This window comes from Streptomyces omiyaensis (assembly GCF_014650895.1).
GTDB lineage: Bacteria > Actinomycetota > Actinomycetes > Streptomycetales > Streptomycetaceae > Streptomyces > Streptomyces omiyaensis.
Genome location: NZ_BMVV01000025.1, coordinates 1 through 57671, shown reverse-complemented (window position 1 = coordinate 57671; position 57671 = coordinate 1). Strand labels below are relative to the sequence as shown.

Genomic DNA, 57671 nt, shown 5'->3' with positions numbered 1-57671 from the left:
GGCCCGGCGGGACAGGGGCGTGGACATGTCGAGTCTCCAGAAGGACGTACGGGCATGCCTCCGGGACCCGGCGGGCGGGGGACGGCGCCGCGGGCGGGGGTGCGGAGGGGAGGGGCAGCGGGCAGGACGGGCGGGGCCGGCCGGTCAGGCGCGGCGACAGCCGGCGCTCGCGACACGGACGAGGTCCACGTGCCGGCGCCGGACGAGGGTGACCGCTCGGTCACTGCGGGGCTGCATGGATCAGGAGCCTCGCCGAAGGGCGGGTCCGGGTCAACGCCCGACCCCCGGGTCGACGCGCGTAGTTCGCGTGATCGAAACGCCCGTGAAACCCCCGGTCCGTGCGTTCTGCGTCACATCGCGGAGGGTCCGGCGGGCCGGTACGAGCGGGTGGTCCGAGGGGGTGTGCGGGGGGAGAACCCTTCCGCCACCTGCCTTGTAGGCCCCTCCAAGTGCGCGGCGATCTTTTGGTGCGATCGCACGGGGGCCGTCCACGGACCGTTCTTCCATTCGGACCTGCGGTCGAGGTCCCCTAGACTCGAAGACGTGCCACGTGGTGACGGTCGACTCAATCACGACCTGCTCCCCGGCGAGAAAGGCCCCCAGGACGCGTGTGGCGTCTTCGGTGTCTGGGCTCCGGGTGAAGAGGTCGCAAAGCTCACGTACTTCGGGCTCTACGCCCTCCAGCATCGGGGTCAGGAATCCGCGGGAATCGCGGTCAGCAACGGCTCCCAGATCCTCGTCTTCAAGGACATGGGCCTCGTGTCCCAGGTCTTCGACGAGACCTCTCTCGGTTCCCTCCAGGGTCATATCGCGGTCGGTCACGCCCGCTACTCGACCACCGGGGCCTCCGTGTGGGAGAACGCCCAGCCGACCTTCCGGGCCACCGCCCACGGTTCGCTGGCGCTCGGCCACAACGGCAACCTGGTGAACACGGCGCAGCTGGCCGAGATGGTCGCCGACCTTCCCAAGAAGGACGGCCGCGCCACCCAGGTCGCCGCCACCAACGACACCGACCTGGTCACGGCGCTCCTCGCCGGCCAGGTGGACGGGGACGGCAAGCCGCTCACCATCGAGCAGGCCGCCGCGAAGGTCCTCCCCGAGGTCCGGGGCGCCTTCTCCCTCGTCTTCATGGACGAGCACACGCTCTACGCCGCCCGTGACCCGCAGGGCATCCGCCCGCTGGTCCTCGGCCGGCTGGAGCGCGGCTGGGTGGTCGCGTCCGAGTCCGCGGCCCTCGACATCTGCGGCGCCAGCTTCGTCCGCGAGGTCGAGCCCGGCGAGCTGATCGCGATCGACGAGAACGGCATCCGCACCTCTCGATTCGCGGAAGCGAAGCCGAAGGGCTGTGTCTTCGAGTACGTCTACCTGGCCCGCCCGGACACCGACATCGCCGGCCGGAACGTCTACCTCTCCCGCGTGGAGATGGGCCGCCGCCTCGCCAAGGAGGCGCCGGTCGAGGCCGACCTGGTCATAGCGACGCCGGAGTCCGGCACCCCCGCCGCCATCGGCTACGCGGAGGCCTCCGGCATCCCCTTCGGCGCCGGCCTGGTGAAGAACGCCTACGTCGGGCGCACCTTCATCCAGCCCTCGCAGACCATCCGCCAGCTCGGCATCCGGCTGAAGCTGAACCCCCTCAAGGAAGTCATCAAGGGGAAGCGCCTGGTCGTCGTCGACGACTCCATCGTCCGCGGCAACACCCAGCGCGCCCTGGTCCGGATGCTCCGCGAGGCCGGCGCGGCCGAGATCCACATCCGGATCTCCTCCCCGCCGGTGAAGTGGCCGTGCTTCTTCGGCATCGACTTCGCCACCCGCGCGGAGCTGATCGCCAACGGCATGTCGATCGAGGAGATCGGCAAGTCGCTGGGCGCGGACTCGCTCTCGTACATCTCCATCGACGGGATGATCGAGGCGACCACCATCGACAAGCCGAACCTCTGCCGCGCCTGCTTCGACGGCGAGTACCCGATGGAGCTGCCGGACCCCGAGCTGCTCGGCAAGCAGCTCCTGGAGACGGAGCTGGCCGCCGGGCCGGCCGCCACCGCGGCCGCCGACGCCCTGCGCCGTCCGTGAGATCCCGCTGCACCCGCAGTGACGCAGTAACGACACGAAAGCTCTGAACCCCATGTCTCAGACCACTGGTGCCAGCTACGCCTCTGCGGGCGTCGACATCGAGGCGGGCGACCGCGCCGTCGAGCTCATGAAGGAGTGGGTGAAGAAGACCCAGCGCCCCGAGGTCGCCGGCCTCGGCGGCCTGGGCGGCTTCGCCGGCCTCTTCGACGCCTCCGCCCTCAAGCGCTACGAGCGTCCGCTGCTCGCCTCGGCGACCGACGGCGTCGGCACGAAGGTCGACATCGCCCGCCAGATGGGCGTGTACGACACCATCGGCCACGACCTGGTCGCCATGGTCATGGACGACATCGTCGTCTGCGGCGCCGAGCCGCTCTTCATGACCGACTACATCTGCGTGGGCAAGGTCCACCCGGAGCGGGTCGCCTCCATCGTCAAGGGCATCGCCGAGGGCTGCGTCCTCGCCGGCTGCGCCCTGGTCGGCGGCGAGACGGCGGAGCACCCGGGCCTCCTCGGCCCGGACGACTTCGACGTGGCCGGCGCCGGCACCGGTGTCGTGGAGCACGACCGCCTGCTCGGCGCCGATCGCATCCGTACGGGGGACGCGGTCATCGCCATGGCCTCCTCCGGGCTTCACTCCAACGGGTACTCGCTCGTCCGCCACGTGGTCTTCGACCGCGCCGGCATGCGTCTCGACCAGCAGGTCGAGGAGCTGGGCCGCACCCTGGGCGAGGAGCTCCTGGAGCCCACCCGGATCTACTCGCTGGACTGCCTGGCGCTCACCCGGACCACCGAGGTGCACGCCTTCAGCCACATCACCGGCGGCGGTCTCGCGGCCAACCTGGCCCGGGTGATCCCGGACGGGCTGCACGCCACCGTGGACCGCTCCACCTGGGCCCCGGGCGCGATCTTCGACCTCGTCGGCACCGCCGGCCGGGTGGAGCGCCTGGAGCTGGAGAAGACCCTCAACATGGGCGTCGGCATGATGGCCGTCGTCCCCGCCGAGTCGGCCGACGCCGCCCTCGCCACGCTGGCCGACCGCGGGCTCGACGCCTGGGTCGCCGGCGAGATCACCGAGCGGGGCGAGAAGGCCTCCGGAGCGGAGCTGGTCGGCGACTACGCGAAGTAGTCGCGCCACGGGCGTACGAGGAAGGGGCACCCCGCCTGCGGGGTGCCCCTTCCTCGTGTCTCCGCTCCGCGCGGCCGTGGATCCGGCCCGTGCGGCTCCGGCGGCTTCCTCATCGCCCGGTACCGCCCTGAGCAGCACGAAAACCCGGTCCGGGAGGCCCGGACCGAGTTTCGGCGTTCAGAAGGTCAAGCGCGACGCCGGGACGACTGCGGACCGGACTCGTCGTCCTCGTCCTCGTCGTCCGTGTTGTAGAGGTCCGCGTACTGAGCGTACGGGTCGTCTTCCTCGTCGTCGTCCTCGAACGGCTCGCCATTCGGCGGCTGGCTCGAAGTCGAAGCGCCCAGCTCATTGGCCAGACGCGACAGGTCAGTCCCGCCGCTGCTGTACTTCAGCTGGCGGGCGACCTTGGTCTGCTTGGCCTTTGCCCGGCCGCGCCCCATGGCTCGACCCCCTCGGTGACGGGGCTCTTTGGCCCCAGAGTCTTGACACGCGTTCATGATGCGAAACGGACTCTCGACAGAGAGACCGGTCCGTAGGGCTTCAACGGTACCTGTTTCCTCGGGTCTACGGTACGCCGCGCGCATCACATACCCCGGTACAGAACCATCGAGGCGCCCTTTCCTCGCTGGTCAGTCGCGATTTTAACCTCTTCTGGGGGGCCGACCCGCCGACGGGCGTGAGCGAAGTCTCCCGGACGGCGGGGCGGCCACTCCCCGTGGCGGGGCGGGACTCAGCCCCGGCGCGCCTCGGACATCCGCTGCTCGGCGATGCGGTCGGAGGCCGCGGCCGGCGGGATCCCATCGGCCTTCGCACGTGCGAAGATCTCCAGGGTGGTGTCGAAGATCTTCGCGGCCTTCGCCTTGCACCGGTCGAAGTCGAAGCCGTGCAGCTCGTCGGCGACCTGGATGACGCCGCCGGCGTTCACCACGTAGTCGGGGGCGTAGAGGATCCCGCGCTCCACGAGGTCCTTCTCGATGCCCGGGTGGGCGAGCTGGTTGTTGGCCGCACCGCAGACGACGCCCGCGGTGAGGAACGGCACCGTCTCCTCGCTCAGCGCGCCGCCCAGCGCGCACGGCGCGTAGACGTCCAGCCCCTCGACGCGGATCAGGGCGTCGGTGTCGGCGACCACCTGGACCTGCGGGTGCTTGTCGGTGATCCGGCGCACCGACTCCTCGCGCACGTCGGTGATCACGACCTCGGCGCCGTCCTCCAGGAGGTGCTCGACGAGGTAGTGGCCGACCTTGCCGACGCCGGCGACGCCGACCTTCCGGCCGCGCAGGGTCGGGTCGCCCCACAGGTGCTGGGCGGAGGCGCGCATGCCCTGGAAGACGCCGAAGGCGGTCAGGACGGAGGAGTCGCCGGCGCCGCCGTTCTCGGGGGAGCGGCCGGTGGTCCACCGGTTGGTCCGGGCCACGACGTCCATGTCGGCGACGTAGGTGCCGACGTCGCAGGCCGTCACGTAGCGGCCGCCGAGGGAGGCGACGAAGCGCCCGTAGGCGAGGAGGAGTTCCTCGGTCTTGATCTGCTCGGGGTCACCGATGATCACGGCCTTGCCGCCGCCGTGGTCGAGTCCGGCCATGGCGTTCTTGTACGACATCCCGCGGGCCAGGTTGAGGGCGTCGGCGACGGCGTCGGCCTCGGTGGCGTACGGGTAGAAGCGGGTGCCGCCGAGGGCGGGCCCGAGGGCGGTGTTGTGGAGGGCGATGACGGCCTTGAGGCCGGTGGCGCGGTCCTGGCAGAGCACGATCTGCTCGTGGCCGCCCTGCTCCGAGTGGAACAGGGTGTGCAGGACGCCTTCAGTTGCGGTCACTGTGGTGACTCCCAAGGAAGAAGCGGCGGGAGGTCCCCCCTGCGGGTGGGGGAGGACCATTGCGCCACGAGATTAAGTCCTACCTGGGCGTAGGAAGGGCGGAGTGGGCCGGATCACCCCCTCGCGGAGTACCCGCGTGGAAGGATTCGCGACATGTCGGTCGACTCCAGGTTGCTCGTCCCGTACGCCTCCTACCTGCGGGTGTACGAGCCGCTGGCCGCCTTTCCCGAGCCGGAGCGGACCCACTGGGCGCGCTACGCCCGCCGGGCGGGCACCCCCGGGGCCCAGGAGGAGCTGCGGCGGTCGCTGGCGGACCTGGTGCCGGTGCCGCCGGTGCCGGTCCCGGTGCACGAGAGCGGCGAGGCCTTCGTGGCGCACCTGGACGGGGGCGTGGTGATCTGCCCGTGGCGGACCCGGCTGCGGGGGTGGCTGGCGCTGCGGGACCTGGTGGCGCAGGGCGGTCTGCCGGAGCCGGTCCTGGACGCGATGCTGCCGCCGGTCGTGCGGGCCCAGGTGGAGACGGACCACGAGCGGTGGCTGGAGCGGAACCCGGACGCGCGGCCGTGGATCCGGACGGCGGTCTGGCAGGTGCCGCTGCGCTGGTTCGCCCTCTTCGGGGACGAGGAGCGGCGGTACGAGGCGGGGGACCGGGCGGCGGGCCGGGCGCCGGTGCTGCTCTACCGGACGACGATGGCGCAGGCGCGGCGCCGGCTGGCGCGGGCGCTGCGCGCGCTGCGGGACTCGGCGGACGAGGGGCCGCTGGCGCAGGGGCTGGTCGACGTGGGCCGGTGGCTGGAGGAGTTCCACCCGCGGGCGCTGGTGGAGCTGGACTACGGCGGTCTGGTGCACGCGGTGGCGGAGGAACGGCTGGCGGAGGACCGGTCGGCGGCCGACGTGGCGGCCGGGCTCGCGGCGCTGCGGGCGGGGGACGACGAGGCGGCGGGCGAGGTGTACACGCGGCTCGCGGAGCGCTGGCGGGCCGTCAGGGGCCTGCGCCAGGCGAATTGACATAGGTCGGGCATCTTCGTCAGGTGTCCATGGACAAGACGCCCCGCTCCGGGGTAAATGATCTTCAGGGTGACTGGCCGGATCGATCTGGCCGGATCCGGCAGGACGTTGGTCCTGAACCGGGCCTTTGACTCAAGGGTGACGGACAGCACTAAACGCACCCTTGCGTCGATCGCCTACCCTCGTGCCAAAATAGGACAAGGAGTCCGGGGAGGGTTCCTTCCGCCCAACTTTGGGCGGAACGCTCAGCATTGCACTCTATGGGGGGTCTGAGGACTCCTGATCGCTCTGTGACTGATCGTCACAGTGGCGTGACTGTCCGTTATGGCATGGTCAGTCGACTTCCGCCGCTGATGAACACCTGCGAGGGCAATTCCATCGGTTTGGCCGACGCGGCTGGACGGATGGTGTAGTTGTAGTGCCGAGGACAAGCCGTTCGTCCTATAACCGACTCGGCCCGCTTCTGCCATTTCGGGCAAGGCGGGTCAAGGTGCAGAATTTAGAGGAAAGAACCGAGAAGGTTCGGTTCTCCCGAGGAGGCCGCTCATGACCGCTCGCACCCCTGATGCCGAGCCGCTGCTGACCCCTGCCGAGGTCGCCACGATGTTCCGCGTCGACCCGAAGACGGTGACTCGCTGGGCCAAGGCCGGCAAGCTCACGTCCATCCGCACCCTGGGTGGACACCGTCGTTACCGCGAGGCCGAGGTTCGCGCCCTGCTGGCGGGCATTCCGCAGCAGCGCAGCGAGGCCTGAGGCTTCGGACGCACACGCAGCACCCCGTAACACCGGGCACGTCCGGATCCCCCAATCCGGTCGCCCACCCACAGCTCTGCCGGCGGTTCCTGCCCCAACAGGCCACCGTCATCGATCGCGCTGGACTCCGCCGGGTCCGGCGCGATCGTGTTTTTGTGCCCGGCCCCACACGTCGAACATGGGTGCAATTGCACATATTAAATTGAGCTGTTGTAGGGGTGGTGTAAACGAGGGGGTTTCTGAACGGGTTTCAGTGACTCCCGTCACACTGCCCACCTCTTGTCACTGAACAGCCTGCCACCCCGGGATCGGCCCCCGGACCGCCGTTGGTCATCGGCCCGTGGGACTAAGGTCCCCCGTTCGGGTGGAGCTGGAACATGCGCCCGCGCACGACGAAGAAGGCCCGCATCGAAACGATGCGGGCCTTCTCGCGAAGCGACTCTGACGGGACTTGAACCCGCGACCTCCACCTTGACAGGGTGGCGAGCTAACCAACTGCTCCACAGAGCCCTCGCAGCCGGTCTTCCTTGGCTGCGAGAAGAACTGTACAGCAGGTCAGCGGTCTGGTCGAACTCACCGGCGGCGAGGGCTCCGCTACCGCGCCGGGCCCGGGACCGCGGCGTCGATCGCCTTCACGATCCGCTTGTCCGACACCGGATGGGCGGTGCCCAGCGCGTGCGCGAAGTAGCTCACCCGCAACTCCTCGATCATCCAGCGGATGTCCGTGACCTCGGCGGGGACCGGCCGGCCCTTCGGCAGCTGCTCCAGGAGCCACGCGTACTCGTCGAGCATCTCGTGGACCTTCTCCATCCGGGTGGTGTCCCGCTGGACCCCGGTCGGCATCTGCTGGAGCCGCCGGTCCACCGCCACCAGATAGCGCATCAGGTCCGGCAGCCGCTTCAGGCCCGTGCGGGTCACGAAACCGGCCGGCACCAGCCAGGAGAGCTGCGTGCGCACGTCCTGGAGGTTCGGCAGCAGCGCGGGGCTCGTGGTGGCCTTCAGGCGCCGCTCGCAGGCCTGCCAGGCGGCCAGGACCTGCTGGACCTGGCCCACCGTGCGGACGGTCAGCTCCACCAGGTCGGCGCGGACCTTGTCGTACAGCTTCCGGAAGGACTCCTCGTCCCACGCCGGCCCGCCGTGCTCCGCGATCAGCCGGTCGGCGGCGGCGGTGGCGCAGTCGTCGAAGAGGGCCTGGATGGAGCCGTGCGGGTTCGCCGACAGGGCCAGCTTCTGCTGGTTGGTCAGCTTCTCCGAGGCGAACTTCGCCGGGTTCACCGGGATGTTCAGCATGATCAGCTTCCGGGTGCCCCGCCACATCGCCTGCGCCTGCTCGGCCTCCGAGTCGAAGAGCCGCACCGCCACGCTGTCGCCCTCGTCGACCAGCGCCGGGTACGCCTTCACCGGCTGTCCGCCCCGCTTGGTCTCGAAGACCCGCGTGAGCGTCCCGATGCTCCACTCCCTCAGCCCCGCGCGCTCCAGGGAGGGACCGGAGCCGTCCGGGCCCGCCGTCGCCGCCTGGGCGGCCTTGGAGAGCGCCTGGCGGGCCTTGGGGCGCAGTTTCAGGCGCAGCGTCTCCAGGTCCTTGTCCTCGGCCAGCTTCCGGCGCCGCTCGTCGACGATCCGGAAAGTGATCTTGAGGTGCTCGGGGACCTTCGCCCAGTCGAAGTCCTCCGGCGTCAGCGGGACGCCGACCATCCGCTGGAGCTCGCGCGCCAGCGCCGTCGTCAGCGGCTCCTGGACCGGCACGACGGCGTCCAGGAAGCGGCCGGCGTAGTTCGGCGCGGGCACGTAGTGGCGGCGGATCGGCTTCGGCAGCGAGCGGATCAGCTCGGTGACGACCTCCTCGCGCAGGCCGGGGATCTGCCAGTCGAAGCCCTCGTCCGTCACCTGGTTCAGGACCTGCAGCGGCACGTGGACGGTCACGCCGTCCGCGTCCGCGCCCGGCTCGAACTGGTACGTCACGCGGAACTTCAGCGCGCCCTGCCGCCACGAGTCCGGATAGTCGTCCTTGGTGACGGCCCCGGCCTTCTCGTTGATGAGCATCTCGCGCTCGAAGTCGAGGAACTCCGGCGCCTCGTGGCGCTTGTGCTTCCACCAGGAGTCGAAGTGGGCGCCGGACACGACGTGCTCGGGGACCCGCTTGTCGTAGAAGTCGAAGAGCGTCTCGTCGTCGACGAGGATGTCCCGGCGGCGGGCCCGGTGCTCCAGCTCCTCGACCTCGGTGAGCAGCTTGCGGTTGTCGGAGAAGAACTTGTGGTGGGTGCGCCAGTCGCCCTCCACCAGGGCGTTGCGGATGAACAGCTCGCGGGAGACCTCGGGGTCGATCCGCCCGTAGTTCACCTTGCGGTCGGCGACGATCGGGACGCCGTACAGCGTCACCTTCTCGTACGCCATGACCGCCGCCTGGTCCTTCTCCCAGTGCGGCTCGCTGTACGTCTTCTTCACCAGGTGCTGGGCGAGCGGCTCGATCCACTCGGGCTCGATCCGGGCGTTCACCCGGGCCCAGAGCCGGGAGGTCTCCACCAGTTCGGCGGACATCACCATCCGCGGGGGCTTCTTGAAGAGCGCGGAGCCGGGGAAGATCGCGAACTTGGCGTTGCGGGCGCCGAGGTACTCGTTCCGGGTGCCCTCCCGCCGGCCGTCCTTGGCGGCGCCCTCCTTGGACTCCTTCACGTCCTTCAGACCGATGTGGCTGAGGAGGCCGGAGAGGAGGGAGACGTGGACGGAGTGCTCCGGCGCGTCCTCTTCGTTGAGGTGTATCCCCATCTGCTTGGCGACGGTCCGCAGCTGGCTGTAGATGTCCTGCCACTCGCGGATGCGCAGGAAGTTCAGGTACTCCTGCTTGCACATCCGGCGGAAGGACGAGGAGCCGCGCTCCTTCTGCTGCTCGCGGACGTACCGCCACAGGTTGAGGAGGGCGAGGAAGTCGCTGGTCTCGTCCTTGAAGCGGGCGTGCTGCTGGTCGGCCTGGGCCTGCTTCTCGGAGGGCCGCTCGCGCGGGTCCTGGATGGAGAGCGCGGCCGCGATGACCATGACCTCGCGGACGCAGCCGTTCCTGTCGGCCTCCAGGACCATCCGGGCGAGCCGCGGGTCGACGGGCAGCTGCGAGAGCTTCCGGCCCTGCTCGGTGAGCCGCTTCTTCGGGTCCTTCTCGGCGGGGTCGAGCGCGCCGAGCTCCTGGAGGAGCTGGACGCCGTCCCGGATGTTGCGGTGGTCCGGCGGGTCGATGAAGGGGAACTTCTCGATGTCGCCGAGGCCGGCCGCGGTCATCTGGAGGATGACGGAGGCGAGGTTGGTGCGGAGGATCTCGGCGTCGGTGAACTCCGGCCGGGTGAGGAAGTCGTCCTCGGAGTAGAGCCGGATGCAGATGCCGTCCGAGGTGCGGCCGCAGCGGCCCTTGCGCTGGTTGGCGCTGGCCTGCGAGATCGCCTCGATGGGGAGCCGCTGGACCTTGGTGCGGTGGGAGTAGCGCGAGATGCGGGCGGTGCCCGGGTCGATCACGTACTTGATGCCGGGGACGGTCAGCGAGGTCTCGGCGACGTTGGTCGCGAGGACGATCCGGCGGCCGGAGTGGGCCTGGAAGACGCGGTGCTGCTCGGCGTGCGAGAGCCGGGCGTACAGCGGCAGGATCTCGGTGTCGAAGAGCTTCTTCCTGGTGAGGGCGTCCGCGGTGTCGCGGATCTCCCGCTCGCCGGAGAGGAAGACCAGGACGTCGCCGGGCCCCTCCTTCCGGAGCTCGTCCACGGCGTCGCAGATCGCGGTGATCTGGTCCCGGTCGGACTCCTCGGAATCCTCCTCCAGGAGCGGCCGGTAGCGGACCTCGACCGGGTACGTGCGCCCGCTGACCTCGACGATCGGCGCGTCGCCGAAGTGGCGGGAGAAGCGCTCCGGGTCGATGGTCGCGGAGGTGATGACGACCTTGAGGTCGGGGCGCCGGGGGAGCAGCTGGGCCAGGTAGCCGAGCAGGAAGTCGATGTTGAGGGACCGCTCGTGGGCCTCGTCGATGATGATCGTGTCGTAGGCGCGCAGCTCGCGGTCGGTCTGGATCTCGGCGAGCAGGATGCCGTCGGTCATCAGCTTCACGAAGGTCGCGTCGGGGTTCACCTGGTCGGTGAAGCGGACCTTCCAGCCGACGGCCTCGCCGAGCGGGGTCCTCAGCTCCTCGGCGACGCGCTCGGCGACCGTGCGGGCGGCGATCCGGCGCGGCTGGGTGTGCCCGATCATGCCCCGGACGCCCCGGCCCAGCTCCAGACAGATCTTCGGGATCTGCGTGGTCTTCCCGGAGCCGGTCTCACCGGCGACGATCACGACCTGGTGGTCGCGTATCGCCTCCAGGATCTCGTCCTTCTTCTGGGAGACCGGGAGCTGCTCGGGGTAGGTGACGGCGGGCACGCGGGCGGCGCGCCCGTCGACGCGTTCCTTGGCCTTGGCCGCCTCTGCGGCGATCTCGTCCAGGACGGCCTCGCGGGCCTCGGGCTTGCGGATGCGGCGGGCGCCTTCGAGACGACGGCCGAGCCGGTGGGAGTCCCGCAGCGAGACCCCGGCCAGGACGGACTGGAGGGCGGCGAAGGAAGTAGACATACGGAATCCAGGATCGCACCTGCGGCCGAGAAGCGGCGAACCGATTTACGAGCGCCGTGACGGCCGGATTGTGGCGGCTTGGACCCCTTGCTCACGGAGTGTTCCGGCTCCGTGTCTAGAGTGCACCCCATGTCCAGCCCTCACTCCTCCCCCAAGACCCGCCCCGCGCTGATCGTCGCCGGCGTGGCCGTCGCCGCCGCGCTGCTCGGCCTCGTCTCGTACACCGCGACCAAGCCGGCCGATCCGTCCGCCGCCGGTTCCCCCTCCGTCGCCGAGGTCTCCGCCGACCCGGCGTCCGGGGTCTACCCGGAGCTGGAGAAGTACGCCCGCCGGGACGCGTCCGACGGGCTGGCGCTGGGCCGGGCCGACGCTCCGGTGGTGCTGATCGAGTACGCCGACTTCAAGTGCGGCTACTGCGGGAAGTTCGCCCGGGACACCGAGCCCGCCCTGATCGAGAAGTACGTCGAGGACGGCACCCTGCGCATCGAGTGGCGGAACTTCCCGATCTTCGGCGAGGAGTCGGAGGCCGTGGCGCGCGCCGCCTGGGCGGCCGGCGAGCAGGGCCGCTTCTGGCAGTTCCACAAGGCGGCGTACGCGGAGGGGGCCAAGGAGAAGGGCTTCGGAGAGGAGCGGCTGCGCGCCCTCGCGGCGGAGGCGGGCGTGCCGGACCTGGCCCGCTTCACGAAGGACAGCGGCGGCGCGGCGGCCCGCGCGGCGGTGCGGAAGGACCAGGAGCAGGGGTACGCCCTCGGCGCCTCCTCCACCCCGTCGTTCCTGGTCAACGGCCGGCCGATCGCGGGCGCCCAGCCCCTGGAGACCTTCACGGAGGCGATCGAGGCGGCGGCGGAGAAGGCGGGGGCCGGACGGGCGGGGACCCCGCGGTGACGGCCGGGATCGGCTACTTCGCGGCCTTCCTCGGCGGTCTCCTCGCGCTGCTCAGCCCGTGCAGCGCCCTGCTGCTGCCGGCCTTCTTCGCGTACTCGATCGAGAACCGGGCGAAGCTGGTGGCGCGGACCGCGATCCTCTACGCGGGCCTGGCGACGACCCTGGTGCCGCTGGGCGCGGCGGGCTCGCTGGCGGGCCGCTTCTTCTACGGCCACCGGGACCTGCTGGTGGCGGCGGGCGGCTGGCTGATCATCGGGCTCGGCGTCCTCCAGATCCTGGGCCTGGGCTTCGCCTCCCGCCGGATGGCGGAGGCGAGCGGCCGGATCCGTCCGACCTCGGCGCTCTCGGTCTACGCCCTCGGCCTGGTCTACGGCCTGGCCGGCTTCTGCGCGGGCCCGATCCTCGGCAGCGTGCTGACGGTGGCGGCGCTGAGCGGCAGCGCGGCCTACGGGGGGCTGCTGCTCGCGGTGTACGCGCTCGGGATGGCGGTGCCGCTGTTCGTGCTCGCGCTGCTGTGGGAGCGGTACGAGCTGGGGCGGCGGCGCTGGCTGCGCGGCCGGGAGCTGCGGGCCGGGCGGTTCGCGATCCACTCGACCTCGCTGGTGTCGGGCCTCTTCTTCGTGGCCCTGGGCACGCTCTTCCTGGTCTTCGACGGGACGACCGCGCTGCCGGGGCTGCTCTCGGTGGACGATTCCTTCGCGGTGGAGCAGTGGGTGGCCGGGTGGGGCCGCGCGGTGCCGGACTGGGCGCTGCTGGTGGCGGTCGTCGCGGTGGCGGGCCTGGTGGCGGCGGGACGGGGCCGGGGCCGGGTGCGGGCGGGCCGGACGGAGTGAGGGGCGGGGCCCTTCCGCCGGGAGGGCCCCGGGATCCTTCTTCCCGGAGGTTTCCCTCCCCGGAGGTTCCCCTCCCGGGTCCGCTCATGACGAAGGGCCCCGTTCTCGCGAACGGGGCCCTTCGATCTTGTGGCTGGGGCCGGGGTCGAACCGGCGACCTATCGCTTTTCAGGCGATCGCTCGTACCAACTGAGCTACCCAGCCACGAGGCCATTGCTGACCTCAGCGATCCTGACGGGACTTGAACCCGCGACCTCCACCTTGACAGGGTGGCGAGCTAACCAACTGCTCCACAGGACCATCTGGTGTTGCTTGGTGTTGCTGTCGTGCGAGAAAGATTCTCGCACAGGATTGTGCGTGCCCCCAACGGGATTCGAACCCGTGCTACCGCCTTGAAAGGGCGGCGTCCTGGGCCACTAGACGATGAGGGCTAACGGCCCCACCTGGGCGCTTCTCAGCGCGTCGGGGACGTGAGAAGCATATGGGATGGCGGGCGGTATCGCCAAAACGGTTTCCGGGGAGGGGAGAATGGGCTCGTGCTGGAGATGACGCGCGAGGAGTTCGAGGAGCTTGTCGCCGAGGCCCTGGACCGGATCCCGCCGGAGCTGACGCGGCTGATGGACAACGTCGCGGTGTTCGTGGAGGACGAGCCCTCTCCGGACGATCCCGACCTGCTCGGGCTCTACGAGGGGACGCCGCTGACCGAGCGCGGCGAGTGGTACGCGGGCGTGCTGCCCGACCGGATCACGATCTACCGGGGGCCGACGCTGCGGATGTGCGAGTCCCGCGAGGACGTGGTGGCCGAGACCGAGATCACCGTGGTCCACGAGATCGCACACCACTTCGGCATCGACGACGAGCGGCTGCACGCGCTCGGTTACGGCTGAGCCGCCCGGGACGCGGCGGGGCGGACGGGACGCCGGGGGCGCGACGGGCGGGCGCGACGGGGCGGGGGATCCCGCTCGAACAAGGGGCCGCCGCGCCGTGTCCCTTGTGGCGCCTGGGGAGTTGGGCAGGGGGAAGCGTTCCTTCCCCGCCTTTCCGTAGCCCTGGAGGTGCCTCCGTGCGCCGTTATCCCACCCGCGTTCGATGGGCCGCCGCCGCCCTCGCGGTCGCCGCGTGCGCCGGCCTGAGCGGCTGTATGAGTGTGAGCGACGAGGGCGCCAGGCCCGCGCCGGGGGCGAGCGGGGGGAAGCCGGGAGCGTCGGCCGAGCCGGACGGCGGCCCCGGCGCCCCGGACGGCGGCGGGGGCGCGCACGGCGGCGGCCACGGCGGCCGGCCCGGCGGCCCCGACGCGGCCGGCGGGGACGGCGAGACGCCGGTCCCGAGCGGCTCGCCCTCCGCCTCCGCCTCGCCCTCCCCGGGCGAGCGGACCCCGGAGCCGGGCGAGCCCGGCGGGACGGTGCCGCCCCGGCAGGACTCCGCGGGCGGCACGGCCGGCGGCCACGCCGGGACGGCCGGCGGGGCCGGCGGCGCGGCGGGCGGCGGGGACGCGGGCGGGGCCGGCGGGGGCGCGGGCGGCGCCGGGGACGGCGGTGGCACGGGCGGGGCCGGCGGGGAGGCCGGCGGCGCGCCGGGCGGTGGCGGCACCCCCTCGCCGGAGCCCACCGCGGAGCCGACCCCTTCGCCGGAGCCGACCCAGGAGCCGACGCCCGAACCCACGCCCGAGCCGACCTCCCACCCGAGCGATCCGCCGAGCGAGGGACCCTCCACCCAGATGGGTGGTCTGCGGGCCGCCGGGGCCGTCGGTCCCGCCACCGAGCCGGTGGCATCGCCGCAGGTGAGCCCGGTGTGACCCGGGCCGGTTTGCCTTGAGTGGGGGAGGGTGCGTATGGTGGTAGATCGTTTGATCCCATTTGCCCGGCGCCACGACCGAAGAGCGCCGTGACTGGCGCGTACTCTCCCTTGCCGTGGCTGACCGCATAGAGGCGGTCTTGTGCGAAACACGGAGTTGACGGGCGCGTGCCGAGACTCCGGAAGGTTTCGCATTTCGCATGTCCATTTCCAGTTCTGACCACGCCGTCATGCCCGAGAACGACGAGATCACCGAGATCGTCGAGCTGGCTGACGACGCAGAGATCACCGACGAGGCCGTCGAGGCCGCCGACCCGGCCGACGAGGCCGACGACGCCGACGCGACCCCCGAGATCACCTTCGGTGACCTGGGTCTGCCCGAGGGCGTCGTCCGCAAGCTCGCGCAGAACGGCGTGACCACCCCCTTCCCGATCCAGGCCGCGACCATCCCGGACGCCCTGGCCGGCAAGGACATCCTGGGCCGCGGCCGCACCGGCTCCGGCAAGACCCTCTCCTTCGGCCTCCCGCTGCTCGCCACCCTGGCCGGCGGCGACACCGAGAAGAAGAAGCCCCGCGGCGTCATCCTCACCCCGACCCGTGAGCTCGCGATGCAGGTCGCGGACGCCCTCCAGCCCTACGGCGACGTGCTCGGCCTCCGGATGAAGGTCGTCTGCGGCGGTACGTCGATGGGCAACCAGATCTACGCCCTGGAGCGCGGCGTCGACATCCTCGTCGCCACCCCGGGCCGTCTGCGCGACATCATCAACCGCGGCGCCTGCTCCCTGGAGCAGGTCCAGGTCGCCGTCCTCGACGAGGCCGACCAGATGGCCGACCTGGGCTTCCTGCCCGAGGTCACCGAGCTCCTCGACCAGGTCCCGGCCGGCGGCCAGCGCCTCCTCTTCTCCGCCACGCTGGAGAACGAGATCGACAGCCTGGTCAAGCGCTACCTGGTGAACCCGGTCACCCACGAGGTCGACCCGTCCGCCGGCGCCGTCACCACCATGACCCACCACGTCCTCGTCGTGAAGCCGAAGGACAAGGCCCCGGTCACCGCCGCGATCGCCGCCCGCAAGGGCCGCACGATCATCTTCGTCCGCACCCAGCTCGGTGCCGACCGCGTGGCCGAGCAGCTGCGCGAGTCCGGCGTGAAGGCCGACGCGCTGCACGGCGGCATGACCCAGGGCGCCCGTACCCGCACGCTCGCCGACTTCAAGGACGGTTACGTCAACGTCCTCGTCGCCACCGACGTCGCCGCCCGCGGCATCCACGTCGACGGCATCGACCTGGTCCTCAACGTGGACCCGGCCGGCGACCACAAGGACTACCTGCACCGCTCGGGCCGCACCGCCCGTGCCGGCCGCTCCGGCGTCGTGGTCTCCCTGGCCCTGCCGCACCAGCGCCGCCAGATCTTCCGCCTCATGGAGGACGCGGGCGTCGACGCCTCGCGCCACATCGTCGGCGGCGCCGGCGCCTTCGACCCCGAGGTCGCCGAGATCACCGGCGCCCGTTCGCTGACCGAGGTCCAGGCCGACTCGGCGAACAACTCGGCCAAGCAGGCCGAGCGCGAGGTCGTCGACCTGACCCGTCAGCTGGAGCGCCTCCAGCGCCGTGCCGTCGAGCTCCGCGAGGAGGCCGACCGCCTCGTCGCCCAGGCCGCCCGCGAGCGCGGCGAGGACCCGGAGTCGGCCGTCGCCGAGGTCACCGAGGCCGCCGAGGCCGAGGTCGCCGCGGCCGCCGCCGAGGCCGAGCGCGCCGCCCGCGAGGAGCAGCGCCGCGAGGAGCGCCCGGCCCGCGACGAGCGGGGCAACTACGAGCGCCGCGACCGCGGTGGCTTCAACCGCGACCGCGACGACCGCGGCGGCTTCCGCGGCGGCGACCGCGGTGGCGACCGTGGCGGCTTCCGCCGCGACAACGACCGTCCGTCCGGCGGCTTCCGCCGCGACGACCGTCCGTCCGGTGGTTTCCGCCGGGACAACGACCGTCCGTCCGGTGGTTTCCGCGACCGTGACGACCGTCCGTCGGGCGGTTTCCGTCGGGACAACGACCGTCCGTCCGGTGGTTTCCGCGACCGTGACGACCGTCCGTCCGGTGGTTTCCGCCGGGACAACGACCGCCCCTCCGGTGGTTTCCGCGACCGTGACGACCGCGGCGGCGACCGTGGCGGCTTCCGCCGTGACGACCGTCCGTCCGGTGGTTTCCGCCGGGACAACGACCGTCCGTCCGGTGGCTTCCGCGACCGTGACGACCGTCCCTCCGGCGGTGGCTTCCGCCGCGACAACGACCGTCCGTCCGGCGGCTTCCGCCGCGACGACCGTCCGTCGGGCGGCTTCCGCCGGGACAACGACCGTCCGTTCAACCGCGACCGTCGTGACGACCGTCCCTCCGGCGGCGGCTTCCGCCGCGACGACCGCCCCTCGGGCGGCGGCTTCCGCCGCGACGACCACCGTCCGTCCGGCTCCTCCTTCGGTGGCGCCCGCCGCGACGACAAGCCCCGCTGGAAGCGCAACGGCTGAGCCGGTGTGACCTGACGCACCACGAACCCCCGTGACATCCGCTGTCACGGGGGTTCGTCGTGTCCGGCGTACAACCCCCGGGCCCCCTCATCGGTCTCGTACGCGGACGCGCGCGACGCGCGCCCCGCACCGCCGTACCGACGGACCACCCCGGGAGGGGCCCCACTTGTCACGTACCGCACCCGCGCGCAGCACCCGCGCCCGCGCCGCCCTCGTCCTGGCGCTCGCGACGATCACGGCGGCCACGTCCGCCGGGATCGCGGCGCCGCCCGCGGCCGCCGAGACGGCGCCGCAGACCACGGTGCTGCCCGCCGCGCCGCGCTTCTCGCCGCGCGCCACCTCGATACTCAACGCCGGCGAGACCGGCTACCTGCTGGCGCAGGAGGGCGACACCCGCGTCCAGTGGATCGACTACGCCACCGGCAAGGCGACCCCGCTCGCCGTCCCGCTGCCCGAGGCGCCGCGCTACGACTACGAGAACGGCTACTGGGACTGGTACCAGAACCTGCCCATCGGGGGCGGCGGGTACTGGGGCCAGGGCTCCGACACGGTCGCCGTGTACTCCGCCTCCCCCGCACCGCACGTGACCCTCCAGAAGGGCGCGGGGGCGGTCTTCGCGGACCTCGCGATCCCCGAGGGCCAGGCGTACGTGGGCACCTTCGGCGACACGGTGCTGACCCGCACCGGCGAGGCGAGCGCCCCCACCGGCTACCACCTGCTGCGCTCCGAGGCCGGGAAGACCACGGACACGCCGGTCACCGGCCTCCCCGAGGGCGCCGGGTTCGGCGGCGTGGAGGCCGGCGACGCCCGCTCGCTCGTCCTCAGGTACGAGGACGCCGGCGAAGGGTGGGGGAGCTGGGCGCTGGTGGATCTCGCGGACGGGGTGGCCGCGCCGCTCCCGGAGCCCGAGGGCGACCCGTACGAGGTGAACGGCTTCCGGCTCGGCGCCGGAACGATCCTGCGGCTGCGTACCGGCCGGGGCAAGATCGACGTCCTCGACCGCGCCGCGCCGGGGACCGTGCTGCGCACGGTGGAGGCCGGCTCCGTCTCGTACGACGCGACCTTCGCCGCCGTGGGCACGACCGTCCTCGCCGTCGAGCGGCAGAACCCCGGCAACAACGAGTACCGGGGCTCGGGCCTCTGGATCCTCCCGGCGGAGGACGAGACGGGCCCGAGGTCCCCCGTGCTGCAACTGGCCGACGAGCAGGTCGTCCCTGCCCCCGGCGGGACCGTCCTGATCGCCGGGGCGAAGACCGCCGAGCCGCGCGGCGACATCGACTGGGCCGTGCACCGGATCGCCCCCGCCTCCGGCGGCGTCACGACCGGTCGCCTCGCCGCGATCGAGCCCATGCCCGCCCAGATCTGGGGCCTCTCCCTCGGCAGCGGCATCCTCACCCGGGCCGAGAACAGCACCTACTACCAGCCGGGCGACTACTACGGCGTCTACCGCAGCACCTGGCTGACCGCCTCCGGACAGCCGCAGCCGGTCCGCTCGACCGTGGACGGGCTGATGGGCGGCCGCGCCTCCTGCGCCCCGGACACCGTGACGCGATGCGCCCCGCTCCTGGCGAGCGGGGACGGCCACCACGCGCGTACCCAGGCCGTCTACAACGACGAGATGATGCTCCTGGAGAACGGCACGACGGGGTGGGGGCCGCGGGTCGACACCGGCCTGAGCAGCCCCGAACTGACCGACCTCTCCGGCCGTTTCGGCCTGGTCGTCAGCGGGGTCGGCCGCGAGGAGCCCTCTGTGGTCGAGTTCCGGCGCCCGAGCGACGGCGTCGTGCTCGAACGCCGCACCGACCGGCTCGCCGCGCTGTGGGGCTCCACCCTGTGGAGCGTCGCCGAGGACAGCCCGAAGATCACCTCGAAGTCACTGGCGACCGGGGCCGCCGGAGCCTCCTTCACCACGCCGAACCGCTGCCTGCCGACCGAGCTCCAGGCCGCCGGACGCTGGGTGTACTGGTCCTGCGAGGACAGCGAGTGGGGTCCCGCGAAGGGCTCGGGCGTCCACGACCGGCAGACCGGCCGGACCATGGCCCTGTCCGGCCGCAACCTCCGCACCATGCGGCTGGGCGACGGCTACCTCGTGGAGCGGGACCCGACGGCCGGGCTCAGGCTCCACGACCTGTCCGCCGGACTCCCCGCCACCGGGTCCACCGTCCCGACCCGCATCCTCGCCCCCGCCGCCGACATCGGCGCGGACTGGACCGTCGACCGCTTCGGCGGGCACGTCGCCTACGCCGGCACCGACCAGCGGGTCCGCATCGTCACCACCGGTGTCGCCGCGCCGCCCGTCACCGTCATCGACTCCGCCGTCACCGGCGCCGCGCTGAACCCGTCCGTCACCGGGGCCGGCTGGACCGGCCGCTGGTGGACCTCCAAGCCCACCGGCGCCTGGAAGCTCACGGTGAAGGAGAACGCCACCGGGACGGTCGCGCACACCGTGTCGGGCACCGAGGCGCGCGGCCGGATCGACGCCGCCTGGACCGGGAAGAACGCTTCCGGCCAGGCCGCCCGGAACGGCGCGTACACCTGGACGCTCACCGCCCGGCCCGCCGACGGCGTCGGCGCGGACCTCGCGCTGACCGGCTCCCTCACCGTGACCGGCGGCGCCCCCGCGCCGCAGCCCGCCTGGCGGGACCTCAGCGGCGACGGCAAGGGCGACCTGCTCGGCCTCACCCCCGGCGGGGTGCTGGCCGTGCGGACCGGCACGGGCACCGGCGGGATCGGCACCGGCGCCTCCGCGTCCGGCTGGCCCGCCTCCTCGGTCGTCGTGCCCTTCGGCGACCTCTCCGGCGACGGCTGCGCCGACCTGCTCGTGCGCGACTCCGCCGGCACGCTGACCCGGCACGACGGCACGTGCGGCAGGACGGCGTTCGCGCCCGGCGGCCCGCGCCGGGCGATCGGCGGCGGCTGGCAGATCTACAACGCGCTGACGGCCCCCGGCGACCTGACCGGTGACGGGCGCGCGGACCTGCTCGCCCGCACCCCCGCCGGCGAACTGTGGCTCTACGCCGACAACGGCACCGGCGCCTTCAAGACCCGCACGCGGATCGGGGCCGGCTGGCAGATCTTCGACCGGATCGCCGGCGCCGGCGACCTCACCGGCGACAAGCACGCCGACCTGCTCGCCCGCGACACCGCCGGCGTGCTGTGGCGGTACGACGGCACCGGCCGGGGCACCTTCGGCGGCCGGGTGCGGATCGGCGGCGGCTGGCAGGCGTACAACGCCCTCGTCGGCGTCGGCGACCTCACCGGCGACCGCAAGGCCGACCTCGTCGCCCGCGACACCGCCGGCGTGCTGTGGCGGTACGACGGCACCGGCACCGGAGCCTTCAAGGCCCGCGCCCGGATCGGCGGCGGCTGGCAGATGTACAGGACCCTGTCCTGAGGCGCCCGCCCGCGGTGTGAGAGGAACCGGCCCGTCCCCGTACAACCATCACGGGGGCGGGCCGGTCTCGTACAGGGACGCGTGGGAAGCTCACGTGTCCGGCCATCCGCCACGCGTGGACCGTCCCAGGGGAGGCGCCCTCTTGTCCCGTACCGCTCCCGTGCGCCGCTCGCGCGCCCGTGCCGTGCTGCTCGCCGTCGTCCTGGCGGCGACCGGCGCGGGCCCCGTCCCCGGGGCGGCCGCCTCGCCGGGGGCACCGGTCGTGGGCATCGACCAGGTCGACGTCGCGCCCCATCCGCGCACCGCGCCCCGCGGGGAGACGGTCGTCGCCGTGGGGTCGGGCGGGTACGCCCACCGGGCCGAGGACTCCGACCCGCACAGCGGGGACCCGCTGGAGTGGACGGACTTCGCGACCGGGGAGAGCCGGGCCCTGGGGCACGGCAGCGGGAACGACGCCTTCGGGGAGACCGGCACCGGCGGCCGGTACGTCTCCGGGGAGAGCGGCCCCGGCGCCCCCTTCGTCCTCGACCTCGAGAGCGGCGCGCACACCCCCCTGACCGTGCCGCCGGACACCGGCTACCGGGGCCTGACCGGCGACCGGCTGCTCTTCCAGCAGTACGCGGCGGGCAGCTCGTACGGCTCCACCGAGGGCTACTTCCTGCGGAGCGCCGCGGACCCGGACGGGGCGTCGACCCCGGTCACCGGCTGGCCCGCCGACGCCGAGCAGCACACGGCGCGCCTGGTGGGCGGCACCGAGGGACTCGCGGTGCTCCGCTTCGGGCGGAAGGGCCCGTCCTCGTACCCGTCCGGCGACTCCTCGCTCGGGCTCGTCGACCTCGCGACCGGGCGGATGCAGGTGCTGGAGGCGGCGACCGCCGCCGACGGGATGCTCGTCGCGGGCGTCGCCGTCACCGCCGAGCGGATCGCGTGGGTCGACCCCGGCCGGACCGTCCACGTCCGCAGCCGGACCGGCCTCACCGCCGACGCGACGAGCTACCCGCTGCCCGAGGGGCTGAGCGCCACCCGGATCGGGCTGGTCGGCGACTGGCTCCTGACCACGGCCGAGCCGCGGACGGCCGGCGAGGCGCTCACCCGCCGCCTGGTCGCGGTGAGTCCGGCCGGCGAGGCGCGGACGCTGCTCGCCGGTGCCGAGGCGCGGATCAACCAGCTCGGCGACGGCTCCGGCGCGGCCGCCGTCACCGGCGGCACCTCCGCCACCGACTGGGCCCTCCTCAAGGTCGTCCCCGGCAAGGGCGGGGTCCCCGCCCTGGAGAAGCTGCGCGCGGTGGAGCCGCTGCCCGCCGAGGTCGATTCCCTGGCCCTCGGCATGGGCCGGCTCACCACCCTGGAGCACGACGGCCCCCGGGGCCCCGGCTTCTACCGCCGCTCGCTCCCCGTCGGCCCGCTCCACACGGGCCAGTCCGCGTCCGTCTGGTCCGGCGCCGAGGCGGGCGCGGAGTGGAACGGGACGCCGCTCCTCGACGCCGCCGACGGCCGGACGGTCTCCTTCCCGAAGCTCCCCTACACCCCCCGCGCCGTCGTCTCCCGCAGGGCCGACGGGCAGACCAGCCGGGTGACGGTCGACCAGAGCGGGCGGATCGCCGACGCCTTCGGCCGGTGGACGGTCTTCCAGACCGGCGAGGCCGGGGCCGGTGAACTCGCCGCGGGCGGCGAGACCCTCGTCCTCGACCTGGACGCGCGGCAGACCGTCTCCCGCCGGACGCGGACCGCCGCGGCCCTGTGGGGCGACACCCTCTTCACCGGCACGGGCACCGCGGGAGCCGTCGTCCGCGAGGACCTCGCCACCGGGAAGGTCCTCGGCACGGTCGCCACCGGCGCCGGCTGCCCCCTCACCGAACTCCAGGCCGCCGGCCGCTGGCTCTACTGGGCCTGCGCGCGGTACGAGAAGCAGGGCGTCCTCGACCTGAGCAACCCCGCCGCGCCCGTCCGGGTCGCCCTGCCCCGCGGCGACCGCCGGGGCGGACTCCTCGGCGACGGCTACTTCGTGGACCGCGACAGCGGCTCGTACCTGCGGGTCACCCCCTTCTCCACCGGCACCGCCGGCACGCCCTTCGCGCTGACCCGGGCCGAGCCGGTCCCCGGCGAGCGCCGCACCACCTGGACCGTCGACCGCTTCGGCGGCGCCGTCGCCTACCGGGGCGCCGACCAGCGGGTGCACGTCGTGTGGACCGACGTGCCCGCCTCCGACCTGACCGCGGCCTCCCGGTCCTTCCCGGGCGGCCTGCGCATCCCCGGCACCTGGAAGGCGTCCTGGACGCTCTCCAAGCCCGCCGCGGCCCACGAGCTGACCATTCGGGACGCCCGCAGCGGGAAGGCCGTGCGCACCTTCCGGGCCGGCGAGACGCGCGGCCGGACCGACGTGACCTGGAACGGGAGGGACGACGCCGGACGGCCCGTGACCAACGGGCCGTACGTCTGGGAGCTGTTCGCCCCCACCGCCGACGGCCGGGGCCGCGACCTGAGCACCTTCGGCCACCTCCAGGTCTCCGGCGGCAGGCCCGCCTTCCGCGACCTCGCCGGCGACGACGGCGAGGGCGAACTCCTCGCCCTGGACACGGCCGGCGCCGTCTCGATGTACCGGGGCAACGGCGAGGGACGGCTCTCGGGACGGATGACGGCCACCGGCCGCGCCTTCCCCGCCGGCACCCTCCTGGTGCCCTTCGGCGACGTGGACGCGGACGGCTGCGCCGATGTCCTCGGCCGCGTCGGGAACGAGCTGCGGGCCTACCGGCAGGGCTGCGGAAAGGTCGTCACGGCCTCGTCCCCGTACGCCTCGATCGGCTCCGGCTGGGGCCAGTACGACGTGCTGACCTCACCCGGCGACGTCAACGGCGACGGGTACGCCGACCTCGTCGCGCGCCAGACCACCACCGGCGACATGTACTTCTACGCAGGCACCGCCGACCGCGGACTGAAGGCCCGGCTCCGGATCGGCGTCAACTGGAAGCTGTACCAGCGGATCACCGGCGCCGGTGACCTCGACGGCGACGGCCGCGGCGACCTCCTCGCCGTCGACGGCTCCGGCACGCTCTGGTCCTACTTCGGCACCGCCACCGGCGGCGTCACCCCGCGCGCGAAGGTCGGCGGCGGCTGGCAGGTCTACACCGCCGTGCAGACCGTCGGCGACCTCGACGCCGACGGCGACGCCGACCTCGTCGCCCGCGACGCCGCCGGTCGCCTGTACGCCTACTACAGCCACGGCCTCGGTCGCACCGGGAACCGCTTCGGTCCGCGCGAGCTCGTCGGCACCGGCGGCTGGAACACCTTCCGCACCCTCCACTGACGCCCCGTCGCCGCGCCCCGCCCCGGGGCGCGGCGCGGCGGTATCCGATACCCGATCGGTTCCCCGGGCCCGTCGGGCTATGCTGCACGGAGTGCTCGCACACGGGCCGTTAGCTCAATTGGCAGAGCAGTGGACTTTTAATCCATTGGTTGTGGGTTCGAGTCCCACACGGCCTACCGACACGTGAAGCGCCCCGCCCGGAACCTCCCGGCCGGGGCGCTTCGCCGTTCCGTCGAACGGCTGCTTCCGTGGGGTGCACCCCGGATGCTTGGGGGAACCTGGAAGGTGGAGGTGGGGTCTTGAACGGGGCTGCGCGGTGGTGGGACGACGAGCGTGCCGTCGGGCGTGCGGGCGCGGCGCGCTCGGCGGGTACGGCACGGGACCTGGCGCGCTGGGCGCTGGGCGCGGCGGGCGGGGCGGTCCTCGTGCTGCTCCTGGCCCTGAGCGGCGGCGGGTTGCTGGTGCTGGTCAGCGGGCTCGTGGGGCTCGCGGCGGGGGCCGTGGGGCTGTGGTGGGCGGTCGCGCACCGGGGGCCGCTGCGGGTGCTCGGCGCGGTGCTCGTGGTGGGCGCGCCGATCGGCGTCCTCGTGCTGTACGTGGTCGGGGGGCTGTGGCTGTTCGCGCTCGCGGCGCTCGCGCTGTGGTCGGTCGCGCTGGGCTGCGCGCGGGAGGCGCTGCGCCGGCCGGGCGAGGCGGTGGCGGGCCCCGCGCCGGCCGTTCCCGCCGCCCGGCCGGCGCAGCCGGTGTTGATCATGAACCCGAAGTCCGGTGGCGGGAAGGTCGGGAGGTTCGGCCTGGTGGACAAGGCGGAGCGGCTGGGGGCGCGGGTCGTGCTGCTCGACCCGGCCGCGCCGGCCGACGTCGACGCGCTCGCCCGGAAGGCCGTGGCGGAGGGCGCCGACCTCCTCGGGGTGGCGGGCGGCGACGGCACCCAGGCGCTGGTCGCCGCGGTGGCCGCCGAGCACGACCTGCCGTTCCTGGTGATCTCGGCCGGGACCCGCAACCACTTCGCGATGGACCTCGGTCTCGACCGGGACGACCCGGCGGCCTGCCTGGAGGCGCTCACCGACGGCGAGGAGCTCCGCGTCGACCTCGGCACGGTCGCGGGCCGGCCGTTCGTCAACACGGTCTCGTTCGGGGTGTACGCGGACGTGGTCCAGCGCCCGGAGTACCGCGACGCCAAGGCGGAGACCGCGTTCGACGCGCTGCCCGACCTGCTCCAGGGCGGTCAGGGCGACCGGCTCGACGCCACCGCCGACGACACCCGGCTGCCGGGGCAGCAGGCGATCCTGGTCAGCAACAACCCGTACGCCGCGCCCGATCCGCTCACCGCGGGCGCCGGGCACCGGTCCCGTCTCGACGGCGGCCGGCTCGGGGTCATCGGCATCCGGGTGGACGGCGCGGCGCACGCCGCCGACCTGGTCGTGCGGGGCACCCAGTCGGCCGCGCTCAACGTCCTGACCGCGCTCCGCGTCGAAGTCCACGGAGGGGTCACCAACACCGGTGTGCCCAAGGAGGAGGGGACGGTGGCGGTGGCCGTGGACGGGGAGGCGCTCGTGCTGCCGACCCCGGTCGTCTGCGTGCTGCGGCCGCGCGCGCTGCGGGTGCTGGTGCCGCGGGCCCGGCCGGGAGTGGTTCCGCCGCCCCCGCCGTTGGACTGGCGGCGGATCGTCCGGCTCGCCTTCCCGGACCATCACGCGTCCCTTCCCACCCCCCGTCCGGAACCGTCCGAAGACCCCTACAGGAGCGGCGCATGAGCGACGACAGCACGTACGAGCCCGGGCACGGGTACGGGACCGATCCGGGCGCGGTCCCCGGGGACGGGGCGGCCGGGCCGGTGCGGCTGCGCGACCGGCCGCGGGCCGCGGTCTTCACCGCCCGGGCGGTCCTGCACGACCTGCGGGTGGTGGACGGGGCGCTGTACGCGGCGGTGGCCGCGACGCCGACGCCGGCCCTGGACGTCGGCCTGCGCCGGCTGTCGAACGCGGCCGACCACTCCAAGATCTCCTTCGCCGTCGCCGCCGGGCTCGCCCTCCTCCCGGGGCGGCCGCGCCGCGCGGCGGCCGCGGGGGTGGGGGCGATCGCGATCGCCTCGGCCACCGCCAACCTCCTCGGCAAGCGGCTGGTCCGCCGGCCGCGCCCGGACCGGGAGGCGGCCCGGGTGGTGGCCGGCCGGCACGTCCCGATGCCGGAGTCGGCGTCCTTCCCGTCCGGGCACACCGCCTCGGCGGTGGCCTTCGCCACCGCGGCCGGGGTGGCGCTGCCGCCCGCGGCCGTGCCGCTGGGGCTGCTCGCCTGCGCGGTGGGGTACTCCCGGGTCCACACCGGCGTCCACTACCCGGGCGACGTGGCCGCGGGCGCCGTCCTCGGCCTCGCCAGCGGCGCCGCCTCGCTCGCCGTCGGCGCGTCCCTGATGAAGGCGCTCCGGCCGGCCTCCTGACGGGGCGCCGTCCCGCCGCCCGGGGCGGCGGTCACTCCGGAGGGACGGCGAGGGCCAGGGCCTCCTCCGGGATGCCGAGGGCGGCGACGCGCTCCGGGTCGGCGAGGACGTGGAGCTGGGTGATGCGGTCGCCGACGACGGTGAAGGCCAGCAGGGAGGCCGGCCTGCCGTCGACGACGGACAGGACGGCCGGCCGGCCGTTGGCGACGACCGCCAGCGAGGCCTTGCGGAAGCTCGCGTACATGACGGCCTGCCGCATGATCGCCCCGGCGCCGCGGACCACCTTGGAGGCGCCGGCGAGGAGGGGCCCGCCGTCGGCGCGGAGGACCGCGTCCGGGTCGAGGACGGCGAGCAGCCCCTCGAAGTCGCCGCCCCGCGAGGCGGCGAGGAAGGCGTCGGCGATCTCCCGCTGGCGGCGGGCGTCGGGACCGGGCCCCGGGTCGGCGTCCTGGACGCGCCGCCGCGCCCGGCTGGCCAGCTGCCGGGCCGCCGCCGGCGTGCGGTCCACGATCGGCGCGATCTCGTCGAAGGAGACGGCGAACATGTCGTGGAGCACGAAGGCGAGCCGTTCGGCCGGGGACAGGGCCTCCAGGACGACGAGGAGCGCGAGGCCGACGGACTCGGTCAGCTCGGCGGCGTGCTCCGGGTCGCCGAAGCCCGGGACGTGGACCAGCGGGTCCGGGACGAAGTGGTCGAGCGGGTCCTCGCGCCGGGAGCCGCGCGAGCGCAGCATGTCCAGGCAGACCCGGCCGATCACCGTGGTGAGCCAGCCGGTGAGGTTGGCGACCCCGGAGACGTCGGTGCGGCCGAGCTTGAACCAGGTCTCCTGCACCGCGTCCTCGGCCTCGCCGAGCGAGCCGAGCATGCGGTAGGCGACGGCCCGCAGGTGCCCGCGGTCGGCGTCGAAGCGGCGCGCCAGCGCGTCCGCGTCCGGTCCGCCCCCGGTGCCCTCCGCCGTGGTCCCGTCCATCCCTCGTCCTCCCCCTTCGTGTCCCGTCATGCCTCCATGACGGACCGGAATCCATGGATGTGACGGCGAGGACCGCCCGTACGCGCGCGGGGCGGCGTCCGTGCGGCCGTCCCACCGGTCTCGTCCCGTGAGATCCACGCCGTGGGGAGGTGAACGGCCGGGATTTCCCGGCCGTAGCTCCCTCCTGCCGTGGAAGACCACTTCAGCGTGGTGATCCCCGTCCGTAGATTGATCACCATGACGACGACAGAGACCCCGGTCAACCCCGTCCTGCGCACCCCGCCGGCCTCCCCCGCCGCCGCGGCCGCCTACTTCTCCGCCAGCCTCGCCTTCCACGCGGACGTCTCCGACGTGGCCGCCGCCCTGGCCGCGGCCCGGGACGGCGGCACCGACCCCGGCTTCGTGGTGATCGACTCCCGCTCGACCGCCTCCTGGGACCAGGGTCACGTCCCCGGCGCCGTCCACCTCCCCACCGCGCTCATCCCCGAGCAGGCGGAGCGGCTCCTCGACAGGTCCGTCCCGGTCGTCACCTACTGCTGGGGTCCCGGCTGCAACGGCGCCACGCGGGCGGCGCTCGCCCTCGCCGAGCTGGGCTTCCAGGTGAAGGAGATGCTCGGCGGCTTCGAGTACTGGGCGCGCGAGGGCTTCGCGTACGAGACCTGGGAGGGCCCGGCGCGGAAGGACGCGGACCCCCTGACCGCCCCCGTCGGCGACGGGGACTGCGGCTGCTGAGAAACCCGATTTCGGTTTCCGCCACCCATGCCGTAGAGTCATATTCACCGACGCGGGGTGGAGCAGCTCGGTAGCTCGCTGGGCTCATAACCCAGAGGTCGCAGGTTCAAATCCTGTCCCCGCTACTCAGTAGCCCGAAGGCCCGGATCGCATTCACGCGATCCGGGCCTTCGGCGTTCCCGGGCTCCGTCGCGGTCTCGCCGCCCCGCCGCGTTCCGGGTTGACCTTTACGCAGCGTCAAGTTCTACCGTTCCGGTCATGGAGTGGTCGATCCAGGAGATCGCCAGGAAGGCCGGCACCACCAGCCGCACGCTCCGCCACTACGGCGAGCTGGGGCTGCTGGAGCCGAGCCGGACCGGCGCGAACGGTTACCGGTACTACGACCAGGCGGCGCTCGTGCGGCTGCAGCGGATCCTGCTGCTGCGCGAGCTCGGGCTCTCGCTGCCCGCGATCGCCGAGGTCCTCGAAGGCCAGCGGGACACCTCGGCCGCCCTGCGCACGCATCTGGCCCTCCTCCAGCAGGAGCGCGAGCGCATCGGGCGGCAGATCGAAGCCGTGCGGACCACTCTCCACAAGACCGAGAGAGGAGAACGGCTCATGGCCGAGGAAGTCTTCGACGGCTTCGACCACACGGAGTACGAGGCGGAGGTCACCGAACGGTGGGGCCGCGACGCGTACGAGCAGGGCGACCGCTGGTGGCGGTCGCTCGACGAGGCCGCGAGGAAGGAGTTCATGGAGGCGCAGGCCGGCATCGCCCGCGACTTCGGCGCGGCGGCCGCGGCCGGGCTCGCGGCGGACAGCGACGAGGTGCAGGCGCTGGCCCGCAGGCAGTACGAGTGGCTCTCCGTCACCACGCGGCCGACGAAGGAGTACCTGATCGGGCTCGGCCGGATGTACGTGGACGACCCGAGGTTCACCAGGAACTACGACCGGCACGGCGAGGGCACCGCGGTCCTGGTGCGCGACGCCCTGACCGTCTGGGCCGAGCGGAACCTGTGATCCGCCCGGCCGCCCGGCGCGGCCCGCGCCCCCGGGCGGCCCGTGTCCGGTGTCCGAAGTAAACGGCGGCCGAAACCGTGCCGCTCCGCGCCCGTCCCTTTGCCCGGACGGGAACGCGGAAAGTGACGTCGTGCGCACCATGCGTGAGGCGGACGTGGCGGACGGGCGAGGAGCAGCAGGAGGACGGGCGCCCGTCCTCCTGCTGCTCCTCGCGCTCGTCGCGCTCTTCGCGGGGCTCTGCCACGGCGTCCCCGCCCACGCGTGGCCCGCCGCGGCCGGCCACGCGGCCACCGGCGCGTCCGTCGCCGTCGCCGGCCCCGTCCACGGCCCCGTGCCGCACGGCTGCGGGCAGGGCGGCGAGGGCCACGCGGCCGAACGGCCGCTCACCGCGCAGACGGCCACCGCCCCGCAGCTCGACCCGCCGGGGCCCGGCGCGGTCGTCACCGTCGGCCGCGCCGCGGCGCCGCCCGCGGCGGGGGACCCGCGGCGCGCCCGCACCCGGGCGGGGCCCCGCCCCGAGCCCGGACGGCTCCTCATCGCCCTCGGAGTGGACCGGAACTGAGGGTCCCGTCCTGTCGCCCCGCGACAGCACGAGCCCCCTTCCGGCGCACCACCACTTCCGAGGACGTACCCACGCCCATGCACGCCCCCCTGCCCCCGTCCGCGCCCCCGCGCCCGCACCCGACCGTCGGCAACACCCCCGTGCTGTGGACCGACGACGGCTACTGGGCCAAGCTCGAAGGCTTCAACGCCGGCGGCATCAAGGACCGCCCGGCGCTCCACATGGTCGAGGAGGCCCGCCGCAGGGGCGACCTGCGGCCCGGCGCCCCGATCGTCGAGTCGACCTCCGGCACCCTCGGCCTCGGGCTCGCCCTCGCCGGCGTGCTCCACGGCCACCCCGTGCACGTCGTCACCGATCCCGGTCTGGAGCCGATCGTCGAGCGGATGCTCGTCGCCCACGGCGCCACCGTGCACGTCGTCACCGCGCCCCACCCGCGCGGCGGCTGGCAGCAGGCCCGCAAGGACCGGGTCGCCGAACTGCTCGGCCGCCTCGACGGCGCCTGGTGGCCCGACCAGTACGGCAACCCCGACGACCCCGCCGCCTACGCCGGGCTCGCCGCCGAGCTGTCCGGGCAGCTCGACCGGATCGACGTGCTCGTCTGCGCGGTCGGCACCGGCGGCCACTCCGCCGGCATCGCCCGCGCGCTGCGGGCGACCGGCAGCCCGGCCCTGGAGCTCGTCGGCGTCGACTCGATCCGCTCCACCGTCTTCGGCCTGCCCGCCGGGGAACGCCTGATGCGCGGGCTCGGCTCCTCCATCCACCCGGCCAACGTCGACCACGCGGCCTTCGACGAGGTCCACTGGGTGGCCCCGGCGGAGGCGGTCCGCTCGGCCCGCCGGCTCGCCGCCCGCCAGTACGCCACCGGCGGCTGGAGCGTCGGCGCGGTCGCCCTGGTGGCCGGCTGGCTGGCCCGCGCGCGCCCGCGGGGCACCCGGATCGCGGCCGTCTTCCCCGACGGCCCGCAGCGCTACTTCGACACCGTCTTCAACGACGCGTACTGCGCCGCCCACGGCCTCCTCGACGGCCCGGTGCGGGACGAGCCGGCCGCCTACACGGGACCGGAGGGGGTCGAGGCGTGGACCCGGCGGGTCCTGGACCGGACGGCGGGGGCCGGGCGGTGAGCGGCGGCGCGGACACGGCCGCCGTCCCCGCGCCGCCCCGCGGCGGCCCCTGGAAGCGGAGCCGTACCTTCGACCCGGCGGTCCGGCTCCTCTTCCTCAACCAGCTGACCATCAACCTCGGCTTCTCCATGCTGATGCCCTACCTGGCCGCCCACCTGGCCGACGGGCTCGGCATGGCGGCCTGGGCGGTCGGCCTCGTCCTCGGCGCCCGGAACCTCTCCCAGCAGGGCATGTTCCTCGTCGGCGGGGCGCTCGCCGACCGGCTCGGCTTCAAGCCGCTCATCGTCGCGGGCTGCGCGCTGCGGACCGTCGGCTTCGGCGGGCTCGCCCTCGCCCAGTCGCTGCCCGTGCTGATCGCCGCCTCGCTCGCCACCGGCCTCGCCGGCGCGCTCTTCAACCCGGCGGTCCGCGCGTGCCTGGCGGCCGAGGCGGGGGAGGCGCGGCGGGTGGAGGCGTTCGCGCTGTTCAACGCCTACTACCAGGCGGGCATCCTGCTCGGCCCGCTGGTCGGGGTGGCGCTCACCGGGGTGTCGTTCCGGCTGACCTGCGCGACCGCCGCCCTGCTCTTCCTCGGACTCACCCTCGTCCAGCTGCGGCACCTGCCGGCCTCGGCGGGCGGCGGCCGACCGGAGCCGAAGGGGGCCGGGACCCGGGGACAGCTCCGCACCGTCCTCGGCAACCGCGTCTTCTGGCTCTTCTCGCTCGCCATGACCGGCTCGTACGTGCTGTCCTTCCAGGTCTACCTGGCGCTGCCGCTCGCGGCGGGCGGCACCGGCGTGACCACCGCGCTCTTCGTCGTCTCCGCGCTGGTCGCGCTCGCCGGACAGCTGCGGATCACCGCCTGGTGCGCGGCCCGGCTCACCCGCGAGCGGAGCCTCGTCCTGGGGCTCGCGCTGATGGGCGGCGCCTTCCTGCTCCCGGCGGCGCTGGGCCGGGGAGCACCGGCGCTGCTGCTGTGCGCGGCGGTCCTCGCGGTGGCGAACGCGGTGCTCTACCCGTACGAGATGGACACCGTCGTCGCCCTCTCCCGGGGGCGCTGGGTGGCCACCCACTACGGGCTCTACAACACGGTGTGCGGGATCGGCATCACCCTGGGGAACCTCGGCACGGGCGTGCTGCTCGACGTCACGGGCCGGACGGCCGTGCCGTGGCTCGTCCTCTGCGCCGTCGGCCTGGCCTGCGCGGCGGCGGTGGCGGTGCTGGGGCGCGGCGGCCGGCTGCGGGCCGCGGAGTAGCGGCGGGGCGGCGGCGTTCCGTCGCCCGTCGTACGGGAGCCGGGCCCGCGCCCGCGCGGCGTCCGGTACGCCCGGTCGGCCCCCCGCGGTCGCCGCCGGGCGCCGTCGCGGGGACCCTGGGAGGGTGCGCGGTGCGGGTCCGGGCCGCGGACGCGGCCCGGCGAAGGGCCGACGACCGGTCAGGAGTACTCAGGTGGCGCACCCTCGGGGAGCGGCGGGCGGTGGGCGGCGGGGCGCGCGGCCCGGCGGCCGTGCCGTCCGCCCCGGCGCGCCCCGGGGGCCGTACGGCGGGGAGCCGCAGCCCCCCGTGGCCCCCTTCGGGACCACCCGGAGGTTCCTGCGGGCGCTGCCGCCGCTGATCATCGTGGGCGGGGTGGTCTTCGACGTGGCCACCCCGCCCTCGTACACGGCGGCGCCGCTCTTCTCCGCCGCCCCGCTGATCGCCGCCCCGTTCTTCTCCCGGCTCACGACCCTGCTGACCGGGATCGCGGCGATCCTGGCCTCGGTCGGGCTGCACGTCTACAACGGCACGCTCTCCGACGTGCCGTCGCTGACCGAGACCCTGACCGTGGTGACCGTCTCGGCGCTCGCCATGGTGATCAACCTGGTGGTGCGGCGCAGCGGGGAGCGGCTGGCGTCGGCGCGGGTGATCGCGGAGGCGGCGCAGCGGGCGGTGCTGCCCATGCCGGCGGAGCGGATCGCGGGGCTCCAGTGCGCGGCCCGGTACGAGGCGGCGCAGGCGGACGCGTTCATCGGCGGCGACCTGTTCGCGGTGCAGGACACCCCCTACGGGGTGCGGCTGGTGGTCGGGGACGTGCGGGGCAAGGGGATGGACGCGGTGGAGGCGGTGGCCGTCGTCATCGGCGCCTTCCGGGAGGCTGCCGAGCAGGAGGCCGACCTGGAGGGGGTGGCGCGGCGCCTGGACCGGGCGCTCACCCGGGAGGGCGACCGGCGCGAGGGGCTGGACGCCGTCGAGGGGTTCACGACGGCGGTGCTGGCCGAGATCCCGCGGGAGGGCGGGTCGGTGCGGATCGTGAACCGGGGGCACCCGCCGCCGCTGCTGCTGCACGGCGACGGGAGCCTGGAGCCGGTCGAGCCGGCGGATCCGGCGCTGCCGCTGGGGATGGGGGAGCTGTCGGTCTGGCCGGACCGGGCCGACGAGCGGCCGTACCCGGTGGGGACGACGCTGCTCTTCTACACGGACGGCCTGTCGGAGGCGCGGGACGCGCACGGCGTCTTCTACGATCCGGCGGCCCGGCTCGCGGGGGCGGTCTTCCCCGGGCCCGAGGAGCTGCTGGACGCGCTCGTGGACGACGTGCGGCGGCACACCGGCGGGGGTTCGACGGACGACATGGCGCTGCTCGCGGTGAGCCGTCCGGCGGCCGGGGCGCCCTCGCGGCGGCGGACGATGCCGGTGGTGCCGCCCGGGCCCGCGGGCTGACCACGGGACCGTGACCGTCCGTGGTCGCGAGGTGTCACAGTGATAACAATTGACATAACGTCAGATTCCGAGGGTTGGGCCGGGTCGCGCTGAAGGGGGGTCAAGTCGGGCGAATCCCTGCCAATTCAATGAATGATCAAGGGGAACGGCTTGGAATCGGACCGCCGTGTCTATTAACGTTCGATAACGCAGCGCGGTCGTCCCAGCCGTCGCAAGAGGCGGCTCCGTGCGCGTGCGCCGAATCCCGAAAGGGAACCGGGGAACCAACCCTTGGGGTGAATCGGGCCCCTCGCACCTCCCCCGTGCGAAGACGCCCGTAGGAGACCTTCCTGCTCCGAACCCGTCAGCTAACCCGGTAGGCGAGAAGGAAGGAAAGGAGCGCGCCTCCGTGGCGTCCAACACCCCCGTACCCGGAACCCCCTTCGAGCCCTTCGGAGGACCGGGTGTCCTCGGAGCGGACGACCCGGCCGGCTCCGCGCCGGGCGCGTACGACCCCGCCTCCTTCACCCCCGCACCCGGCGAGTGGAACCCCACCGAGGGCTCCCTGCGCGCCGAGAGCCGCGCCGGCGGCCGGCACCGGGTCGTGAAGCAGCGCTCCAACTTCGCCCGCTCCTCCACCGTCCTCGGCGTCGGCGTCATCGCCGCCGTCGGCGCGGGCGGCCTCGCCACCGCGCAGGAGAAGCCCCCGGTCGCGATCTCCCTCCCGGACCTCCCCGACCTCGGCCTGCCGGACGCCCACGACCTGCCCGGCGTCGGCGACCTCCTGTCCGGCGGCGACGAGCGGAGCGTCCCCGCGGAGGACTCCGCGCCGGTCGCCGCGGGCGGCGCGGCCACGAAGCCGCTCACCTCGATCACGTACAACGCCCCGGCCGACACCCTCACCGGCACCGAGGCCCAGGAGCGCACCGCCTCCACCGCCGACGCCGGCGAGGCCCTGCGCGCCCGCATCCTCCAGCAGGCCGAACAGCAGCAGCAGGCCGCCGTCGACGCCGAGAAGCTGGCCGCCGAGAAGGCCGCCGCCGAGAAGGCCGCCGCGGACGCCAAGGCCAAGGCGGACGCCGCCCTCAAGGCCGAGGCCGAGGCGAAGGCCAAGGCGGAGGCGGAGCGGCTCGCCGCCGAGAAGGCCGAGGCCGAGCGGATCGCCGCCGAGAAGGCGGAGGCCGAGCGGCTCGCCAAGCTGGCCGCCAGCTACTCGATGCCGCTCTCCTCCTACACCCTCACCTCCACCTACATGCAGTCCGGCTCGATGTGGTCCTCCGGCTACCACACCGGCCTCGACTTCGCCGCGCCCACCGGCACCCCGCTCAAGGCGGTGCACGGCGGCACCATCAAGTCGGCCGGCTGGTCGGGCTCGTACGGCTACCGGATCGTCCTGGAGCTGGCCGACGGCACCGAGGTCTGGTACTGCCACCTCTCCTCCATGACCGTCTCCGCCGGGCAGACCGTCACCACCGGCGAGACCATCGGCCGCGTCGGCGCCACCGGCAACGTGACCGGACCCCACCTCCACCTGGAGGTCCACACCCCCGACGGCTCCGGCATCGACCCGGCCGAGTGGCTGCGCTCTAAGGGCCTGACGGTCTGACCCGGACCGCGAGCGTTCCGGCCGGGGTTCAGGCTCCCCGACCGGAATACGCCCGGCGGCGCACGGAGTTGATCTCTCCATGACCTCACCTCTGCGCCCGCTGGGCACCTCCGGCCTGCACGTCTTCCCCCTCGCACTGGGCGGCAACGTCTTCGGCTGGAGCGCCGACGAGGCCGGCTCCTTCGCCGTCCTCGACGCCTACGCGGCCGCCGGCGGCAACTTCGTGGACACCGCCGACGTCTACTCGGAGTGGGTCGAGGGCAACGAGGGCGGCGAGTCCGAGACGATCATCGGCCGCTGGCTGGCCTCCCGCGGCAACCGCTCCGACGTCGTCGTCGCCACCAAGGTCGGCGCCCACTCCCGCTTCAAGGGCCTCTCCGCCGGCACCCTCAAGGCCGGCGCGGAGGAGTCCCTGCGCCGCCTCGGCACCGACTACATCGACCTCTTCTACACCCACTTCGACGACGAGTCGGTGCCGGTCGAGGAGATCGTCACCGCCCTCGACCGGCTCGTGCGGGACGGCAAGGTGCGGGCCGTCGCCGCCTCCAACATCTCCCCGGAGCGGCTGCGGGCCTCGCTCGACTTCGCCGAGGCCGAGGGACTCGCCCGGTACGTGGCGCTCCAGCCCGAGTGCAACCTCGTCTCCCGCGAGAAGTACGAGGGCCCGCTCCTCGACACCGTCGCCGGCGCGGGCCTCGCCGCCGTCCCGTACTACGGTCTCGCCTCCGGCTTCCTCACCGGCAAGTACCGGCCCGGCCGGTCCGTGGAGAGCGTCCGCGCCCACCGCGCCGCCGGCCTCGCCGAGACCGCCCGCGGGCGGGCCGTGCTCGCCGCCCTCGACGGGATCGCCGAGGCCCGCGGCGCCGAGCCCGCGACCGTCGCCCTCGCCTGGCTCGCCTCGCGCCCCACCGTCGCCGCGCCGATCGCCTCGGCCCGCACGGTCGAGCAGCTGCCCGCCCTGGTCGCCGCCGCGGACCTCACCCTCACCGCCGACGAGGCGGCCCGCCTGACGGCCGCCTCCGAGACCCCCGAGACGCTCGGGACGACTGAGACGGCCGGGACCACTGAGGGCTAACCCTTGTAGGGGTTGTAGCCGCCGTAGTCGAGGTACTGCGGCGGCACCCACACCCGGCCGGTGGCCCGCGCCGCGTACGAGAGCGCGGGCGAGGCCGTCGCCCGGCGCTCCCACAGGTGGTGCAGCAGCTCCTGCTCCCGCGCGGCGAAGTCCGGCACCGGGACCGTGCCCCGGCGCGCCCGCTCGCGCAGGAAGGCCAGGGTCGTCGCGAAGGACTCGTACTCGCCGACCGCCCGCGCCCCCGCCTTGCCGTACGTACGGGACGCCACCGCGCGCGCGGTGCGGCGGGCCCGCATCGAGGAGAGCGCCAGCGGCTCCTCGGGGGAGAGCCAGCCGGCCGCCGCGTACGCCGGCAGCACCCCGGCGATCGTCCGCAGCTCCCGCTGGCGGCTCCACACGGCGAGCCAGGTCAGCAGCCCGAAGGCCGGGACCATGAACATCGCGTACACGGCGTAGAAGGCGAGGGGGCCGCCGAAGGTCGCCGAGCCGTTCCACAGCGCGTGGACGCCCATCGAGAGCAGCAGCCCGGCGACCGGCAGCAGCACCCGCCGCAGCCGCTTGCCGCGCGGGGCGAGCGCGGCCAGGCCGAAGCCGATGCCGGTGAGGACCGTGAAGAGCGGGTGCGCGAACGGCGACATCACGACCCGGACGAAGAAGGTGCCGGCGGTGACGGCGCCGATGCCGCCGTCACCGAGGTCCTGGTCCTCCCCGAAGGCGTTGCCCAGGTAGAGGATGTTCTCGGTGAACGCGAAGCCGGTCGCGGTGAAGCCGGCGATCACCACCCCGTCGACCAGGCTCCGGAAGTCCCGCCGACGGAAGAGGAAGAGCAGCAGGACCGCGGCGGCCTTCGCGGTCTCCTCCACCACCGGGGCGATCACGGTGGCGCCGAGGTCGTCGGCCGAACCGGGGTCGGCGGTCGCGGTGGCGATCCAGCGCACGGCGAAGGAGTTCGCGAGGATCGCGACCAGGGCGGCGGCGAACGCGCCCCACGCGAAGGCGAACAGCAGGTTCTTCCACGGACCCGGCTCCACCCGGTCCAGCCACCGGAACGCCGCCATGAGCAGCGGCACGGGCAGGACCGCGAGCCCGAGCCCGACGAGGAACCCCTCCGTGCCGGTCTGCTCCCGCACCAGCGCCAGGATCACCAGCGCGCAGAGCGCGAGGAGCGTGACCAGCGCGACCGCCCGGACGATCCGGCTCCGCCAGAACGCCCGCCGGGGCCGGTACCGCCACTGGCTCCGGTCCGCGGCCACGGCGAACGACGGCTCGTCCCCGTCCCGCGCGGGCACGTCGGCGTGCGGGTGCTCCGGGCGAGGGGGCGGGCACGGCTGCGGGTGCGGGCCGGGGGGCCGGGTCTCGGCGGCCGGCGGCCCCGCCTGCGACGGCAGGGACGCGGCGGGCGGCGCGGGCGGCTCGGGCGACGGCAGGGGTTGCGACACGCCTCGACCCTAGCGACCGGCACCGACAGGGGCGACGGACTTGTGGAGAGGGACGCGCGGCGGGGCCCGGCGCCCGGTCCGCGGCGGCGCTACTTCCTGCGGAAGAGCAGGTCGTGCACGACGTGCCCCTTGTCCAGGCCCTGGCCCTCGAAGCGGGTCAGCGGCCGGAAGTCGGGGCGGGGCGCGTAGCCGCCCCCGGCGGCGGTGTTCTCGAAGTCGGGGTGCGCGGAGAGCACCTCCAGCATCTGCTCCGCGTACGGCTCCCAGTCCGTGGCGCAGTGCAGCACCCCGCCCGGCTTCAGGCGCGTCGCCAGCAGGGTCAGGAACTCGGGCTGGATCAGGCGCCGCTTGTGGTGCCGCTTCTTGGGCCACGGGTCCGGGAAGTAGACGCGGCAGCCGTCGAGCGCCGCCGGGTCCAGCATCTCGCGCAGCAGGATGATCGCGTCGCCGTTGGCGACCCGGACGTTGGAGAGGCCGTTGCGGTCGGCCAGCCCGAGGAGGTTGCCCTGGCCGGGCGTGTGCACGTCGACGGCGAGGATGCCGGTGCCGGGGTCGGCGGCGGCCATCTGCGCGGTCGCCTCGCCCATCCCGAAGCCGATCTCCAGGACGACGGGCAGCCCGCCGAACATCTCGCGCAGGTCGAGGACCCGCTTGCCGTCGATGTCCAGACCCCAGTCGGGCCACCGCTTCAGCATGGCCTCGGCCTGCCCGGCCGTCACCCGGCTCCGCCGGGGCTGGAAACTCCGGATCCGCCGCTCGAAGTGGGCTCCGGCGGGGTCGGGCGAAGGGCCCTCCCCGGGCGCGAACATGCGGCTGCCGAGGCGGGCGGCGGGCTCGATACGGTTCTCACGCTGCTCAGACACAATGCCGCCCATGGTACGGCCCCCCACCGCGGCCCCCGCCCGCTCCGGGGCCGCCCCGGGCCGTCGTTTCGTGGTGGACACGCGCTCCGCCCCGGCGGGACGCATGCCCGCACGGGGGCGCGGCACAGGGTGGCGTCCCACCGGGCGCGGCCCCGCACGGGGGCGCGGCGGAGGGACCCTTTCCGCCGGTGCGGCGGAGGGTGTCGTCAGAGGTGGGGGAGGACCCGGCGGGCGATCTCGCGTCCGATGGGCAGCGACGCGGTGGCCGCGGGCGACGGCGCGTTCAGCACGTGCACCGCCCGCGCCCCCTCCCGGATGAGGAAGTCGTCCACCAGCGTCCCGTCCCGCAGCACCGCCTGCGCCCGCACTCCCGCCGCCGCCGGCCGCAGGTCCGACTCGTCGACGCCGGGCAGCAGCCGCCGCACCGCTTCGGTGAAGGCCCGCTTCGACAGGGAGCGCCGCAGCTCGCCCGCGCCGTACCGCCAGTGCCGGCGCGCGATGCTCCAGGAGCCGGGCCACGCGAGCGTGCCGGTCAGCTCGCGGGGGTGGACGACGCCCCAGTCGTACCCCTCGCGCGCCAGCGCCGGCACCGCGTTCGGTCCGATGTGGACGCCGCCGTCGATGCCCCGGGTGAGGTGCACGCCGAGGAAGGGGAAGGCGGGGTCCGGCACCGGATAGACCAGGCCCCGCACCAGCGAGGGGTCGGCCAGCTCGTAGTACTCGCCCCGGAAGGGAACGATCCGCATGCCCGGGTCGTCGCCGGTGAGCCGCGCGACCCGGTCGCAGTGCAGCCCCGCGCAGTTGACCAGGACCTTGCCCCGCACGATGCGCCGGTCGGCGGTGCGGACGGCGACGCCCCAGGGGCGCCGGTCCACGGCCGTGACCTCCGCCCCGTAGAGGATCTCCGCGCCGGAGGCCTCGGCGAGCCGCCGTGCGACGGACGTGTAGTCGACGATGCCGGTGGTGCCGACGTGGATCGCGGCGAGGCCCCGCACCCGCGGCTCGTACTCGGTGATCTGCGACGGGCCGAGCTCGCGCACCGGGATGCCGTTCTCCCGGCCGCGCTGGACCAGGGAGTGCAGCCGGGGCAGCTCCTCGCGGTCGGTGGCGACGACGAGCTTGCCTGTCACCTGGTGCGGGATGCCCCACTCCGCGCAGAACTTGACCATCTCGGCCGCGCCCTCGACGGCGAAGCGGGCCTTGAGGGAGCCGGGGCGGTAGTAGATGCCGCTGTGGATGACCCCGCTGTTGCGCCCGGTCTGGTGGCGCGCGGGGCCCGCCTCCTTCTCCAGGACGGCGACCCGTGTGCCGGGGGCGGCGCGCTGGATCGCGTACGCCGTCGACAGACCGACGATCCCGCCGCCGATCACCAGCACGTCACAGTCAAACACCAGCGCCACCTCCCACCCCTGATAGTGCACTGGCCCACTGACAATCCCGTTAAACGCCCACCTCGTGGGACGCGCGTCACTCCTCCGCGCGCGCGCCCGTCACCCGCCGTCATCCCGCGCGCGCTCCGGCGTGCTCCCCCGCCCCGGCGTGCTCCCTCACGCCGGCGCGACCAGCAGCGGCCGGGCCCGCTCCCGCAGTTCCCTGACGCGGGGCTCGTGCCCGTACGGCTCCAGCCGGTGCAGCAGGTCCCTCACGTACTCGGTGGTCCGCGCCGAGGAGATCCGGCCGGCGACCTCCACCGCGCGCGTGCCCGCCGCGCAGGCCGCGTCGAGGTTGCCGGACTCCAGCTCGGCGACGGCCGACACCACGAGCCGCAGCCCGTGCGAGCGGACGAACTCCTCCGTCGGCCGGGACAGCGCCTGTTCGGTGAAGCGCCGCACCTCGCGCGGCATCCGCAGGTCCCGGTAGCACTCGGCGGCGTCCGCGCAGAACCGGTCGTACGAGTAGAAGCCCAGCCACGTGGGGTCGGCGTCGCCCTCCCGGGAGCGCTCCAGCCATCCTTCGGCCGATTTCAGCGCCCCCGCGGCGGCGGGCCCGTCGCCGGCCTTGGCGTGCGCGCGGGCCTCGACGAGCCGGAAGAAGGACATGGTGCGGGCGGTGGCGAGCCCCCGGTTCCGTTCGAGCGCGGCCTGGGCCAGGTCGACGCCCTCGTCGGCGAAGCCCCGGTAGGTGGCCTGGAGGGACATCGAGGCGAGGACGTAGCCGCCGAGCGGCACGTCGGCGGCGGCCCGGGCGAGCCGCAGCGCCTGGATGTAGTAGCGCTGGGCGGCCTCCTGCTGCCCGGTGTCGAAGGCCATCCAGCCGGCGAGCCGGGTCAGCTCGGAGGTCGCCCCGAAGAGCGCCCGGCCGACCTCGTCGGAGTAGGAGCCGAGCAGCAGCGGCGCCGCGTCCACCCTCAAGCACTCGGGCACCATCGACGAGCGCCAGTCCCCGCCGCCGTACTTGGAGTCCCACTTCCGCGCGTCCTCGGCGGCCTCGCGGAGCTTGGCGACGTCGCTGTGCCCCACGCGCGCGTGCTCCCCGGCCGGCCCGGCTCCGCCGCCCGGCCGTCCGGCCTCCCGCTCCACCGACGGGTCGGCCGGGGTGATGAGCCACCGGGACGCCGGGGTCGCGTAGGCGCTGACCGAGAAGGAGCCGGCCAGCGACTGCCAGATCCCGCCCCCGCCGGCCCGTCGCCCGGCCAGGTCGAGCCGGTAGAGGTCGGTCGCGGCGCGGACCGCCTCGCCGACGTCCCGGGGGAAGGCGAGGCCGACCTCGGGCGCCGGGTCGGCGTCCGCGAGCCCGATCTCGTGCAGCGGCACGGGCCGGCCCAGCTTCTGCCCGATCGCGGCGGCGATCAGGTGCGGCGCGGCACCCTGCGGCACCATCCCCTTGGAGACCCAGCGGGCCACCGAGGTCTTGTCGTAGCGCAGCGTCAGACCGCGCTGTGCCCCGAGGTCGTTGACGCGCCGGGCGAGGCCGGCGTTGCTGATTCCCGCGAGGGCGAGAACGGCGCCGAGCTTCTCGTTCGGCCCGCGTTGCTCCCTGGACATGACGCCACCCCTCGACATCCAGACGGCCGCCGCGACGCCGGGCATAGGCGTGCGGCATTCGTAAACACAGCGTAGTTCGCCGCATCCCCACCGTTAAGGGGCGGAGTTCCGTATGGCGAGATTGTTGTGTGAACAACAGACCGCGAGCGTCCTGCGGCCGGTCCGTGCTCCGGCCGTGTGGCCGTGCGCCCGGCCGTGCGCTCTCGTCGCTCCGGGCCGCGAGGGCTTCCATGGGTGCTGCGTGGGTCGGCCCGTCCGGCCGGGGACGGAACCCTGCCGGGTTCCGGGTCCGGTACCGGTGGGCTGGGGGACACCGCCGCTCCATTCCCCGCGGGCGGCGGACGGCTCCGGGAGGCGGGTCGCCTCCCGGACTGCCGGAGAACCGCACCGCCGGCGCCGGGTGCGGCCCGGGACGCCACCGCCGTTTCCGTGATCCCCTTGGTGACTGACGAGAAGTCAAACCTCTTGTCGTGGGCGAGAATCGGCCGAATCCGCGGACCCCGAAGGCCCTGCCCGGCCCCGCCGGAGCCCCCTTCCGCCGCTCTCCCGCCCGTCACCCGCGCGCCACCGCCCGCTCGCCGCCCCGCCAACTGGCGCATGCCAGGGGCGCATTCGGCTTTGGCGCGCGTGCCCCCGGACCCCGCCCCGTGCGCCGTTGTCATGGCAGCATGGCCCCACCGAAACGGACGTGGAGGCGCCGATGCGATGGCTGGTGGGCTGGAGCAGTGTCGCCGCGGGGTACGCCACGGCGGGAGCGCGCAGCGGAGCGGCGAGCGGAGCCCACGGCGCGTACGACTCCGCCGCCCCGCCCCGGACGGGGCCGTACGCCGAGAGCGGCGGCGACGTCGGGGGGCGCACGGTGCAGCCGGTGGGCGCACAGCTCCTCTGGGGCGACCCCGACCCCCTGTGGGCGGTCGGCGACTGGCGCCCGGACGAGGTGCGGATGGTCTCCCTCGACGACGGGACCCGCCTCGCCGTCCTCGGCTGCTGCGCCGCCGGCGACGACGAACTCCGCCGCGGCCTCGTCACCGCGCGCGGCGGCGCCCTGCGCCACCTCACCGCCTGGCCCGGCAGCTACACCGCCGTCGTGAAGGCCGGCCGCCGGATCACCGTCACCGGCGACCTCGCCGGCGCCCGGCCCGTCTTCCACACACCCTGGGAGCGCGGCACCGCCTACGCCACCGCCGCCCTCCCGCTCGCCGACCTCGTCGAGGCCCAGCTCGACATCGGCCACCTCGCCGCCCTGCTCGCCTGCCCCGAGTCCCCGGAGGCGCTCCGCGACTCCACCCCCTACGAGGGCGTCCGGCGGGTCCCGCCCGGCCACGCGCTGATCCTGCGCGACGGCTCCCGCGAGATCGCCGGGTACGAGACGGTGGCCTCGCTCGCCGTCGCCGCGCCGGAGGCCGAGCCCCGGCAGGCCGTCGAGGCGGTCAGGGACGCGCTGGTGGAGTCCGTCCGGGCCCGGCTCACCGCCCCCCGGCACGCGCCCGAGGCGCCCCCGCCGGACCCCGGCCCCGTCCCCGGGATGGGGCCCGCCGACCGCAGGGCGGCCCGCGGCGAGGGCCCCGCGCCCGGCATCGGCGCCGACCTGTCCGGCGGCAGCGCCTCCGCCACCCTCGCCCTGCTCGCCGCCGGACTGCCCGGCGTGCCCGGCACGCTCATCGGGCACGCCGGCGCCGGGGAGCGGCTGCTCGCGGTCACCTTCAGCGACCTGGCGGCCAAGCCCGGCCCCGGACGCGCGGCCGAGCTGGAGCGGGCCCGCGAGCTGGCGGCGGACCCCCGGCTGCGCCACGTGGTCGTCGCGGCGGGCGAGGAGGCCCTGCCGTACGCAGCCCTGGACGGGCCGCTCACCGACGAGCCCGGACCCGCCCTGGTCACCGCCGAGCGGCACCGCAGGCGGCTCGCGGGAGGCAGCGCCGACCACTTCACCGGCCTGGGCGCCAAGCAGGTCCTGGACGCCCACCCGGCGCGCCTCGCCGACCTCCTGATGGACCGCAGGCGGCGTTCCCTGGTCCGCCCGGTGACCGCCCTCGCCAAGGCGACCGGCCCGTCGGCGGGCGCCTTCCTGGTGCCGGTCACCGTCTACCGCGCGGCGCGCAGGCTCGCCCGCACCCCCTACCGGGCCGGTCTGGAGACCGCCGCCCGGCACGTCCTCGACGCCAACCGGGACCCCGCCGACGCCCACGGCCCGCTGGCGGCCTCGCTCTCCGCGCTCGCCTGGTCCCGGCCGGGGCCGGCGGCCCGCTGGCTCACCGGCGAGGCGCTCGCCGAGGTGTCGGTGCGCCTCAACCGGGCGGCCACCCTGCCCCCGGCCGTCCAGCGCCCCGGGGAGGCACGCGCGCGTGCCGCCCTCGCCCGGGCGGCGGCCGACCTGCGGGTCCTGGAACAGGCCGCCGAGATCCGCGGCCAGCGGCTGCACGCCCCCTTCCTCGACAACCAGGTCGTCCGCGCCTGCCGGGACCTCCCCGAATCGCTCCGGGTCCAGCCCGACGCGCGGGCCGGCGTCCTGCGCACGGTCCTCGCCGACACCGGCATCCGCGACCTGCCGCACGGCTGGGGCGCCCCCTACCCGGCGGTCCCCGCCGGCACCGCCCGCGCGGGCCTGCGCGCCGCGCTCCCGACCCTGCTCGCCCTCTTCGACGCGCCCCTCCTGGCCGACGCGGGCCTCATCGAGGCCGGCACCGTCCGCGAGGCCCTGCGCGCGGCGGCGGACGGCGCCCGGGTCCCCCTCGACGGCCTCGCCGACCTCGTCTCCACCGAGCTCTGGCTCCGCCGCCTCCTCGCCCGCCGGGGCTCCTGCTGGACCGACACCGCCACCCCCCGCGCCCCGCGCGCGGTGCAGGGCCCCCTCGTCCCGGCCTCCCGCTCCCTGCCGGCGCGGTGAGCCGTCCTGGCGAAACGTCACACCAGCCCGCCCGACCGGGTCCTGCCCGCCGACCGGATCCCGCCTGTCCCGCCCGGCCGGCCGGCCCGGCCCGCCCGTCGCCGTCGGCCTGCTCGCCGCCCACTGTCTGCCCGCCGCCCACTGCCTGCCCGCCCCTCCCGCCCTGCCCGACGCCCACTGCCTGCCCCCGCCTGCCCGCCTCGCTCGGCCCGCGCGGTCCTGCTCGGCCCACCCGCCCCGCCCGGTCCTGCTCGCCCCACCCACCCCTCCCGACCCCGCCACCCCGGCGTGACCGCGGGGCACGGCCGGGGAGAGCCATCCGTTCGACCGCGGGGCACGCCCGGGGAGAGCCACCCGCGCGACCGCGGGGCACGGTCAGGGCGCCTGACTCACAGGACCGCGAGGCACGCCCGGGACACCCGACCCGCGTGACCGAAAGGCGCGGCCCGGGGACCCGCCCGGGGAAACCCCGAGGCGTCCCCCGAACCCGGCGGCGAGAATGGGCCGGTGCGGTATCTCCTCCTCGGCACCACCGAGGCCCTCGCCCCCGACGGCACCCCCCTGCCCCTGGGCGGCGCCCGGCTGCGCGCGCTGCTGGCCGCCCTCGCGCTGCGCGGCGGGCGGGCCGTCCCGGTCCGGGAGCTCGTCGACGACGTGTACGGGGACGAACCGCCGCTCGACGCGCCCGCCGCCGTCCAGGCGCTCGTCGCCCGCCTGCGCCGGGCCCTCGGCCGCGAGGCCGTCGAGGCGACGCCCGGACCCGGCTACCGGCTCGCCGCCGGACCGGAGGACATCGACCTGTACGTCTTCGAGCGGCGCGCCGCGGAGGCCGGCGCCCTCCTCGACGCCGGGGACCCCGAGAAGGCCGCCGCGCTCCTGCGGGAAGCCCTCGGGCTCTTCCGCGGCCCCGCCCTCGCCGACCTCCCCGGACCGGCGGGCGTCCGCCCCGAGGCCCAGCGCCTCGCCGCCCGGCGCCGCCGCGTCGAGGCCGACCTCCGGCGCGGCGCCGTCGACGGCCTCGTCCCGGAGCTGACCGGGCTCACCGCCGCCCACCCGTACGACGAGGGCTTCCACGCCCAGCTCGTCCGCGCCCTGCGGGCCGAGGGCCGGCACGCCGACGCGCTCGCCGCCTACGAGACGGCCCGCCGCACCCTGGCGGACGCCCTCGGCACCGACCCCGGTCCCGAACTGACCGCCCTCCACCGGGAACTCCTCGCACCCGCGCCCACGGACCGCCCGGCACCCGCCGCGTACCCCACCCCGCGACGGCCCCCCGGCCCCGGCCCCGGTTCCGGCCTCCGCCCCCCTCCCCGCCCCCACCCCAGTCCCGACCCGGCGCCGGCCCCGGCCCCCACCCCCGCTCCCGTCCCCACCCCCGACGACGGCAACATCCGCCCCCGTCTCACCTCCTTCGTCGGCCGGGAGCCCGAGCTCGCCGCCCTGCGCGAGGACCTGGGGCGGTCCCGGCTCGTCACCCTCACCGGCCCCGGCGGTTCCGGGAAGACGCGGCTCGCCGAGGAGGCCGCCCGGCAGGTCGCCGGAGCCCACGCGTGGATCGCGGAACTCGCGCCGCTCGACGACCCCGGCGCGCTCCCCGGCGCCGTCCTCTCCGCGCTGCGCCTCCGCGAGATCAACCTGATCACCCGTGACGGCGCCCCGCTCCAGGACGACCCCACCGCCCACCTCGTCGAGCACCTCGCCCACCGCCCCGGCCTCCTCCTCGTCCTCGACAACTGCGAGCACGTCGTCGACGCCGCCGCGGCCCTCGCCGAGACGCTCCTCGCCCACTGCCCCGGCCTCCGGGTCCTCGCCACCAGCCGCGAGCCCCTCGGCGTCCCCGGCGAGACCGTCCGCCCGGTCGAACCGCTGCCGCCCGCCCCCGCGCACCGGCTCTTCACCGAGCGGGCCAGGGCCGTCCGCCCCGCCTTCGACGAGGAGTACGCGCACGACGCCGACGCCGATGCCGTCGCCGAGATCTGCCGCCGTCTCGACGGCCTGCCCCTCGCCATCGAACTGGCCGCCGCCCGCCTGCGGCTGCTCACCCCGCGGCAGATCGCCGACCGGCTCGACGACCGCTTTCGCCTCCTCACCTCGGGCGCCCGCACCCTGCTGCCCCGCCAGCAGACCCTCCGCGCGGTCGTCGACTGGTCCTGGGACCTGCTCGACCCGGTCGAGCGGACCCTGCTCCGCCGGGTCTCCGTCTTCACCGGCGGCTGGGACCTCCCCGCGGCGGAGGCCGTGGACACCGGCCGCCCCCCGGAGGCCGACGCCCTCCTCCCCGGCTCACCCGCCGCTTCCGTCGCCGCCCCCCTCGCCACGCTCGAAACACTCGGCGCCCTCGTCGACAAGTCCCTCGTCGTCGCCGCGCCCTCCGACGACGGCGCGATGCGCTACCGCCTCCTGGAGACCATCCACGAGTACGCGGCCGAGCGCGCCGCCGAGACCCCCGCCCTGCTGGCCGCCGCCGAGGCCGCCCACACCGCGCACTTCACGGCCCTCGCCGAGGAGGCCGAGCCCCGGCTCCGCTCCGGCGAGCAGCTGCCCTGGATCGACCGGATCGAGCGGGACCTCGACAACATCCGGGCCGCCCTCCACCGCACCCTCGTCACCGCTCCCGGGCTCTTCGCGCAGGGGGGACCCCCGCCCGACGAGCGCGGCGGACTCCGGCTCGTCTTCGCCATGGGCTGGTTCTGGTGGCTGCGCAACTACCGCGCGGAGGGCCTCGCCTGGACCCGGCGCGCCCTCGCGCTCGGCGAGGACCCGGACGACCCGGCCGATCCCCGGCACTGGCCCCGCATGCACCTGCGGATGCTGTCGTTCTTCCTCTCCATGGAGGACGAGAACACGTACACGGGCGACCTGCGCGAGGACGCCGGGGCGCTCGCGCTCGTCCGCCGGGTCCGGGACGCCTTCGGCGCGGACCCCGGCCCGGAGTCCGCCCGCTTCCCGGGGCTGCTGTGGCCGTTCACGGCGTACCTCACCGAGGAGCCGGCGACGGTCCGCGCCCTCCTCGACTCCGGCATCGAGACCTGCCGGCGGTACGGCGGCGACTGGGAGATCGGCGTCAGCCTGATGTTCCGCACCCACATGGTCGTGGACATGCCCGACGGCATGGACGGCATCGACGAGGACCTGGCCGAACTCCGCGTCCTCGCCCGCCGGGTGGGGGACCGCTGGATGGGGGCCCAGGTCGCCTCGGCCGCCGCCGAGGCCCACATGATGCGGGGCCGCCGGGCGGAGGCCGGGGAGGCGTACGGAGAGGCCCTCGCACTCGCCCGCGAGGTCGGCGCGCACGCGGAGACCCCCTTCCTCATCGCCCGTCTCGCCGAGCTGGCCTACCGCGACGGGGACACCGCCGCCGCCGAACGGGGCCTCGACGAGGCCGCGCGGGAGGCCCGGCGGCACCGCCTCGAGGAGGCCCTCGTCTACGTGGACTTCATGCGTGCCGTCCTCGCCCTCGACCGGGAGGACCCGGTGGGCGCGCGCGCGTGGATCACCTCCACCGGCGCCCACGTCCGCGCCGGCAACCGGCCGCCGCACTTCGTCATCGCCCTGGACGGGTTCGTCGCCCGGATCGACGCCCACGAGGGCGCCGGCCCGGCGGCCGTCGTGGGCGCCGCGCGCGCGTTGCGCGCCGCGCTCGGCGGCCACTGCGCGGACATCGTCGTGATCGGCCTGGGCGAGGGGCTCGCCTTCGCCCTGCACCGGGCCGGCGACGCGGACCGCTGCGCGCGCGTGGCCGCCGCCGTCGGCACCTGGCGGAAGGACGTCCCGCGTTCGGTGCCCGAGCTGCGCGAGGCGGCGGTGCTGGCCGACGCCTGCCGGGCCGCGCTCGGCGAGGAAGGCCTGGCCGCGGCCCGCGCCGCCGGCGCGGGGCTCGGCCCCGAGGAGGTGCTGGCCCTGGTGGAGGCGGAGCCGTACGACTCCGCCGGCACCGCGGGGCCGGTCAGCCGCAGCTGATCCGGGACTCCGCCCAGTCGGCGACGGCGGCCCGCCCGAACGGCGTGTGCTCCTCCACCACGAGCCGGATCGTGGACCGGTCCCCGATGTCCACGTGGACGGGGACCGCCGGATCGCCCGGCCGCAGCACGGGCGAGCGCCAGAGCCGCTCCCCGTCGCCGTACACGGAGAAGCGGACCCCGCCGGGGCCGAGCGGGGCGCTCAGGTCGTCGACGCCGACGCGCGCGTCGTAGGAGGTGCACGGCCGGTTGAGCTCGATGAGCAGCGAGGACGGGGCGTGCACGCTCACGCCGTACGCGTACGAGGTGCCGCCGACGGACATGCCCCGGCGCGGCCACATCCAGGTGCCGTCCTCCAGGACGACCTCGGGCTTCGTGCCGTCGCCGAAGGCGGTGTGGTCCAGCCGGCCGACCTCGTAGACGGCGGGCGCGGGCGACGGCGGGGGAGGTGTCGTCGGCGGCGGGGTGGGACGGGGAGTGGCCTTCGGCCTCGCCGTCGGGGTCGGCGCCGGCGTCGGGGCGGGTTCCGGCGTCGGCTTCGGGGAGGGCTTCGGGGAGGGCTTCGCCACCGGCTCGGGGGGCGGCGTCGGTCTCGGGGTGGGCTTCGGCTTCGGCGGGGGAGGCGCGGTGGTGGGCTCCGGCGCGGGCGCCGGGGGCGGGGTCGGCCGGGGCGAGGGCTTCGCCGCGGGCGCCGGGGGCGCGGCCGGGGCGGCGGGCGTGGCGGTCGTCGGCAGGGGCCGGGGCGCGGCGACGGGCTGCGGGTCGCCGGCCATCGCCCAGACGAGCCCGGCCGCCGCGGCGACGGCCGCGGCGGCGGCGATGCCGGCCTTCGCGGGTGCGCCGAGTCCTTCGGCGAGTGCCCCGCCCGAGGCGGTGCCCGACGTCGTGCCGCCGGTGGCGGCCGCCGCGGCGCCCGCGCCGGCCGCGCCCACCGCGCCGCTGGCGACGATGCCGGCGGCCTTGAGGGAGTAGCCGGCGGCGAACCAGCCGATGACCGCGATCGGCAGCAGCGCCGGGATGCCGGCGTTGACGTGGGCGAGTTCGCCCGCGGCGACCCGGCACTTGGCGCACTCGTCCAGGTGCTTGCGCAGGCCGCGTTCGGCCCGCATCCGCAGTCCGCCGCGCGCGTAGGCGCCGAGCCGGTCGGCGTACCGGGCGCAGTCGCCGCCGGCGGTGAGCGCCTGGCTGACGTGCGCCTGGAGGTAGGCCTGCTTGAGTCCTTCGCGGGCGCGGCTGGCGAGCACGGCGGTGGCGTTGGCGGTGAGGCCGAAGAGGGGGGCGACCTCGCTGGGCGACTCCTCCTCGACGGTGGTGTGCCACAGGACGGCCTGCCAGCGCTCGGGCAGCGAGCGGAAGGCCTGGAGGGCCAGCGACTGTTCGGCCTCCTGCATGGCCCGGACCTCGGCGCCGAGGTCCATGGTGTCCTGGTCGGAGACCTCGGAGGAGCGGGCGGCGTCGGCGGCGAAGACGGCGAAGTCCTCGACGAGGTGCTCGCGCTTCTGGGTCCTGGCCCAGTGGGCGCCGACCCGCCGGACGGTGGTCATCAGGTAGGCGCGGACGGCCTGTTCGGGTCCGGCGCCGCCGCGGACGGCCTGGAGGGTGCGGGCGAAGACCTCGGCGGTGAGGTCGTCGGCGGTGTGCGCGTCCCGGCAGCAGGTCCGGGCGTAGCGGCGCACGGCGTCGGAGTGGCGGCGGAACAGTTCCTCGTAGGCGGAGTCGTCGCCGTCCCGCATGCGCGCGATGAGGTCGGCGTCCGAGGCCGGCAGTTCCCGGGGCGGCGGCAGCACGCCTCCGCCGTCGGCGTCGTTCCCGCCGTCCGCGGTGTCCGCGTCGGCCCCGGCGTCCGGCCCGCCGCCCGTCTCCGGGGACGGACGCGGTACGCCGCCGGTGCCGGCTCCCGGTGCGGTGGCGGGCGCTGCGGCGGATGCGGCGGCGGAGCCCCGCGCGGTTCCGTCGGAGGGGGCCTCGCGCTGCTGCGGCACGCTCGGTCCGGCCGGGCCGAGCGGTGGTCCGGGGAGGCCGCCGGGGCCTTTCTGGCTCGGCACGTGGCGGGCGGGCGGGCCTTCGGCCTCCGTGGCACCGGCACCGCCCAGCGGATCGTCCCGACCCTCACCGCTCATCGCGGAAGCCCCCGTACGCCTGCGCAGACCCGAACACCGGCCAAGACTGCCACACGCCGAGGGCACGTCGAAGCGACGCGTCCACTTACCACTCGTCCGGGGCGACTTCACCCAACCCGGCGTAACCGGTCACGCGTTCGTGTCGTGCTCCGTGGTCCGCACGGCCCAGGGGGACGCGCGGACCGACGGGCGTCGGGCCGCCCGCGCTACCGCGAGCGCAGGCCCTCCAGCAGGATGTCGAGCAGCCGGGCCGAGGCCGCGGCCTGCTGCACGGCGTCCGGCAGCGCCGGCGCCGAGGTGGCGATCACCAGCAGGACGTCCGCCACGGTCACGTCCGTCCGCAGCTCGCCCGCCTCCCGGGCCCGGTCGACCAGCCGGCCGACGACCTCGAGGAGCTCGGCCGCGCCGGCGTCGTCCCGCTCGCCCGCGGGCACCGCCCGGGGAGCCACCACGCGTGCGTCGCCCGGCTCGGCGAGACCCCGCTGGTACGGCACGCGGGCCGGACCCTCGCCCTCGCCGTCCACCGGCGCCTCGTCGACGCCGACCCGCAGCACCTGGGGCGGCAGCAGCCGCCCGGCACCCGAGGCGACCGAGGTGCGCAGGAACCGGGAGAGCGCCGACCACGGCTCCTCCTCCTGCCCGAGCGCGGCACGCGCCTGCTCGGTCAGCCGGGCGGTCTCCTCCTCGGCTATCCGCCTCACCAGCACGTCCTTGCTGGGGAAGCGGCGGTAGACCGTGCCCACGCCGACGCGGGCCCGACGGGCCACGTCCTCCATCGGCGCCCCGTAGCCGAGCTCGCCGAAGACCTCGCGCGCGGCACGCAGCACGTGCTCCAGATTGCGCTGCGCGTCCACCCGCAGCGGCGCCGAACGTCCGCCCGCCACCGGACCGCCCACGACGGTCCCGGTGCCCGCGACGGTGCCGCCGGAGAGCGTGCTCCCGACCACCGGCACGGCGGTCACGGATCCCGCGCCCCGGTCGTCCTGCGTCGCGCCCACCACGGACTGCCAACGAGAATCCTGAATCTGCATAAGCGTTCCCCCGCTCATGATGTCTCCCCCCGGAGACTCCCCGCCCTGATACGGGGCTCCCGGCCGGTGTGCGCCATCGGTCCGCGCGCACGCCGGAACCGACACCCCGACGAACTACGAACATAGTTGAGTCGGGGTCAATTCAGAAGGGGGAGTTCCGTACGGTGCGCCCCCCGATCGGAGCAAGGCGCCGAAGCCACCGGTTTCCCACCCCCTGACCCACCGGCCACGCCCGCCGTGACCTGCGCCGTTGTGCCCCGGCGCACCGCGCGCGCCACCCCGCGCCTCCGCGTCCCTCCGGTCACACAATTCGCCGGGCCTGTGGACAAACACCGGACGGCGATGCCTCATGGGACGGTGACCGAACCTGCGCGCATTCTCGTGGTCGGCGGTGGCTACGTCGGCATGTACACCGCGCTGCGCCTCCAGCGGCAGCTCAGGGCGGAGATCGCCGGCGGTGCCGTCGAGATCGTGGTGGTCACCCCCGACCCGTACATGACGTACCAGCCGTTCCTCCCCGAGGCCGCCGCCGGCTCGCTCTCGCCGCGCCACGTCGTCGTCCCGCTCCGCCGCGTCCTGGACCGCTGCCGCCTCCTCATCGGCGAGGTGGAGTCGATCGACCACGCCAAGCGCGCGGCGATCCTCACCACCCTCGCCACCGACGAGGAGGGCGCGGGCCCGGTCGCCCTCACCTACGACGAACTGGTCCTCGCCCCCGGCTCGGTCTCCCGCACGCTCCCGGTCCCCGGCCTCGCCGAGCACGGCATCGGGTTCAAGACCGTCGAGGAGGCCATCGGCCTGCGCAACCACGTCCTGGAGCAGCTGGACATCGCCTCCTCCACCCGCGACCCCGCCCTCCGCGACGCCGCCCTCACCTTCGTCTTCGTCGGCGGCGGCTACGCGGGCGTGGAGGCGCTCGCCGAGCTGGAGGACATGGCCCGGTACGCCACGCGGTACTACCACAACATCCGGCCCGAGGACCTGCGCTGGGTCCTCGTCGAGGCCGCCGGCCGGATCCTCCCCGAGGTCGGCGACGAGATGGGCCGGTACGCGATCCGCGAGCTGCGCGGCCGCAACGTCGACGTCCGCCTGGACACCCGCCTCGACAGCTGCGAGGACCGGGTCGCCGTCCTCAGCGACGGCACCCGCCTGCCCACCCGCACGGTCGTGTGGACCGCCGGGGTCAAGCCCGCCCCGGTCCTCGCCGCGACCGACCTGCCCCGGGACGGGCGCGGCCGGATCCGCTGCACCGCCCACCTCGCCGTCGACGGCGCCCCCCACGCGTGGGCGGCCGGCGACGCCGCCGCCGTCCCCGACGTCACCGCGAAGGAAGCGGGCGCCCCCTGCGCCCCCAACGCCCAGCACGCCGTCCGCCAGGCCAAGGTCCTCGCCGAGAACCTCGCCGCCTCGCTCCGCGGCCGCCCGCTCAAGGAGTACGCGCACGCGCACGCCGGCTCCGTCGCCTCGCTCGGCCTCCACAAGGGGGTCGCGCACGTGTACGGACGCAAGCTGAAGGGCTACCCGGCCTGGTTCATGCACCGCGTCTACCACCTGAGCCGGATGCCCACGGCCAACCGAAAGGCCCGTGTCCTGGCCGAATGGACCCTCTCCGGCCTCTTCAAACGCGAGGTCGTCTCCCTCGGATCCCTGGAACATCCCCGGGCCGAATTCGAACTGGCGGCCGCGCCCCCGCCGCACGGAACCGGCCCCGCCGGGAACGACGAGGCGTCCTCCTGACATCACTGTCAGTGCACTCGTCCACACTGGACGTGTGACCATAGGTGGGCTCACACCTGCACAGCGTGACTCCGCACGGCACCGACACCACGAGGCATACAGATCCGTGAACTTCACCCGTTGGAGCGCCCGGCTCCCCGGCACGCAGCGCCGCGCGGCGCGGGGGACCGAAGGCTCCGTGCCCGCCGCCCGCGGTGAGTACGGACCGCGCCCGGAGCACCTCGCCGCGGACGCGCACGACCCCGACCACCCCGGCACGTCCGTGGACACCCTGGACACCGACGTCCCCGCCCTGGAGGACTTCTCCGTACGGGACCTCCTCGGCCGCCTCCCCGGCCTCGTCGCCCTCGTGTACGGCCCCGAGCACCGCATCGCGTACGTCAACGAGGCCTACGCCTCCGCCTTCGGCCCCCGCACCCCGGGCGCCACCGTCGCCGCCACCTGCCCGGAGGCCGAGGAGCTCGGCCTGCTGCCCCTCCTCGACCAGGTCCTCCGCAGCGGCAAGCCCCGCACCGTGAAGTCCCGCCGCACCGCCGACGGCGGTTCGTACACGGTCACCTGCCTGCCCGTGGACAGCCCGCACGTCGAAGGCGCCGGCGTCCTCGTCCACGCCGCCGACGTCACCGACCACGCGGTCGCCGCCGAGCGGCTCAGGACCAGCGAGCGCCGCCACCGCGAGACCGCCGTCACCCTCCAGCGCTCCCTCCTCCCGCAGGAGCTGGAGCAGCCCGACGACCTGCGGATCGCCGCCACCTACCAGCCCGGCGTCGCCGACGCGGCCGTCGGCGGGGACTGGTACGACGTGATCACCCTGGGCGCCGGCCGCACCGCGCTCGTCATCGGCGACGTCATGGGCCGCGGGGTCCGCGCCGCCGCCGTCATGGGCCAGCTCCGCACCGCCGTCCGGGCCTACGCGCGCCTGGACCTGCCCCCGCACGAGGTCCTCCAGCTCCTCGACGGCCTCGCCGCCGAGATCGACGCCAGCCAGATCGCCACCTGCGTCTACGCCGTCCACGACCCCAACGAGGGCAAGCTCGTCTACGCCTCCGCCGGCCACCTCCCGATCCTCGTCCGGGACGAGGACGGCACCGTCCGCAAGGCGGGCGACCCCACCGGGCCCCCGCTCGGCACCGGCGGCTGGCTGCACGCCTCCGGCTCCCTCGCGCTGCCCCCCGGCTCCACGGCCGTCCTCTACACCGACGGCCTGGTCGAGCGCCGCCGCGAGGACATCGACGAGGGCGTCGACGCCCTCGCGCGCGCCCTCGCCGGCGCCAGCGGCACCCCCCAGGTGGTCTGCGACCGGCTGCTCCGCGCCCTCGGCGTCACCGCCGAGCACGACGACGACGTCGCCGTCCTCGTCGTCCAGCACCCCGCCCGGGACGGCGCCGACGCCGAGCTCTTCCACAACGCGGCCCTCGAACTCCTCGGCGGCGTCGAGGCCGCCCCCCGCGCGCGTGCCTTCGCCTCCGGGGTCCTCTCCTCCTGGCGCTTCCCCGTCGAGCTCCGCGACCTCGGCGTCCTCGCCACCAGCGAGCTCGTCGCCAACAGCCTCCAGCACGGCACCCCGCCCATGCGGCTGCGGCTGCGCCGCACCGACCGGCGCCTGATCATCGAGGTCACCGACGGGGACGACCACCTGCCGCGCCGCCGCAGGGCGGAAACGGAGGACGAGGCGGGTCGCGGGATCTCCATCATCGCGACGATCGCCTCGTCCTGGGGGAGCCGCCGCACTCCGGGCGGCGGCAAAGCGGTGTGGTGCGAGTTCGCCCTGCCCGGTTAGGCAGCGGCGGCGGTCTCCTTCTCCGGCTGGTGCTGCGCCACGATCCGGGACGGCTTCGCGGCGAGCGACGGCTGGTTCTGCACCGGCGTGAGCTGCTTGCCCAGCCGGACCGCGAGCACCGTGACGAGCAGCGAGAACAGCACGAAGGTCACGATGTACGGCCCGTGCAGCGACGCGCCCATCGGGCCGCCCACCGCGGGGCCGACCGCCAGCGCCAGCTGCTTCACCAGGGCGAAGGCCGAGTTGTACGAGCCCACCATGGACTCCGGCGCCAGATCGGCCACCAGCGGGGCCACGGTCGGCGACAGCATCGCCTCGCCCAGCCCGAAGAGCGCGTACGTGGAGACGAACGCGGCCGTCGCCATCGCCTGGCTGCCGTGGCCGAGGCCCGCGTACCCGGCGATGATCCACGCCAGCGCCCAGATCAGGCCGACGGCGGCGATCACCCGGGTGCGCTTGCGGCGCTCCACGAACCTCAGCACCAGGAACTGCGCCAGCACGATCACGGCCGTGTTGGCGGCCAGTGCGAGGCCGAGCGTCGAGGGGGCGATGCCGGCGGCCTCGGTGCCGTACGCGGCCAGACCCGACTCGAACTGTCCGTAGCAGGCGAAGAAGAGCACGAAGCCGAGGACGCAGAGCTGCACCATCGCCTTGTGGCCGAGCAGCGCCCGGATCCCGCCGCCCTTGCCGTCGGCGGGCCGCGCGCCCTGGAGCGCCGGGGAGCCGGCCATCCGCACGGTGCCGACCACGGCGGCCAGCACCAGGAACATCACGGCCTCGATCGAGAACAGCAGCAGGAAGCTGTCCGGCCGGCCCACGTCGACGAGCTGGCCGCCGATCAGACCGCCGAGACCCAGACCGAGGTTCTGCAGGAAGAACTGGAGGGCGAAGGCGCGGGTCCGGCCCGCGGGCTCCGAGCACCACACGATCATGGTGGCGAGCGCCGGCTGGAGCACCGCCGTCCCCGCACCGAGCAGCGCGGCCGCGCCCACCGCGGCCGGGACGCTCGAAGCGAGCCCCATCCCCACGGCGCCGACCGCGGCCAGCCCCGAGGCGACGAGCAGCACCGGCACGGGGCCGCGCCGGTCGATCGCCCGCCCGCTGAACGGCAGCACCACGAGTGCGGCCATGGCGAAGACGGCCAGCACCACACCCGCGGTCGTCGCGCCCAGATCCCGCACCTGCGCCACGTACACATAGAGGTACGGCACGGTGAAGCCGAGTCCGAACGCGCTCAGCGCGCTGCCTGCCTGAATCCGGCGCATCGCAGCGCCCCTCGCCTCGGTCACACTCACCCACTTCGGTCGCGGGTTCAGCCGTGTACGCCTGAACCCTCAAGACTTCAATCCTAAAGTTCGATCCTTAACAGTACACATAGAAGGACTTCAACGCCAACGAGGAGCGTGGGATACTCGCCCCCATGTCCGACACCCCCGAGCGCCCTGCCCCGCAGGAGCCGACGCTCGACGAGCAGATCGCCGCCTACCAGCGCGAGTACCGCGACCTGGACCCCCAGGTGGAGAAGGTGGTCTCCGCCCTCGGCCGGCTGAACCGCCGGATGAACGTGGCGTACGGTCGCCAGCTCGCCGACCTCGGCATCAGCAACGCCGAGTGGGAGGTCCTCAAGACCCTCGTCCTCTCCGGTGCCCCCTACCGGCTGGGCCCCGGCGAACTGGCGAAGCGCCTCGGCCTCACCCCGGCCGCCATGACCCACCGCATCGACCGCATGGCCGGCGAGGGCCTGGTCACCCGGGACCGCGACGAGAACAACCGCGTCCGCGTGATCGTGGAGCTCACCGACGAGGGCCGTACGAAGTGGCTGGAGGCGATGCGCATGGCCACGGACTTCGAGGAGGAGCTCCTCCAGGACCTGGCGCCGGAGGAACGGGTCGCCCTGGGCGACGCCCTGATCCGCCTGCTGCGCCGGGTGGAGCTGACCCAGCCCGATGCCGGCGGCAGGCTCACGGACCTCGACTGACACGCCCCCGGGCGATCGAGGAGGGGGTTGACACCCCCCTGGGCGACGCGTAGTGTTCTCCGAGTTGTCACGGAGCCGGAACGGTTCTGCGACAGCCATCCCGCCGCGATAGCGGCACCTCAACCCAGCACGATCTCCCTCACGGGATGAATTTCGGCATGCCGAAATTCAATTCGAATGACTCGATTATGAGTCGGACGAAGGAATCCGCTAGGGTTTGAGACGTCGGAACGGCCCAACAGCCGGGAAGACTAATCCCGCTGACTGGGAATCAGACACCGAAAGGATCTGATAGAGTCGGAAACGCCGGAAGGGTCCGGAGCGAAAGCGAAAGGGACCGGAAAGCACCGAGGAAATCGGGTCGGAAAGATCTGATAGAGTCGGAAACGAAGGAAGCGCCCGGAGGGCCCGGAAACGGGAACGAAGGAAGCGTCCGCACCTTGAGAACTCAACAGCGTGCCAAAAATCAACGCCAGATTAGTTGATACCCCGTCCAACCGGTTCCGGTTGGCCGAGGTTCCTTTGAAATACAACACAGCGAGGACGCTGTGGACAGCGGGCCTTATTCCGGCTCGTCTGTCCCGCTCAACGCGAGTGTCACCCGATCACGGGTATACATTCACGGAGAGTTTGATCCTGGCTCAGGACGAACGCTGGCGGCGTGC

39 protein-coding genes, 6 tRNA genes and 1 riboswitch (1 of these 46 running past the window's edge) are annotated in these 57671 nt (G+C 74.5%); of the genes, 28 read left to right on the top strand and 17 right to left on the bottom strand.

All coding sequences use genetic code 11. From position 1 onward, the window contains the following. Together IE287_RS30590 and IE287_RS39525 are read right to left on the bottom strand one after the other, a co-directional pair. Positions 1–27 carry the 5' portion of a sulfatase-like hydrolase/transferase gene (locus IE287_RS30590; protein WP_189852483.1) on the bottom strand. 1377 nt of this gene lie to the left of the window's left edge, so 27 of the gene's 1404 nt are visible here — the first part of the coding sequence; it begins with the start codon at positions 25–27; the stop codon falls past the left edge of the window. Between the two features lie 117 nt (positions 28–144). Beyond that, the gene (locus IE287_RS39525; RefSeq protein ID WP_359175083.1) at positions 145–237 is read right to left on the bottom strand and encodes a putative leader peptide; all 93 of its coding nucleotides are present in this window, start codon (positions 235–237) and stop codon (positions 145–147) included. Positions 238–543: 306 nt separating this feature from the next. Between IE287_RS39525 and purF the strand changes: the two genes are divergently transcribed. Both purF and purM read left to right on the top strand, forming a co-directional pair. Continuing rightward, the gene (purF, locus tag IE287_RS30585; RefSeq protein WP_189852482.1) at positions 544–2070 is read left to right on the top strand and encodes an amidophosphoribosyltransferase; all 1527 of its coding nucleotides are present in this window, start codon (positions 544–546) and stop codon (positions 2068–2070) included. Between the two features lie 52 nt (positions 2071–2122). Beyond that, a complete protein-coding gene (purM, locus tag IE287_RS30580; protein ID WP_189852481.1) occupies positions 2123–3196 on the top strand; it encodes a phosphoribosylformylglycinamidine cyclo-ligase in 1074 nt (357 codons plus the stop codon). Positions 3197–3381: 185 nt separating this feature from the next. Here purM and IE287_RS30575 read toward each other — a convergent pair whose 3' ends face one another. After that, positions 3382–3636 carry a DUF3073 domain-containing protein gene (locus tag IE287_RS30575; RefSeq protein ID WP_189852480.1) on the bottom strand — a complete coding sequence of 85 codons (255 nt, stop codon included), beginning with the start codon at positions 3634–3636 and terminating at the stop codon, positions 3382–3384. A gap of 290 nt (positions 3637–3926) precedes the next feature. Then, a complete protein-coding gene (locus tag IE287_RS30570; protein ID WP_189852479.1) occupies positions 3927–5021 on the bottom strand; it encodes a Leu/Phe/Val dehydrogenase in 1095 nt (364 codons plus the stop codon). A gap of 138 nt (positions 5022–5159) precedes the next feature. On the opposite strand from IE287_RS30570, the gene IE287_RS30565 reads away from it, so the two are divergent. Both IE287_RS30565 and bldC read left to right on the top strand, forming a co-directional pair. Next, positions 5160–6014, top strand: a complete 855-nt coding sequence (locus IE287_RS30565; RefSeq protein WP_189852478.1) for a DUF8083 family protein — start codon at positions 5160–5162, stop codon at positions 6012–6014. A 546-nt stretch (positions 6015–6560) separates the two neighbouring features. Continuing rightward, entirely contained in the window at positions 6561–6767 is a 207-nt protein-coding gene (gene bldC / locus IE287_RS30560) for a developmental transcriptional regulator BldC (protein ID WP_003949541.1), read from the top strand. A 436-nt stretch (positions 6768–7203) separates the two neighbouring features. On the opposite strand, the gene IE287_RS30555 is transcribed toward bldC, so the two are convergent. Together IE287_RS30555 and hrpA are read right to left on the bottom strand one after the other, a co-directional pair. After that, positions 7204–7277: transfer RNA gene (locus IE287_RS30555), tRNA-Asp, on the bottom strand. 84 nt (positions 7278–7361) lie between these two features. Next, positions 7362–11348: an ATP-dependent RNA helicase HrpA gene (hrpA, locus tag IE287_RS30550; protein WP_189852477.1), complete on the bottom strand. Its 3987-nt coding sequence runs from the start codon at positions 11346–11348 to the stop codon at positions 7362–7364. 129 nt (positions 11349–11477) lie between these two features. On the opposite strand from hrpA, the gene IE287_RS30545 reads away from it, so the two are divergent. Both IE287_RS30545 and IE287_RS30540 read left to right on the top strand, forming a co-directional pair. After that, positions 11478–12233: a DsbA family protein gene (locus tag IE287_RS30545; RefSeq protein WP_189852476.1), complete on the top strand. Its 756-nt coding sequence runs from the start codon at positions 11478–11480 to the stop codon at positions 12231–12233. Then, positions 12230–13066 (top strand): cytochrome c biogenesis CcdA family protein, encoded by an 837-nt coding sequence (locus IE287_RS30540; protein ID WP_189852475.1) that lies wholly within the window; start codon positions 12230–12232, stop codon positions 13064–13066. The genes IE287_RS30545 and IE287_RS30540 overlap by 4 nt, the downstream gene beginning before the upstream one ends. A gap of 130 nt (positions 13067–13196) precedes the next feature. Here IE287_RS30540 and IE287_RS30535 read toward each other — a convergent pair. The 3 genes from IE287_RS30535 to IE287_RS30525 form a co-directional block, all read right to left on the bottom strand. After that, positions 13197–13270: transfer RNA gene (locus IE287_RS30535), tRNA-Phe, on the bottom strand. A 22-nt stretch (positions 13271–13292) separates the two neighbouring features. Further along, positions 13293–13366: transfer RNA gene (locus tag IE287_RS30530), tRNA-Asp, on the bottom strand. A gap of 58 nt (positions 13367–13424) precedes the next feature. Further along, positions 13425–13497, bottom strand: a tRNA-Glu gene (locus tag IE287_RS30525). 105 nt (positions 13498–13602) lie between these two features. Here IE287_RS30525 and IE287_RS30520 point away from each other — a divergent pair. The 8 genes from IE287_RS30520 (at position 13603) to IE287_RS30485 (ending at position 26511) form a co-directional block, all read left to right on the top strand. Next, positions 13603–13953 carry a metallopeptidase family protein gene (locus tag IE287_RS30520; protein ID WP_189852474.1) on the top strand — a complete coding sequence of 117 codons (351 nt, stop codon included), beginning with the start codon at positions 13603–13605 and terminating at the stop codon, positions 13951–13953. 176 nt (positions 13954–14129) lie between these two features. Beyond that, positions 14130–14861 carry a hypothetical protein gene (locus tag IE287_RS30515; protein WP_189852473.1) on the top strand — a complete coding sequence of 244 codons (732 nt, stop codon included), beginning with the start codon at positions 14130–14132 and terminating at the stop codon, positions 14859–14861. A 199-nt stretch (positions 14862–15060) separates the two neighbouring features. Next, the gene (locus tag IE287_RS30510) at positions 15061–17373 is read left to right on the top strand and encodes a DEAD/DEAH box helicase (protein WP_189852472.1); all 2313 of its coding nucleotides are present in this window, start codon (positions 15061–15063) and stop codon (positions 17371–17373) included. 166 nt (positions 17374–17539) lie between these two features. Next, the gene (locus tag IE287_RS39210; RefSeq protein ID WP_268255006.1) at positions 17540–20767 is read left to right on the top strand and encodes an FG-GAP-like repeat-containing protein; all 3228 of its coding nucleotides are present in this window, start codon (positions 17540–17542) and stop codon (positions 20765–20767) included. A gap of 142 nt (positions 20768–20909) precedes the next feature. Next, positions 20910–24071 carry an FG-GAP-like repeat-containing protein gene (locus IE287_RS30500; RefSeq protein WP_189852471.1) on the top strand — a complete coding sequence of 1054 codons (3162 nt, stop codon included), beginning with the start codon at positions 20910–20912 and terminating at the stop codon, positions 24069–24071. Between the two features lie 103 nt (positions 24072–24174). Continuing rightward, positions 24175–24247, top strand: a tRNA-Lys gene (locus tag IE287_RS30495). 207 nt (positions 24248–24454) lie between these two features. After that, positions 24455–25828, top strand: coding sequence for a diacylglycerol/lipid kinase family protein (locus IE287_RS30490; protein ID WP_373307930.1), 1374 nt, complete (start codon positions 24455–24457; stop codon positions 25826–25828). Next, on the top strand, positions 25825–26511 hold the full coding sequence (locus tag IE287_RS30485; protein ID WP_189852469.1) for a phosphatase PAP2 family protein: 687 nt from the start codon (positions 25825–25827) through the stop codon (positions 26509–26511). The genes IE287_RS30490 and IE287_RS30485 overlap by 4 nt, the downstream gene beginning before the upstream one ends. A 31-nt stretch (positions 26512–26542) precedes the next feature. Here IE287_RS30485 and IE287_RS30480 read toward each other — a convergent pair whose 3' ends face one another. After that, complete coding sequence (locus IE287_RS30480) at positions 26543–27481, bottom strand: sigma-70 family RNA polymerase sigma factor (RefSeq protein ID WP_229883826.1); 939 nt, start codon at positions 27479–27481, stop codon at positions 26543–26545. A 237-nt stretch (positions 27482–27718) separates the two neighbouring features. On the opposite strand from IE287_RS30480, the gene IE287_RS30475 reads away from it, so the two are divergent. The 9 genes from IE287_RS30475 (at position 27719) to IE287_RS30435 (ending at position 36231) form a co-directional block, all read left to right on the top strand. Beyond that, the gene (locus tag IE287_RS30475) at positions 27719–28213 is read left to right on the top strand and encodes a rhodanese-like domain-containing protein (RefSeq protein WP_189852467.1); all 495 of its coding nucleotides are present in this window, start codon (positions 27719–27721) and stop codon (positions 28211–28213) included. A 51-nt stretch (positions 28214–28264) separates the two neighbouring features. Then, a tRNA-Met gene (locus IE287_RS30470) sits at positions 28265–28338 on the top strand. A gap of 133 nt (positions 28339–28471) precedes the next feature. Continuing rightward, positions 28472–29212, top strand: a complete 741-nt coding sequence (locus IE287_RS30465; protein WP_189852466.1) for a MerR family transcriptional regulator — start codon at positions 28472–28474, stop codon at positions 29210–29212. A 130-nt stretch (positions 29213–29342) separates the two neighbouring features. After that, the gene (locus IE287_RS30460) at positions 29343–29774 is read left to right on the top strand and encodes a hypothetical protein (RefSeq protein WP_189852465.1); all 432 of its coding nucleotides are present in this window, start codon (positions 29343–29345) and stop codon (positions 29772–29774) included. Positions 29775–29851: 77 nt separating this feature from the next. Beyond that, entirely contained in the window at positions 29852–30895 is a 1044-nt protein-coding gene (locus IE287_RS30455; RefSeq protein WP_189852464.1) for a PLP-dependent cysteine synthase family protein, read from the top strand. Continuing rightward, the gene (locus IE287_RS30450) at positions 30892–32130 is read left to right on the top strand and encodes an MFS transporter (protein WP_189852463.1); all 1239 of its coding nucleotides are present in this window, start codon (positions 30892–30894) and stop codon (positions 32128–32130) included. Before IE287_RS30455 ends, IE287_RS30450 begins: the two co-directional genes overlap by 4 nt. 307 nt (positions 32131–32437) lie before the next feature. Beyond that, complete coding sequence (locus IE287_RS30445) at positions 32438–33571, top strand: PP2C family protein-serine/threonine phosphatase (protein WP_189852462.1); 1134 nt, start codon at positions 32438–32440, stop codon at positions 33569–33571. Between the two features lie 225 nt (positions 33572–33796). Next, a riboswitch (cyclic di-AMP (ydaO/yuaA leader) is annotated at positions 33797–33948 on the top strand. An 11-nt stretch (positions 33949–33959) separates the two neighbouring features. Then, positions 33960–35156, top strand: coding sequence for a M23 family metallopeptidase (locus IE287_RS30440; protein WP_189852461.1), 1197 nt, complete (start codon positions 33960–33962; stop codon positions 35154–35156). A gap of 79 nt (positions 35157–35235) precedes the next feature. After that, entirely contained in the window at positions 35236–36231 is a 996-nt protein-coding gene (locus IE287_RS30435; protein ID WP_189852460.1) for an aldo/keto reductase, read from the top strand. On the opposite strand, the gene IE287_RS30430 is transcribed toward IE287_RS30435, so the two are convergent. From IE287_RS30430 to IE287_RS30415, 4 genes are all read right to left on the bottom strand, one after another. Continuing rightward, positions 36228–37520, bottom strand: a complete 1293-nt coding sequence (locus IE287_RS30430) for a PrsW family intramembrane metalloprotease (protein ID WP_189852532.1) — start codon at positions 37518–37520, stop codon at positions 36228–36230. The genes IE287_RS30435 and IE287_RS30430 overlap by 4 nt on opposite strands. 239 nt (positions 37521–37759) lie before the next feature. Next, positions 37760–38545, bottom strand: a complete 786-nt coding sequence (trmB, locus tag IE287_RS30425; protein WP_189852459.1) for a tRNA (guanosine(46)-N7)-methyltransferase TrmB — start codon at positions 38543–38545, stop codon at positions 37760–37762. Between the two features lie 194 nt (positions 38546–38739). After that, positions 38740–39924 (bottom strand): L-2-hydroxyglutarate dehydrogenase, encoded by a 1185-nt coding sequence (gene lhgD / locus IE287_RS30420; RefSeq protein ID WP_189852458.1) that lies wholly within the window; start codon positions 39922–39924, stop codon positions 38740–38742. Positions 39925–40080: 156 nt separating this feature from the next. Beyond that, complete coding sequence (locus IE287_RS30415; RefSeq protein WP_189852457.1) at positions 40081–41517, bottom strand: NsdA family TPR-like regulatory protein; 1437 nt, start codon at positions 41515–41517, stop codon at positions 40081–40083. A 700-nt stretch (positions 41518–42217) separates the two neighbouring features. Here IE287_RS30415 and IE287_RS30410 point away from each other — a divergent pair. Further along, positions 42218–44401, top strand: coding sequence for an asparagine synthase-related protein (locus tag IE287_RS30410; RefSeq protein WP_189852456.1), 2184 nt, complete (start codon positions 42218–42220; stop codon positions 44399–44401). Positions 44402–44908: 507 nt separating this feature from the next. Next, positions 44909–48361: an AfsR/SARP family transcriptional regulator gene (locus tag IE287_RS30405; protein ID WP_189852455.1), complete on the top strand. Its 3453-nt coding sequence runs from the start codon at positions 44909–44911 to the stop codon at positions 48359–48361. Here IE287_RS30405 and IE287_RS30400 read toward each other — a convergent pair. After that, a complete protein-coding gene (locus tag IE287_RS30400; protein WP_189852454.1) occupies positions 48348–50480 on the bottom strand; it encodes a sigma-70 family RNA polymerase sigma factor in 2133 nt (710 codons plus the stop codon). The two genes, IE287_RS30405 and IE287_RS30400, sit on opposite strands and share 14 nt — an antisense overlap. 206 nt (positions 50481–50686) lie before the next feature. Further along, positions 50687–51511, bottom strand: coding sequence for a TetR/AcrR family transcriptional regulator (locus IE287_RS30395; protein WP_189852453.1), 825 nt, complete (start codon positions 51509–51511; stop codon positions 50687–50689). A 342-nt stretch (positions 51512–51853) separates the two neighbouring features. On the opposite strand from IE287_RS30395, the gene IE287_RS30390 reads away from it, so the two are divergent. After that, positions 51854–53248 carry an NAD(P)/FAD-dependent oxidoreductase gene (locus tag IE287_RS30390; RefSeq protein ID WP_189852452.1) on the top strand — a complete coding sequence of 465 codons (1395 nt, stop codon included), beginning with the start codon at positions 51854–51856 and terminating at the stop codon, positions 53246–53248. Positions 53249–53354: 106 nt separating this feature from the next. After that, on the top strand, positions 53355–55028 hold the full coding sequence (locus IE287_RS30385; protein ID WP_189852451.1) for an ATP-binding SpoIIE family protein phosphatase: 1674 nt from the start codon (positions 53355–53357) through the stop codon (positions 55026–55028). On the opposite strand, the gene IE287_RS30380 is transcribed toward IE287_RS30385, so the two are convergent. Continuing rightward, positions 55025–56293: an MFS transporter gene (locus IE287_RS30380; RefSeq protein ID WP_189852450.1), complete on the bottom strand. Its 1269-nt coding sequence runs from the start codon at positions 56291–56293 to the stop codon at positions 55025–55027. The genes IE287_RS30385 and IE287_RS30380 overlap by 4 nt on opposite strands. 155 nt (positions 56294–56448) lie before the next feature. On the opposite strand from IE287_RS30380, the gene IE287_RS30375 reads away from it, so the two are divergent. Continuing rightward, positions 56449–57006: a MarR family winged helix-turn-helix transcriptional regulator gene (locus IE287_RS30375; RefSeq protein WP_189852449.1), complete on the top strand. Its 558-nt coding sequence runs from the start codon at positions 56449–56451 to the stop codon at positions 57004–57006. Positions 57007–57671: the final 665 nt, after the last annotated feature.

Bases quoted from the DNA above. Each gene is read 5' to 3' on its own strand.
- IE287_RS39525 (WP_359175083.1), bottom strand. From the start codon at position 237: ATGCAGCCCCGCAGTGACCGAGCGGTCACCCTCGTCCGGCGCCGGCAC.
- purM (WP_189852481.1), top strand. From the start codon at position 2,123: ATGTCTCAGACCACTGGTGCCAGCTACGCCTCTGCGGGCGTCGACATC.
- IE287_RS30575 (WP_189852480.1), bottom strand. From the start codon at position 3,636: ATGGGGCGCGGCCGGGCAAAGGCCAAGCAGACCAAGGTCGCCCGCCAG.
- IE287_RS30565 (WP_189852478.1), top strand. From the start codon at position 5,160: ATGTCGGTCGACTCCAGGTTGCTCGTCCCGTACGCCTCCTACCTGCGG.
- bldC (WP_003949541.1), top strand. From the start codon at position 6,561: ATGACCGCTCGCACCCCTGATGCCGAGCCGCTGCTGACCCCTGCCGAG.
- hrpA (WP_189852477.1), bottom strand. From the start codon at position 11,348: ATGTCTACTTCCTTCGCCGCCCTCCAGTCCGTCCTGGCCGGGGTCTCG.
- IE287_RS30545 (WP_189852476.1), top strand. From the start codon at position 11,478: ATGTCCAGCCCTCACTCCTCCCCCAAGACCCGCCCCGCGCTGATCGTC.
- IE287_RS30510 (WP_189852472.1), top strand. From the start codon at position 15,061: ATGTCCATTTCCAGTTCTGACCACGCCGTCATGCCCGAGAACGACGAG.
- IE287_RS30485 (WP_189852469.1), top strand. From the start codon at position 25,825: ATGAGCGACGACAGCACGTACGAGCCCGGGCACGGGTACGGGACCGAT.
- IE287_RS30480 (WP_229883826.1), bottom strand. From the start codon at position 27,481: ATGGACGGGACCACGGCGGAGGGCACCGGGGGCGGACCGGACGCGGAC.
- IE287_RS30475 (WP_189852467.1), top strand. From the start codon at position 27,719: ATGACGACGACAGAGACCCCGGTCAACCCCGTCCTGCGCACCCCGCCG.
- IE287_RS30465 (WP_189852466.1), top strand. From the start codon at position 28,472: ATGGAGTGGTCGATCCAGGAGATCGCCAGGAAGGCCGGCACCACCAGC.
- IE287_RS30455 (WP_189852464.1), top strand. From the start codon at position 29,852: ATGCACGCCCCCCTGCCCCCGTCCGCGCCCCCGCGCCCGCACCCGACC.
- IE287_RS30435 (WP_189852460.1), top strand. From the start codon at position 35,236: ATGACCTCACCTCTGCGCCCGCTGGGCACCTCCGGCCTGCACGTCTTC.
- trmB (WP_189852459.1), bottom strand. From the start codon at position 38,545: ATGGGCGGCATTGTGTCTGAGCAGCGTGAGAACCGTATCGAGCCCGCC.
- IE287_RS30415 (WP_189852457.1), bottom strand. From the start codon at position 41,517: ATGTCCAGGGAGCAACGCGGGCCGAACGAGAAGCTCGGCGCCGTTCTC.
- IE287_RS30410 (WP_189852456.1), top strand. From the start codon at position 42,218: ATGCGATGGCTGGTGGGCTGGAGCAGTGTCGCCGCGGGGTACGCCACG.
- IE287_RS30400 (WP_189852454.1), bottom strand. From the start codon at position 50,480: ATGAGCGGTGAGGGTCGGGACGATCCGCTGGGCGGTGCCGGTGCCACG.
- IE287_RS30395 (WP_189852453.1), bottom strand. From the start codon at position 51,511: ATGCAGATTCAGGATTCTCGTTGGCAGTCCGTGGTGGGCGCGACGCAG.
- IE287_RS30390 (WP_189852452.1), top strand. From the start codon at position 51,854: ATGCCTCATGGGACGGTGACCGAACCTGCGCGCATTCTCGTGGTCGGC.
- IE287_RS30380 (WP_189852450.1), bottom strand. From the start codon at position 56,293: ATGCGCCGGATTCAGGCAGGCAGCGCGCTGAGCGCGTTCGGACTCGGC.
- IE287_RS30375 (WP_189852449.1), top strand. From the start codon at position 56,449: ATGTCCGACACCCCCGAGCGCCCTGCCCCGCAGGAGCCGACGCTCGAC.